General features: G+C 59.9%; 53 protein-coding genes and 1 CRISPR repeat array. Of the genes, 40 read left to right on the plus strand and 13 right to left on the minus strand.

The genetic code is table 11. The features are described from left to right. Both OXE05_12430 and OXE05_12435 read right to left on the minus strand, forming a co-directional pair. Positions 1-1,419: hypothetical protein (locus tag OXE05_12430; protein MCY4438126.1), on the minus strand; the 1,419-nt coding region annotated here is incomplete at its 3' end. Further along, entirely contained in the window at positions 1,395-1,634 is a 240-nt protein-coding gene (locus OXE05_12435; GenBank protein ID MCY4438127.1) for a hypothetical protein, read from the minus strand. The genes OXE05_12435 and OXE05_12430, both read right to left, overlap by 25 nt. A gap of 344 nt (positions 1,635-1,978) precedes the next feature. Between OXE05_12435 and OXE05_12440 the strand changes: the two genes are divergently transcribed. After that, positions 1,979-3,052 (plus strand): hypothetical protein, encoded by a 1,074-nt coding sequence (locus OXE05_12440; GenBank protein MCY4438128.1) that lies wholly within the window; start codon positions 1,979-1,981, stop codon positions 3,050-3,052. A 60-nt stretch (positions 3,053-3,112) separates the two neighbouring features. Here OXE05_12440 and OXE05_12445 read toward each other — a convergent pair whose 3' ends face one another. The 5 genes from OXE05_12445 to OXE05_12465 form a co-directional block, all read right to left on the minus strand. Continuing rightward, positions 3,113-3,544 (minus strand): hypothetical protein, encoded by a 432-nt coding sequence (locus tag OXE05_12445; GenBank protein ID MCY4438129.1) that lies wholly within the window; start codon positions 3,542-3,544, stop codon positions 3,113-3,115. After that, positions 3,541-3,870, minus strand: coding sequence for a hypothetical protein (locus OXE05_12450; GenBank protein ID MCY4438130.1), 330 nt, complete (start codon positions 3,868-3,870; stop codon positions 3,541-3,543). The genes OXE05_12445 and OXE05_12450 overlap by 4 nt, the downstream gene beginning before the upstream one ends. Before the next feature lie 184 nt (positions 3,871-4,054). Next, a complete protein-coding gene (locus OXE05_12455; protein ID MCY4438131.1) occupies positions 4,055-4,618 on the minus strand; it encodes a hypothetical protein in 564 nt (187 codons plus the stop codon). A 143-nt stretch (positions 4,619-4,761) separates the two neighbouring features. Further along, positions 4,762-5,709 carry a hypothetical protein gene (locus OXE05_12460; protein MCY4438132.1) on the minus strand — a complete coding sequence of 316 codons (948 nt, stop codon included), beginning with the start codon at positions 5,707-5,709 and terminating at the stop codon, positions 4,762-4,764. Positions 5,710-6,048: 339 nt separating this feature from the next. Then, positions 6,049-6,264, minus strand: a complete 216-nt coding sequence (locus OXE05_12465) for a hypothetical protein (GenBank protein MCY4438133.1) — start codon at positions 6,262-6,264, stop codon at positions 6,049-6,051. 273 nt (positions 6,265-6,537) lie between these two features. On the opposite strand from OXE05_12465, the gene OXE05_12470 reads away from it, so the two are divergent. After that, positions 6,538-7,872 (plus strand): HEPN domain-containing protein, encoded by a 1,335-nt coding sequence (locus tag OXE05_12470; protein MCY4438134.1) that lies wholly within the window; start codon positions 6,538-6,540, stop codon positions 7,870-7,872. A gap of 43 nt (positions 7,873-7,915) precedes the next feature. Here OXE05_12470 and OXE05_12475 read toward each other — a convergent pair whose 3' ends face one another. Continuing rightward, positions 7,916-8,302, minus strand: a complete 387-nt coding sequence (locus OXE05_12475; GenBank protein ID MCY4438135.1) for a type II toxin-antitoxin system VapC family toxin — start codon at positions 8,300-8,302, stop codon at positions 7,916-7,918. Between the two features lie 2 nt (positions 8,303-8,304). Beyond that, on the minus strand, positions 8,305-8,541 hold the full coding sequence (locus OXE05_12480) for a type II toxin-antitoxin system prevent-host-death family antitoxin (GenBank protein ID MCY4438136.1): 237 nt from the start codon (positions 8,539-8,541) through the stop codon (positions 8,305-8,307). A 460-nt stretch (positions 8,542-9,001) separates the two neighbouring features. Here OXE05_12480 and OXE05_12485 point away from each other — a divergent pair, with 460 nt between their 5' ends. The 17 genes from OXE05_12485 (at position 9,002) to OXE05_12565 (ending at position 26,237) form a co-directional block, all read left to right on the plus strand. Further along, a complete protein-coding gene (locus OXE05_12485; protein MCY4438137.1) occupies positions 9,002-9,967 on the plus strand; it encodes a CBASS oligonucleotide cyclase in 966 nt (321 codons plus the stop codon). Positions 9,968-9,975: 8 nt separating this feature from the next. Next, entirely contained in the window at positions 9,976-10,488 is a 513-nt protein-coding gene (locus OXE05_12490; protein ID MCY4438138.1) for a hypothetical protein, read from the plus strand. After that, entirely contained in the window at positions 10,485-11,423 is a 939-nt protein-coding gene (locus OXE05_12495; protein ID MCY4438139.1) for an AAA family ATPase, read from the plus strand. The genes OXE05_12490 and OXE05_12495 overlap by 4 nt, the downstream gene beginning before the upstream one ends. Continuing rightward, positions 11,420-12,145: a hypothetical protein gene (locus OXE05_12500; protein ID MCY4438140.1), complete on the plus strand. Its 726-nt coding sequence runs from the start codon at positions 11,420-11,422 to the stop codon at positions 12,143-12,145. The genes OXE05_12495 and OXE05_12500 overlap by 4 nt, the downstream gene beginning before the upstream one ends. Before the next feature lie 16 nt (positions 12,146-12,161). Then, positions 12,162-14,003, plus strand: a complete 1,842-nt coding sequence (locus OXE05_12505) for an N-6 DNA methylase (GenBank protein MCY4438141.1) — start codon at positions 12,162-12,164, stop codon at positions 14,001-14,003. Further along, positions 14,000-14,254 carry a hypothetical protein gene (locus tag OXE05_12510; protein ID MCY4438142.1) on the plus strand — a complete coding sequence of 85 codons (255 nt, stop codon included), beginning with the start codon at positions 14,000-14,002 and terminating at the stop codon, positions 14,252-14,254. The genes OXE05_12505 and OXE05_12510 overlap by 4 nt, the downstream gene beginning before the upstream one ends. Before the next feature lie 17 nt (positions 14,255-14,271). Next, positions 14,272-15,555, plus strand: coding sequence for a restriction endonuclease subunit S (locus OXE05_12515; protein ID MCY4438143.1), 1,284 nt, complete (start codon positions 14,272-14,274; stop codon positions 15,553-15,555). A gap of 1 nt (position 15,556) precedes the next feature. After that, positions 15,557-16,732 (plus strand): toll/interleukin-1 receptor domain-containing protein, encoded by a 1,176-nt coding sequence (locus tag OXE05_12520; protein ID MCY4438144.1) that lies wholly within the window; start codon positions 15,557-15,559, stop codon positions 16,730-16,732. A gap of 2 nt (positions 16,733-16,734) precedes the next feature. Beyond that, on the plus strand, positions 16,735-17,586 hold the full coding sequence (locus OXE05_12525; GenBank protein MCY4438145.1) for a hypothetical protein: 852 nt from the start codon (positions 16,735-16,737) through the stop codon (positions 17,584-17,586). Further along, on the plus strand, positions 17,573-18,178 hold the full coding sequence (locus OXE05_12530) for a TIR domain-containing protein (protein ID MCY4438146.1): 606 nt from the start codon (positions 17,573-17,575) through the stop codon (positions 18,176-18,178). Before OXE05_12525 ends, OXE05_12530 begins: the two co-directional genes overlap by 14 nt. A gap of 87 nt (positions 18,179-18,265) precedes the next feature. Then, on the plus strand, positions 18,266-19,678 hold the full coding sequence (locus tag OXE05_12535; protein ID MCY4438147.1) for a putative DNA binding domain-containing protein: 1,413 nt from the start codon (positions 18,266-18,268) through the stop codon (positions 19,676-19,678). 42 nt (positions 19,679-19,720) lie between these two features. Continuing rightward, positions 19,721-22,714: an HsdR family type I site-specific deoxyribonuclease gene (locus OXE05_12540; GenBank protein ID MCY4438148.1), complete on the plus strand. Its 2,994-nt coding sequence runs from the start codon at positions 19,721-19,723 to the stop codon at positions 22,712-22,714. Then, positions 22,701-23,000, plus strand: coding sequence for a M48 family metallopeptidase (locus OXE05_12545; GenBank protein ID MCY4438149.1), 300 nt, complete (start codon positions 22,701-22,703; stop codon positions 22,998-23,000). The genes OXE05_12540 and OXE05_12545 overlap by 14 nt, the downstream gene beginning before the upstream one ends. Positions 23,001-23,473: 473 nt before the next feature. Beyond that, positions 23,474-23,698: a hypothetical protein gene (locus OXE05_12550; GenBank protein MCY4438150.1), complete on the plus strand. Its 225-nt coding sequence runs from the start codon at positions 23,474-23,476 to the stop codon at positions 23,696-23,698. A gap of 16 nt (positions 23,699-23,714) precedes the next feature. Then, positions 23,715-24,776, plus strand: coding sequence for a DUF4238 domain-containing protein (locus OXE05_12555; protein ID MCY4438151.1), 1,062 nt, complete (start codon positions 23,715-23,717; stop codon positions 24,774-24,776). Between the two features lie 233 nt (positions 24,777-25,009). Then, entirely contained in the window at positions 25,010-25,897 is an 888-nt protein-coding gene (locus tag OXE05_12560) for a tyrosine-type recombinase/integrase (GenBank protein ID MCY4438152.1), read from the plus strand. 121 nt (positions 25,898-26,018) lie between these two features. Continuing rightward, positions 26,019-26,237 (plus strand): hypothetical protein, encoded by a 219-nt coding sequence (locus tag OXE05_12565; protein MCY4438153.1) that lies wholly within the window; start codon positions 26,019-26,021, stop codon positions 26,235-26,237. A 309-nt stretch (positions 26,238-26,546) separates the two neighbouring features. Here the strand turns inward: OXE05_12565 and OXE05_12570 are convergent, their stop codons facing one another. Beyond that, positions 26,547-28,931 carry an ATP-binding protein gene (locus OXE05_12570; protein ID MCY4438154.1) on the minus strand — a complete coding sequence of 795 codons (2,385 nt, stop codon included), beginning with the start codon at positions 28,929-28,931 and terminating at the stop codon, positions 26,547-26,549. A 269-nt stretch (positions 28,932-29,200) separates the two neighbouring features. Between OXE05_12570 and OXE05_12575 the strand changes: the two genes are divergently transcribed. The 17 genes from OXE05_12575 (at position 29,201) to OXE05_12655 (ending at position 51,649) form a co-directional block, all read left to right on the plus strand. Beyond that, on the plus strand, positions 29,201-30,235 hold the full coding sequence (locus OXE05_12575) for a hypothetical protein (GenBank protein ID MCY4438155.1): 1,035 nt from the start codon (positions 29,201-29,203) through the stop codon (positions 30,233-30,235). Positions 30,236-30,405: 170 nt separating this feature from the next. Continuing rightward, complete coding sequence (locus OXE05_12580; protein MCY4438156.1) at positions 30,406-31,392, plus strand: hypothetical protein; 987 nt, start codon at positions 30,406-30,408, stop codon at positions 31,390-31,392. Between the two features lie 370 nt (positions 31,393-31,762). Beyond that, positions 31,763-32,053 (plus strand): AIM24 family protein, encoded by a 291-nt coding sequence (locus OXE05_12585; GenBank protein MCY4438157.1) that lies wholly within the window; start codon positions 31,763-31,765, stop codon positions 32,051-32,053. A 33-nt stretch (positions 32,054-32,086) separates the two neighbouring features. Beyond that, entirely contained in the window at positions 32,087-33,598 is a 1,512-nt protein-coding gene (locus OXE05_12590; GenBank protein MCY4438158.1) for a hypothetical protein, read from the plus strand. Positions 33,599-33,680: 82 nt separating this feature from the next. After that, a complete protein-coding gene (locus OXE05_12595) occupies positions 33,681-34,340 on the plus strand; it encodes a TIGR00266 family protein (protein MCY4438159.1) in 660 nt (219 codons plus the stop codon). A gap of 16 nt (positions 34,341-34,356) precedes the next feature. Further along, positions 34,357-35,049: a TIGR00266 family protein gene (locus OXE05_12600; protein ID MCY4438160.1), complete on the plus strand. Its 693-nt coding sequence runs from the start codon at positions 34,357-34,359 to the stop codon at positions 35,047-35,049. Between the two features lies 1 nt (position 35,050). Next, positions 35,051-35,731: a TIGR00266 family protein gene (locus OXE05_12605; GenBank protein MCY4438161.1), complete on the plus strand. Its 681-nt coding sequence runs from the start codon at positions 35,051-35,053 to the stop codon at positions 35,729-35,731. Positions 35,732-36,225: 494 nt separating this feature from the next. Further along, positions 36,226-38,475, plus strand: coding sequence for a hypothetical protein (locus OXE05_12610; protein MCY4438162.1), 2,250 nt, complete (start codon positions 36,226-36,228; stop codon positions 38,473-38,475). A gap of 683 nt (positions 38,476-39,158) precedes the next feature. Further along, entirely contained in the window at positions 39,159-41,813 is a 2,655-nt protein-coding gene (cas3, locus tag OXE05_12615; GenBank protein MCY4438163.1) for a CRISPR-associated helicase Cas3', read from the plus strand. Positions 41,814-42,121: 308 nt separating this feature from the next. Beyond that, the gene (locus OXE05_12620) at positions 42,122-43,720 is read left to right on the plus strand and encodes a type I-E CRISPR-associated protein Cse1/CasA (GenBank protein MCY4438164.1); all 1,599 of its coding nucleotides are present in this window, start codon (positions 42,122-42,124) and stop codon (positions 43,718-43,720) included. Continuing rightward, a complete protein-coding gene (gene casB / locus OXE05_12625) occupies positions 43,710-44,321 on the plus strand; it encodes a type I-E CRISPR-associated protein Cse2/CasB (GenBank protein MCY4438165.1) in 612 nt (203 codons plus the stop codon). Before OXE05_12620 ends, casB begins: the two co-directional genes overlap by 11 nt. Before the next feature lie 279 nt (positions 44,322-44,600). Beyond that, positions 44,601-45,773, plus strand: coding sequence for a type I-E CRISPR-associated protein Cas7/Cse4/CasC (gene cas7e, locus OXE05_12630; protein ID MCY4438166.1), 1,173 nt, complete (start codon positions 44,601-44,603; stop codon positions 45,771-45,773). Positions 45,774-45,776: 3 nt separating this feature from the next. Further along, the gene (gene cas5e / locus OXE05_12635) at positions 45,777-46,559 is read left to right on the plus strand and encodes a type I-E CRISPR-associated protein Cas5/CasD (GenBank protein ID MCY4438167.1); all 783 of its coding nucleotides are present in this window, start codon (positions 45,777-45,779) and stop codon (positions 46,557-46,559) included. Beyond that, the gene (gene cas6e / locus OXE05_12640) at positions 46,556-47,347 is read left to right on the plus strand and encodes a type I-E CRISPR-associated protein Cas6/Cse3/CasE (protein MCY4438168.1); all 792 of its coding nucleotides are present in this window, start codon (positions 46,556-46,558) and stop codon (positions 47,345-47,347) included. Before cas5e ends, cas6e begins: the two co-directional genes overlap by 4 nt. A gap of 80 nt (positions 47,348-47,427) precedes the next feature. Continuing rightward, positions 47,428-48,357, plus strand: a complete 930-nt coding sequence (cas1e, locus tag OXE05_12645) for a type I-E CRISPR-associated endonuclease Cas1e (protein ID MCY4438169.1) — start codon at positions 47,428-47,430, stop codon at positions 48,355-48,357. A 12-nt stretch (positions 48,358-48,369) separates the two neighbouring features. Then, positions 48,370-48,663, plus strand: coding sequence for a type I-E CRISPR-associated endoribonuclease Cas2e (cas2e, locus tag OXE05_12650; GenBank protein MCY4438170.1), 294 nt, complete (start codon positions 48,370-48,372; stop codon positions 48,661-48,663). A 106-nt stretch (positions 48,664-48,769) separates the two neighbouring features. After that, positions 48,770-51,055: a CRISPR direct-repeat array (repeat unit 28 nt; unit sequence GGTTCCCCCGTGCACGCGGGGATAGACC). A 243-nt stretch (positions 51,056-51,298) separates the two neighbouring features. After that, a complete protein-coding gene (locus OXE05_12655; GenBank protein ID MCY4438171.1) occupies positions 51,299-51,649 on the plus strand; it encodes an IS1595 family transposase in 351 nt (116 codons plus the stop codon). A 54-nt stretch (positions 51,650-51,703) separates the two neighbouring features. Here OXE05_12655 and OXE05_12660 read toward each other — a convergent pair whose 3' ends face one another. After that, on the minus strand, positions 51,704-51,856 hold the full coding sequence (locus tag OXE05_12660) for an SHOCT domain-containing protein (GenBank protein ID MCY4438172.1): 153 nt from the start codon (positions 51,854-51,856) through the stop codon (positions 51,704-51,706). Positions 51,857-51,977: 121 nt separating this feature from the next. On the opposite strand from OXE05_12660, the gene OXE05_12665 reads away from it, so the two are divergent. Together OXE05_12665 and OXE05_12670 are read left to right on the plus strand one after the other, a co-directional pair. After that, positions 51,978-52,271 carry a hypothetical protein gene (locus OXE05_12665; GenBank protein ID MCY4438173.1) on the plus strand — a complete coding sequence of 98 codons (294 nt, stop codon included), beginning with the start codon at positions 51,978-51,980 and terminating at the stop codon, positions 52,269-52,271. Further along, the gene (locus OXE05_12670; GenBank protein MCY4438174.1) at positions 52,264-52,530 is read left to right on the plus strand and encodes a CopG family transcriptional regulator; all 267 of its coding nucleotides are present in this window, start codon (positions 52,264-52,266) and stop codon (positions 52,528-52,530) included. The genes OXE05_12665 and OXE05_12670 overlap by 8 nt, the downstream gene beginning before the upstream one ends. 599 nt (positions 52,531-53,129) lie before the next feature. Here OXE05_12670 and OXE05_12675 read toward each other — a convergent pair. After that, positions 53,130-53,330, minus strand: a complete 201-nt coding sequence (locus OXE05_12675) for a hypothetical protein (protein MCY4438175.1) — start codon at positions 53,328-53,330, stop codon at positions 53,130-53,132. Positions 53,331-53,744: 414 nt separating this feature from the next. Between OXE05_12675 and OXE05_12680 the strand changes: the two genes are divergently transcribed. Further along, a complete protein-coding gene (locus OXE05_12680) occupies positions 53,745-54,584 on the plus strand; it encodes a hypothetical protein (GenBank protein ID MCY4438176.1) in 840 nt (279 codons plus the stop codon). Between the two features lie 326 nt (positions 54,585-54,910). Continuing rightward, a complete protein-coding gene (locus OXE05_12685; GenBank protein ID MCY4438177.1) occupies positions 54,911-55,132 on the plus strand; it encodes a hypothetical protein in 222 nt (73 codons plus the stop codon). A 227-nt stretch (positions 55,133-55,359) separates the two neighbouring features. On the opposite strand, the gene OXE05_12690 is transcribed toward OXE05_12685, so the two are convergent. Then, positions 55,360-55,967 (minus strand): hypothetical protein (locus tag OXE05_12690; protein ID MCY4438178.1); only part of this gene is annotated, 608 nt, incomplete at its 5' end.

Genomic DNA, 55,967 nt, shown 5'->3' on the forward strand with positions numbered 1-55,967 from the left:
AACGACCTGTGTCCTACTTGCAGTCGCCCCACCTCCCCCAGTGCAACGGAACTGGTCTAAGTACGCCTCGCGATCATCGTAGAATTGCTCTCTTGCTCCTAGCGTGATGTAACGGATAGCAGGTTCTGCGGCCCAGGCTGCTGTCGTTGCATGCACGATGCTTGCCTGCAACCTGCCCGGAGATGCCTGCTCAACCGCTACGACCTTCTCCTGTACTTCTTCCGGCCACGCGCACGGGCCACTATCCAACCACTGTTTCGCGGCTTCTCCGTAAGCCCGCGGGTCAATCAAATACCCATGCATGAACTGCTCCACGCTTGGGTACGCGCCGGCGGGATAGTTGTCCCATGTGTATATGAGGTAGATCGTCCGGGAATTGCCAATCCTCGGCGCCAACCTCTCTGTCCAGTTAATGACAGCAGGGTGAGAAGCATGTACGCCCATCATCTTAGCAATACTTGCTATTGCGACGACTTCCGGGTGTTCGAAGTAGAATTCCACCACTTCCAAAGTCGATTCCCCCAGTGGCAGCGGCTCCAATGGCGCTGGTGTGGACATCGTCGTAGGAACCGGCGTGGGCGTTGCCCCGGGCTTTTGAGTCGCCGTAGCAACCGGTGTCGGCACGGGTGTTGGCGTCGGTGCAGCTGGTGTCCGAATTACTGCTCGCCCGCCGACCCCAGCGCAGCGGAAGCGATCCAGGTACGCATCGGGATCCACAAAGTAATCCGATTTTGCTTTTATTGTAATGGCCTCCATAGCTGGTTCTGCCATCCACTGTGCATGCAAAACGCTAATGATCGTTGCTTCCAACCAGCCTGGGGACTCCCGCTCCAGAGCTACGACCTGCGCTTGCACTTCCTCCGGCCACGTGCATGGACCGCTATCCAACCAGTCTCTCGCCGCCTGCGCATAAGCCATTGGGTTGCGTATATAACCATCCATGAACTGCTCGATGTCGGGGTACGTCCCAATGGGGTAGTGAGCCCACGTGTACATCTGATAGACCATAGGGGAGGCGGCGATTCTCCACTCCAATTCGTTCACCCACATGTTAAGCCTGGGGTCTTCTGGAGCCGTGTCAAACATTTTGGCTAATACCACTATCGCGACGACTTCAGGGAGTTCATAGAAGAATTCTACTGCTTCCAAAGTGGATTCCCCCAACGGCAGCGGCGCAGCGGGCACTGGTGTGGGAATCGTGGTGGGAACCGGCGTAGGTACTGCCCTGGACACTTGAGTCGCATTGGCAAGTAGTGTCGGCGTGGGAGACGTAGCCGGCGCTGTCGGCTCTGCGGTCGGCGTCTGCCTTGCCACTGCCTTGGCGGGCGGCGTTGCCGATTCGCTCGCGGGGTCGGCACCGCACGCTGTCCCAAGTACCGCGAGCAGCGCCGCGATCAGCGCGAGGCGGAGGTATACCACCGCGACCGCCCTCCATGCCCTAGTCCCGCCAGTGGCTTGCGCACGATGGCGCCCGCTTGGCGCAAGCCGTCTTCCAATCCATTGTCGATATATTTCTTGCCGGCGTGAATCTCTATCACCTTGCCCCGCACGTTGCCCACTCTACGCAACAACGCATCGACGAATTCCTGTGACAGTTGACGCCGTTCATGTGCTGAATAGTAAGCTATATCCATGTCGTACCATTCAATTGGACGATCTGGATCAACTAGCCCGTACTTCGGACTAAGGATAAACCAGAGCGCGCCTTTCTCCTCAACGTACCACCGGGCCTTTTTGAAAGAAGGCGAGCAGTAATGATCTTTGGCGGGACCACGATGCTTGTGCTGCTTCTTGGCGCAGGAAACCAGGATAATGTCGGGTGTTCTGTTAATGTCTATTTCCTTTCAAGTGCGCCCTAATCTATAGGTCATGTTAATAGTATGAAACCACGAAACAGTGCTCTAGTATACATTCCGGTGCTTGTCTATGCTAATATACGGTATCCAATTCAGTGCAGCGGAGGAGGCAGACTTTTCCCATGCAGGTGCAAATTACGGCGCCGATACATGGCGCGGTGCTCAACCGTCACGACGGGCGGCAGGGTGACGACGGCTTGCACATCACGGTGCAGGGCGTGGTGAGCGAGGCCGATACGGTGACGGTGAACGGCGTGCGGGCCAGGATTGTCGGCGCGACCTTCACGGTGGCATACACCCTGGACGCCCACGAGACGGTGCTCACGGCGGTAGCGGAACGCGGCGGCGAAACGCTCTCCCACGCGGTCACGGTGCTCTGGGACCGCAACTCGTTCCCGCGCTACCGCTTTTCGCTGGATGACGACATCTACTTCCTGCGCGACATTGCCTTTGAGCGGCCAAAGTCGCTCTTCGACAACTTCTACCTGGGCTTCATGCGCGACCTGCGCGACAAGTACGGCGCCAAGACCCACATCAACATCTACTACGCCTGCGAGGACTTCGACCTGCGCCAGATGCCGGATACGTACAAGTCGGAGTGGCGCGATAACGCCGACTGGCTGCAGCTTTCCTTCCACGCCCGCGCCGACCAGCCGCGGGATCCGTATAAAGAAGCGTCGGCGGAGAAGCTGCTCACGGACTTCCGACAGGTGCGCGACGAGACGCTGCGCTTCGCGGGCGAGGAGAGCTGGTCGCACTTCACCACGATCCACTGGGGCGAGGGCACCCGCCTGGGCTGCCGCGCGCTGCGCCAGGAGGGCATCTGGGGCCTGGCCGGCTATTTCATTCCCGCACCGGACCTGCGCGTCAACTACTATCTGGACGCCGCCACCACCGCGTATCTCAATTCCCACGACTACTGGATGGACTACAGCGAGGATATTCTGTTCGTGACCCACGATCAGGTCATCAACTCCATCAAGACGCCGGAAGCCGTGGTGGCGCATTTGGAGACCGTGGCGCAAGATCCCCACCGCAGCGAGATTATGGAATTGATGGTCCACGAGCAGTACTTCCGCAATCACCTGCCACACTTCCAGCCCAACGTGCCGGAAAAAACCGAGGCGGCCATCCGCTGGGCGACCGATCACGGTTACACGTCGGTACTCTACAATGAGGGCTTCCTGGGGGCGTAGCCAGCCGCCGCGCAGTTCGGTTGGAGAATTCGCAGGGGTGTATTGGGACTTCTTGAATTTCTACTTCTTGGGACCACAGACGCGAAGGGGCACGATATATCGTGCCCCTACCCAGCGGAGTTGAGAAGATTCGCCCTCACCCCGACCCTCTCCCTTGACGGGAGAGGGAATAATCTCCTTTCCACACGGGTTTTGCAATGGTCTCCAGAGGGAGAGGGAGTCTCTTTGTCTGCAGGCGTGTGTAGCGCATGGGTCTGACTGGGGGCGAATGTCTGCCGACACGTCCGCTCTCGTGGTCAGCAGCGTTTCGAGCATGCCCAGCGCGGCCTGTGCCGTCATATAGTCGTCGCTGGCGAGCAAGCCGCTGTCCGGTTGCTGGCGCTCCCATGCGCCCTGCAGGGCTTCCAGTGCCTTGCGGTAGGCAACGGCGAGCGAGTCTGGCACGACATGCTCTACCGTTGCATCAATCTGTTGCCCGTTTTCCTCGGTCATAGCACCGTCCTTTTAGTGTACTGCGCGGTCAAATCGGTAAATGCGGCGGCGATCGCGACATCGTTATCCCCATCAACGTCGCCGGTGACGCCCACAGACGACGTGTGCTGCTCCTGGTGCCTAGGCTTTCTGGCCGTGTTTTGGCTGGCGCTGCGACGCTTCAACGGTGCTTCTGCAGGGTCCACGCCGTCGGGCAAGCGCATAATGGACACCGTGATTTCTCGATTGGCGAGTGCTTGCCCCGCGAGCTGAGCGGCTTCGCGCCCCCCTTTGTCCCCGTCCCCGGCCACAAACGGATGCGCCGGTAGTGCTCGATGCCCTGCCACGTAGCACACTGCCGCATGTCTGCGGTGCCGCAGACGATGGCAACGGTCCCACCTTCGTAGCCCGAATGCGCAAGCCGTCCGCCAGGCCCTCGCACAGGTGGAGAACGTCGCCATCGCCTATCAGGAGCACATGCCCCGATGCGATGCCGTAGGTACGCTTGGATAAGCCTTCGTCGGCCTCTGGTCAATCCAGCGCCGGCTTGCCCTCAGCATCGATGCTGACAAGCTGCACGGCGGCCGGGGCAGGTGTTCTGGGGTAGATCGCTTGCCACACAGCGAGTGGCGCGAGCTTGAATAGAATCGCACCCGCACCTTCATGCAGGCCGCGAAACCAAGGCGCGCTTGCCGGCAGCCACGCCAAGCCTGGCGGGAACGGTGCGTCCGGCTGCCACAGATCGCGTAGCGCGGCCCAGCGCCGCACCGGATGCGCTTGGTCGGCGGGGATCTGTTCCCAGCCCTCACAGACTTCCGCCAGCCGTACTGTAGCACGCTTGGAATCACTTGCCCGGGTATCTGTACGCGCAGGTACCGACGAATCCGGATAGGAATGTCCTTCAGGCGGCTTGCGCAGCCGTGAGGGAGATCTGTGTGCCGTGTATGGGCTACTGGGGTCTGACAGGTAGCCGTGTTCCTGTAGCCAGGCGATTGCGCCGGCTTTATCGGTGTTCGCCTCGCGCTGTATCAAGTCCAGCACACCGCCGCCCTCCCCAGCCTCAAAGTCGTGCCAGGTTCCCCGGTCGACATGCACGACAAGACTACCCTTGCGCCCCCAGCGCAGCTCGCGCCTGCCGCTGTAGGTGCGGGTTAGGCTCGCCCAGCAGCTCGCGGGCCACCGGTTCGGCAATGGACGCCCAGTCTATGTCCTTCACTTGGTCCTCCCGCGTGTGCAGGTCATGGTCCGAATTGTCGGGACCGGAACGGATTGTCGCCCTGCCAAAGCGGCACGCTGGCGACGTCTCCTCCGTCCGGCAAATACATAATTGAAACAAACGTGTAGTTATTCGCAAAGCGCTGTTCCGCTCGCCACGCTGCCTCTCGGCTGGCTTCGTTCCAGGTTGGCCATAGACACACGGGTCGAAAGCAGTCTATGTAGCCCCACGTGTGACACTGCGCCAACCCAGTCGTGTCACCTGTTACCACCACGGACTCGCCTTCATAGCGTCGCAGCTTTAAGCCGGAGGCCAGGCCCTCGCACACATGGAGTGTGGTGCTGGTTGTGTTCAAGAGGGCAAAGCATGTGCCTGCGGTCGTACCATAGAACTCCAGTTGGCCCAAGATAGGTGTACCTGCGGCGTTGATGCCCATTAGCTGCAAGGCTTGCGGTCGCGGCGCGTGAGGATACGTCGCCTGCCAGGCAGCGAGCGGCGCAAGAAAAACCAAAATCGTGCCTGCACCTGTCTGCTCGCGAAATACACGGGTGCTTGCCGGTATCCATGCAATACCAGGCGGGAAAGGTATGTCTGGCTGCCACAGGTCGCGCAGCGCAGCCCAACGTCGGACCGGATGTGAGGCATCTTCAGGGACGGTTTCCATTCCTACCATCACCCCCAAAGGCGGAGAAACCCAGGGATACGCCCGGGCAAGATTGTTGTTAAACGGACCAGGGTGCCAAACAAGGTGTTCTGCGGGTGCTCTTTGTGTGAGGGTACAATCCAATTCTGCGGCTTTGCGTGCGTCCTTCTGCGTGAAGAGAGCGCTGGGAGCTAGCAGTCCCTGTTTCCCCAGCCAGGCCCACGCGCCGGGGCGGCCCGTGCGTTTCTCACGGGCAATGAGGTCGAGGAAGTCGCCACCTTCATCGGTTTCGTAGTCATACCAAATGCCGGTGCCGACGTGGAGCACGAGAAAGCTTCCCTAGCGCCACCAGCACATCTCACCCAGGGAGTATTGCGTCGGCTCGTCCAGCAGTTCGGGCGCTACCATCTTGGCGACGGCGGACCAGTTCGCGTTTTTCACGGACACACTCCACACATACAGGTCGCTTGGGATTGTCTATCCTTCGCCACGTCAAAGATCGTGTGTCTACCTCAGGCAAGACACGACGTCGCACGTCGGGATGCGGACGAACTCCATACGTCGTGCCGGCGCACATCGTTGCAGCAGGCAAACCAATTTCTTACCACCCCCAGGCCTGGGTACAGCGGCCCCGGCCTACGCAGTGAGTGCGGTTTGAAATAGCGGCTAGACGGCGTTTGCCGCACGGCGGTCGCGCTCCTGCTCTTTCTGAGCTTTACGTTCCGACGCCTCTAGCGCGTCGCGCACCACTTGGCGTAGCCAGTCCGAGTCGCGAAGTCCGGCGCGTATCGCCGCTTCTGTGATGCGCTCTTTAACACTAGGTATTTCGTAGAACGAAACCTGCTTGGAGCGGCGGCGCTCGCCGAGCGTTTTCATGCCCATGCAACACCTCCTTGTTGTAGCTACAATTGTCGCTATGCTACCACAGCAATATGGTGGATAACAGTCAAACAATGCTTATTCGTGCCTTGGCGCCTTTCTTGTGCGGGCATGATAATGAGGGCCCCAATGTAGTTTCATAAAAAGGCTGAGGTTGGCGAAGTTGGGTGAGGCGCCTTTGATCTCGATGTCGGTGCGGCGATTTGCACAACATAATGCTCCTGGCCTTCTGCATGAAGTGCTTACTGACGAAGACAGGAGAATGGAGTATGGACAATGGAATTGAATTGCAAAGATAGCATAGTTGAGTTTCTGGAACGCTTGGCCAGATCCGGCTCCAAGGCGCTTAAGAAAGGGGAACCGCAGTTTGTTCCTGAGTCGCTTTTTGTTTGTCTTGGTATGGACGAGGACCTGTGTTCTGAGTTTTGGCGGGTCCTGCACAAATTAAGAAACGAGCTGGTTCCTAGGCATGCCGAAGACAATGATCTACTTAACGCGTTTTGGGACGAACTAGTCTGTGAGATCGATACTGACCCTGGAATGTATCTGGATAGTCCTCAAACCTTGACTGGTCTTGTCAATAGATTTGGTGACTGCTGGAAGAAGCCTCTCCTTGAATTTGAAGTGATGTATTCTATCGACAATATGGATGTGGGGGCGAAGCCGGTTACAGTTCTTGGAGTGGAGTTCTTCACTGCGACCAAGGAGGCTTTGGCAGAAGACATTTGGGGTTCAGAAAGAGTCGAGGAATGGATTGAGAACGAGATGGCTCTGGCTGCTGTGAAAGTCGAAGCTGCCTCAAGTTCGACAGCTTATTGGGTGGGAACGACGCAAGTGGACAATGCGCTCGCTGTGATGCGAGTGTCAGCTCTGGCCGGGCGTCCAGCGGTTGTTTGGCTTGTCGATGAACTAGTGCAATGGGGTCGTTCTGGTCATTCTCTAGTGATGTCGCTCAGCGTGGAAGAGCCATCACTCGAATGGCACTGGCACCGACCATATAGCGCGGTAGTTGATGATCTGAGCGATGCCATAGGTAAGGGCTTTGAACAGCTGAGAGCAAGGCTTTTCTGCGATCTTCCGAACGATATTCGCGGCAGGATTCTTAGAGCCGTCTATTGGATATCACGTAGCACTGCACATGAGGAACCTGCCCATAAATTAGTTGATCTGTGCACAGCATTAGAGGTTCTTCTTGTCCCTGATGGGCAGGAACAGTCAAGCAAAGGGAGCCTCATTACCCTGCGATATTTTCTGTTGACAAGCACTCAGGAAACCATAATAAAGCATCTATATGACCGTCGAAATGACGTGGTCCATGAGGGGGCGTTGTCAGTAGTCAGTGCTACTGACGTATGGAGACTAAGGCTGGTTTGTTATGTGACCATTAGTTGCATTGCTGGTCGTTCAGCTAACTCCCCCGAAATGCTAACTCTTCGGGATTTAATCGACGAGCTTGAGACGAAAGAGAGTCTCGAGAGGTTCATCGGACTTGTAGACAGAAAAGTGCTTACGGCTCCTTTGTCAAACAAAATTGCCCGCGCGGCAAAAAGCAGACTAAAGAAGATGACGACACAGAGCAATGGCAACCAACAGACGTCAGATAGTGGTTAACTCCGACGACGCCTGTCTGCTCGATATGCTGCTGGCGGCGCGGTTACCAGAGGCGGCGCACGCCGTAGCGGTCGAAGAGGGGTTCGTTGGAGATGAGAACGAGATCGCGCGCCAGCGCTTGGGCGATGAGCATGCGGTCGAACGGATCGCGGTGGTGGCCCGGCAGCGCGCCGGCTCGCGCGGCGTCAGCTACGGTGATCGGCAACTCCTCAAAGTCTTGGTCTGCGATCGCTCCGGCGATGTCAGGCACGATCTCATCGGCTCCCGAAAGTTTGCCAAGGCGGTGCTTGGTGGCGATCTCCCAGGCAGACGCCGCACTGACGAGTATGACGTTCGCTTCGTCGGCAATAGCGCGTCGGGCAGGTTGCGACAGCCGTTCGTCCGTCGTCATCCACCAGATGAACGCGTGGGTGTCAAGCAGCAGCCGCAATCTCAGCCTTCACCTTCCCAGGCGGCCAGTTCTTCCTCCGGCAACGGATCAAAGAAGCTGTCGTTGAGCTCTATCAAGCCCTTCCAGGCGCCGGGCTGCCGCTTACCACGCTTCTTGCAACACACGAGCCGGGCTACTGGTGTGCCATTGCGGGCGATGATGATCTCCTCGCCCGCCTCAACCTGTGCGAGCAGGCGCGACAAGTGAGTCTTTGCTTCATGGATGTTCACAACCGGCATGTAGGACTCCTTGGCTACGGAGTTTAGCTAAGTATATGACTAATCCAATACTCGTGTCAACCCGCACATTCACTCGCAAGCGGTTGCGCGCCGCGCATCCGGGCATCAGGCTCAGCCATGACCAGCCCTAAAATGACTGAAACAGGCATGGTTCAGTCCCCGATGGTTCACTACGCTTGACAAACTCAAGAACTTTCACCTTGACCCTGGTGCTGGACCTGTAGGCTGTGAGCGCAGCCACCGGATGGCCCTCTTCTGGAACGGGGCTGTGCTTTATCGTTGACTCCTTAGTCGGCTTATTGCTATACTCTATAGCAGACATAGCATATATGCAGCCCAATCCCTCCCGTCTGAAGAGCGGGGCGATTGGCGACTTCTATGTACTGGGGATCTCTAGAAGAGCCGCGCATACGGCCATCCAGCGCTTCATAGATTGCGGAGACCGTGCAAGGTAAGGATCATGACACGACAACACGTTGACCATGGCGATATCGCGAGGTTCGCCCAGGACAGGGTGAACCTGCCAAGAGACAAGGCAAGTGAGTATCGTGCCCAGGCTCGCCGCCTCCGGGAGAAGCTCGACGGATACCTGAGCGAGAATCCCGACTTCACTCTCAAGAAGATGCTGTTGTCGGGTAGCCTTGCGAAAGGGACAGCACTGCGCTCCCTGAACGATATCGACCTAGCATGTTACATCAGCGGGGCTGACACTCCCAACGATGTGGCCGAATTGCTTGAATACCTAGCCGAGCGTCTCCGAAAAGCCTTCCCGAACTTCAGCCCGGACCAGGTACATCCCCAGACCTACAGCGTCACCGTCTCATTCCGAGGCACAGGGCTCGATGTTGACGTGGTCCCCATCCTCTACGATGGGGATCCGCAATGGTACGGAAGGCTTGTCAGCCAAGACGACGGCTCGTTCCTAGAGACCAGCATCCCGCTTCACCTCGAATTCATAGACAAGCGCAAGAAGGCGCAGGAACAGCATTTCGCGCAGGTCGTACGCTTGGTGAAGTTCTGGGCAGGTAGGCTGAAAGATGAGTCGCCTGGCTTTCGATTCAAGTCCTTCATGATAGAGATGATCCTTTCACACCTTTGTGACAAGGGGCTCGACCTTTCCGACTACCCTGAGGCGCTTCAGCACTTCTTCACGTACGTTGCCCGCACCGATATGCGAGAGAAGGTGTTCTTCACTGACTACTACCAATTATCAGCGGTTGGACAATTCTCCGGTCCGGTGCAGATCATCGACCCTGTAAACGAGAAGAACAACGTTGCCGCTCTGTACACCGACGCGGAGGCTGACGCGATAGTAGAGACCGCCCTTGACGCGGGCGATGCAATAGACGCGGCGCTTGCCGCACCGACCAAGCAAGAGACTGTCTACTACTGGCGAAGGGTGTTTGGCTCTTCGTTTCAAGTCTGAGGAGGAGAATGACTTACAGCTACTCGGTCACTGAAGCGTTCACTCGCACCCATGCTAAGCACATGGCGGCGAAGGTCGCCACCGACCTCAAGCGAATGCAGAGGTTCTACGGCGAGCCGTCTGACGACCGGATTACCGCCTATGAGGCGGAGGCCATAGAGTTCCTCAAGGAAGGATTCCTAGGCTCTGTTACTTATGGCTTCCGCCGCAATGGCATCTTGATCGCGCCGACTTTGCGTTACACGGCCCGGGACCTCGCCGGTGCATCCACCGTTGACGATGACCCTGGACGAATTCGCCCCGGTGAGGATATCAGCGGAGCGTCCTTCTACAGCTACTTGATGTCCAGTCCTGCATGGGACCGACTGACAGAGCAGGAGAAAGAGGCATTCAGCAGCTGTCTTCCCTTCCAGAGGACTGGTGCGCCGGAACCTGGAATCAACGGCTCCTGGAGCGGAGACCTGATTTACTCCGCAGGAGGCCGTGCACTTGACCGTGCCAGCTTGAGGAGCTATAGGTGACAACGCAGTCGACCACCGACGACCTGTTTGACAGCCCCATCACCTACCCAGACGTCGGAGCGCGAGAGCGTCTGTACCGCCTCGTTGGGGTGGACGACCACAAGACCCGCTTGGCTAAGATGCTCGGACTGCTCATCAACCCATCAGGTCTCAATGCCTGGGTGAGCAAGCACCATCCCGAAGCCAGCGGAGTGCTCGACACGGTATTGAGAAGGCCGCCTCTCGTCGTGCTGGCTGGCGACGTTGGATCTGGGAAATCTGAGCTCGCGGAGACCATCGGCGATGATGTGGCCCGTCGGGAGGGCGTGAGCATCGTACTTTTCCCGATGAGTCTCTCCACACGTGGACAAGGACGCGTTGGCGAGATGACCCAGTTACTGTCCGCTGCCTTCGACCACACTCTGAGGGAAGCTCGAAGGTTCAAGGATGTCAACGGGGCCTCACGAGGAGCTGTCGTTCTCCTGGTAGACGAAGCCGATGCTATCGCCCAATCACGTGAGGCGGCACAGATGCATCATGAAGACCGGGCCGGTGTGAATGCCTTTATCCGTGGGGTAGACCGCCTTGCCAACAGCAAGCTTCCGGCTGCCGTGATCATGTGCACAAACCGGCTCGGTGCTTTGGATCCGGCAGTACAGCGCCGTGCAGCAGACATCCTCACATTCACTCGACCAGACAGGGGGCAACGCTCGGCCATACTAGCGCCGCACTTACACCAGTTGGGGTTTTCGCAGACGCAGCTCGCAGCTGTGGTCGATGCCACCGGGCCACACCAGCATGGGGACTACGGCTTTACATTCTCAGATCTCACCCAGAGGCTTCTACCCGCAATTGTGCTCGATGCGTATCCCGACGGCCCAGTAAACGCGGACAGTGCTCTGAAGATCACCCAAGCAATGACTCCTACAGCGCCCTTCCGGGATGGTGCATCGTGAGCGAGTGGTCGCTGGAACAGCTCCTCGCTGGACTGCATGACGACATCCAGCGACGCCTGGAGACCGCTCGGCGGAGTTTCGCGCACCCTGGCACCAAGGGAGATGCCAGCGAGAACGTGTGGCTGGACCTTCTCAGCACGTATCTGCCTCAGCGCTACCAAGCCGCCAAGGCTCATGTGGTGGATAGCAGAGGAGTATTCAGCGACCAGATTGACGTGGTCGTATACGACCGTCAGTACTCACCCTTCATCTTCCGGTACGAAGAGCAGACCATCATCCCTGCTGAAAGTGTGTACGCAGTGTTCGAGGCCAAGCAGACGCTCAATGCGGCGCATGTAGAGTACGCACGCGAGAAGGTGGCTAGCGTGCGCCGACTTCACCGGACCAGCCTGCCCATTCCCCATGCAGGAGGAACCTATCTACCCAAGGCACTCATTCCCATATGTGGTGGTCTGTTGACTCTTGAGAGCGATTGGAAGCCAGCCCTTGGCGAGCCTTTGCTCACAGCGCTTGGCGACGGCATGGGCGATGATCATCTGGACCTCGGTTGTGTTGCCGCCCATGGGTACTTCAGGTTTGACGAAGGCAGCGAGGCATACGAGAAGCACTCAGGCGGCAAGCCTGCGACCGCTTTCCTGCTCACGCTAATCTCGCAGCTTCAGTTTAGCGGCACAGTGCCAATGATCGATGTCCATGCGTACGCCCAGTGGCTCTCTAACTGACTAGGAAACACCGTTTATGGCAGATACAGCAGACCAACACAATATCCCCCCAACTCTTCAATCCATCCGCGCGAGGCTGGATCTGACGCAGGAGCAGCTTGCCGAGAGGCTTGGTGTGTCGTTCGCTACCGTGAACCGGTGGGAGGGCGGCGTGACCATGCCACAGAAGGCGGGGCGGGCGGCTATCGCCGCACTCGCTGCCGAGGCGGGCGTCGACTCCACCGAGCCGGTGGTGGACGAGGTGGAGGCTGCGACCCGCGTGACCCGACGGCGGTCGCGTCGCCAGAAGGATGCTGTTCCCACCACCAAGCCCATGGAGCAGATGCTGTGGGACGCCGCCTGCTCGATCCGAGGCGCAAAGGACGCGGCCAAGTTCAAGGATTACCTGCTGCCGCTCCTTTTCCTCAAGCGCCTTTCGGATGTGTTCGACGACGAGATCGACCGGCTGGCCGAACAGTACGGGAGCCGGACATTCGCGCAGGAGGTCATAGAAGGAGACCACAAAGCGGTGCGCTTCTACCTGCCGCCCGAGGCCCGGTGGAGCGTGGTCAACGGTCGAGAGGCCCACGACTGGCCCCTCGACGCCGGGGGCCGCAGCACCCGCCCCCGCGACGTCGGCGAGCACCTGACCAGGGCCGTCCGCGCCGTCGTGCGCTACAATCCCACGCTCTCCGGCGTCATAGACCTCGTGGACTTTGCCTCCGAGCGCAACGGCGAGCGCGACCTGAATCCGGCCCGGCTCGCCGACGTGGTCGAGACCTTCTCCGACCCCCGCTACCGCCTGGGCCTCGCCGACGTGCAGCCCGACTTCCTGGGCCGCGCCTACGAGTACCTGCTTCGCAAGTTCGCCGAAGGTTCCGGTCAGAGGGCGGGCGAGTTTTTCACCCCCACCGAGGTCGGCTTTCTCATGGCCCACATCATGCGCCCCCGGCCCGGCGAGACCTGCCATGACTATGCCTGCGGCTCGGCGGGACTGCTCATCAAGCTCCAGTTGGTCGCCCGGGAGACCGACCCCACCAGCCGCGTTCCCCTCAAGCTATATGGTCAGGAGTTGCAGGCCGACAGCTACGCCGTCGCCCACATGAACGCCATCATCCATGGCATGGAGGTACAGATAGAGCGCGGCGACACCATGATCAACCCCAAGTTCAAGGACGCCGCGGGCCGCATCACCGGCCACGACATCGTGGTCGCCAATCCGATGTGGAACCAGGACTTCACCCCGGCCATCTTCGCGAACGACCCGTTCGACCGCTTCCGTACCGCCGGAGGCGTCACCACCGGCAAGGGCGACTGGGCATGGCTCCAGCACACACTGTCCTGCCTGAACGAGCGCGGGCGGGCGGCCGTGGTGCTGGACACCGGCGCGGTGACGCGCGGCTCCGGCAGCAAGAACGAGGACCGGGAGCGCAACATCCGCAAGTGGTTCGTGGAGCGCGACCTGATCGACGGCGTGATCCTGCTGCCGGACAACCTCTTCTACAACACGAACGCCGCCGGCATCATCGTGGTGCTCGCCAAGCGCAAGCCGGAGGCGCGCAAAGACAAGATCGTGCTCGTCAACGCCGGCCGACGCGTGGGCAAGGGCCGACCCAAGAACTACATCCCGGAGGGGGATATCCGTCCCATAGCGGCTGCTTTCTTGAAAGGCGAGGCTGTGGATGGCGAGGTGGCCGTCATCACCCGCGAGCAGGCGGCAGAGGCCGACTACAACCTCAGCCCCAGCCGCTGGGTGGGACAGACCGACGCCGTAGCTCAGCGCCCGATTGCGGAGATCATCGCTGAGATGCGGCTCCTCGATGAAGAAGCCCGTGAGGTCGATGCGACGCTGGCGAGAATGCTGGAGCGCCTGCAATGAACGAAGCGTGGACGTGGCGTCCCTTAGGCGAGGTGACGATCCGAGGATCGAACTGGAATCCTCGCGCTGATCCACGGCCTGTAATTCGTTACGTGGACGTGTCAGCGGTTTCACGCGATAAACTCAGAGTAGTCTTCGATGTGGAGCCGCTGCTGGGCGTGACGGCGCTGGAATCCGTCGGGATAGAGGTTGACCCAATGAATCAACAGTTGAAAAGGCTGCCCGCTGTGCGGCTCAAGGGGCTCTCTTAAATGATTGAGGACATTCAGTGGTCTCGGAGAACTGGACAATAAAGTCTTTTGCCGAGATAGCCCGCTATTCGGCAGGACGGACACCTGCCCGCGCCACACCAGAGTACTGGATGGCAGCGGACGATAGTGTCCCATGGGTTGCAATTTCCGATATGACTGAGTTCGGCTTAGTCTCGCAGACAAAGGAACGCATCTCAGGAACAGCGTTTGACGAGATATTCGGAAACAAGGCAGTTCCAGCCGGCACCTTGCTGATGAGTTTCAAGCTAACGATAGGACGAATAGCCACGCTTGGGGTAGATGCCTGCCACAACGAAGCCATCATTGCCATCTACCCTCACGAGGGAGTAAACCAGAGTTATTTGGGCTACTTTCTCTCACAGGTGGATTACGACGCCCTACAAGATAGGCAAGTCAAAGGGAACACTCTCAATCGCAACAAGATTGACCGTATTCAAGTCTTGCTGCCACCGCAAAGTGAGCAGGTTAGAATCGCTGAGTTCCTGGACCACGTTCGACGTTCCATCGACTTGCAGGACCAGAGTCTTGCCACGGCCCAGGCCCTCAAACGTGCCGCCATGCACACCCTCTTCACCCGCGGCCTGCGCGGCGAGCCGCAGAAGGAAACCGAGATCGGGCCGGTGCCGGAGAGTTGGGAGCCTGTTGCCGTCAACTCCGTCGCCGTTGTGAAGGGCGGGAAGCGAATGCCCAAGGGGGTTGCGCTAACCAGCGAGAACACAGGCCAGCCCTACATTCGTGTAACGGATTTCAGGGACCATAGAGTAGATGCTGGCCAAGTGCTATTTGTACCGGATGGTTACAAGTCCGTGATTGCTCGATATACCATATCCAGTAGGGATGTCTACATATCGATTGCCGGTACTATTGGGCTGGTAGGCCAGATTTCCGAGAGCCTAGATGGTGCTAACTTGACCGAAAACGCTGCCAAAGTCTCCGTAACAGATGAGCGGGTTACGCCACGCTTCTTGATGTATGCGCTTGCTTCGGATACATGCCAAACACAGATCGCGCAGTCTACAGCTACGAATGCCCAGCCGAAGCTAGCACTGGTACGGATAGAACAACTGCAGTTGCCAATACCTCCCAAATTGGACGAGCAGCGCGAGGTCGTTGCCATCCTAGATGCTATCGATCACAAGATAGATCTTCACCGCCGGAAGCGCGCCATGCTGGAGGAGCTGTTCAAGGCTCTGCTGCACAAGCTGATGACGGGGGGAATCAGGGCCGCCGATCTTGATTTATCGGCTATGGTGGAGTCGACGGATTTTTCACAGGAGTAATGTGATCATAGGAACCAACTCGCAACCTCCCTTTATGCTCTATGTCGTCTGGCATCCGAATTACGCTCTCGGTGAGAAGGTCGCAGGGCTGTTTCACGACCACTACGGCGCTCACCGGTATAGAAACGTGGCCGGTGGGGCCAGTGTGCGCGTTATTTTTCGGAATGCTGCTGCGCCCGGCTCTCAGACTCCCCTGCCAATTGACTGGGATAGCACCGGCACAACTGCGGTAGTTGTTTTGATTGATCACTCGCTTACAAATGATCCCGCATGGGTTCAGTATGTTCATGACCTTGCGGGAGAAGCCGCCGATAGAGGCCTTAACACCCGCGTGTTTCCGGTTGAGATGGAAGCGGGTGCGCTTGAAATAGGACTTGAGGAGCAAGCGCTGCGCTGGGACCATTGGGCAGGCACCAATGAAGAACGAGAACAGCGGCTCCTCAGAGATCTCACGCACGAGTTCAATAGGATGCTGAGACATCACTTAGTTCGGCTTCAGCATCCCGATGCCAAAGAGAGCCTTGAACGCTACTTGAAGAAAGTCAACGTCTTCCTCAGTCATTCTAAACACGATGACTACGGAGAGCGGATTGCAGGCAAGATTCGAGATTGGCTCCACAACAACAGCGCGTTGTCGAGCTTCTTGGACATTTATGACATTCCAGCAGGCACGCCATTTTCGTCGGTTATTGACCATTCCATACAAGACGGAGTGATTATAGTAATCTACACCGACTCCTACTCGTCGCGCGAGTGGTGCCGCCGTGAAGTGATAACAACAAAACGGGCGAACACGCCCATGCTGGTAGTTGACTGCCTGCAAACGGTTGACGAGCGAGCGTTCCCCTACTTGGGAAACGTGCCGTTTATTCGGATGGATACCATTTGCATGGATCGAATTGACCAAGTAGTGGGACTCTTACTCGATGAAGTATTCAAGGACTTTCTATGGCGATGCAGTGTCGAGCGCCTGCGCAAGCGTTACCCACAGATCCTGTTCATAGCGCGTTCGCCAGAGTTGATGTCACTGGTCAACCTGCCGGCCCGCGCCGACGAAACTGACCAGTATATCGTCTATCCTGATCCGCCTTTGGGTCAAGCGGAGGCACAGTTGTTCGCTGATATTGCCCACGACGTACATGTGCAAAGTCTGAGACAGTGGTTAGCGGAGGAGTGAAAATGGCAACAAAGGAATCCCAGAAGCTCAAGGTCATTGCTATCTCAACGTCAGAGAGTCCCGACATGGCGGTGTTTGGGTTAAGTGATGGACACTTGCGAGATGCCACGGCAGAGATCGCTACGTACCTCCTTGCCTTTGGCGCGGACTTGGCATACGGTGGCGACCTGCGCCAACATGGCTTTACGGAACTGCTTTTCGATTTGGTTCTGCGCTACCGCCGAGATGGCGACGGGATCAGGAAGCCTAGGGTAACTAGCTATCTGGCGTGGCCCGTTCATATTCTAATGACGGTCGTTAAGCTGAGTGAAATCGAAGAGGAACTCCAAGGGACCGCCCTCCTTGCTCTCATCGACAGAGATGGCAAGCGATTGACACTGCAAGAGCGTAAAGTGCTTCCTTGCCATGAGCCCGATGATGAAGAGTGGGCAGAGGGCCTAACAACGATGCGCAGGATCATGCACGATGAAACAGATGCGCGCATCCTACTCGGCGGGCGTGTGGAAAGCTATAAGGGGAATATGCCCGGCATTGCGGAAGAAGCCCTGCTGTCTTTAGATTCTGGTCAACCGATCTTCCTGATCGGCGGCTTCGGCGGTTGCACAAGAGACATTGCGGAGACACTCGGCCTCGTCGATGCTTGGGCCGGCTCCCGTCCGGCCTGGCCTGGCCGTCAGCGTTTCGAATGCTACGGACCGGACAATCTCCACAACGGTCTTTCTGCCAAAGAGAACCGTGTACTTGCACACACGCCGCACATCGATCAAGCCGTGACTCTGGTTATGCAAGGGCTTCATCGGCTGCGTAGAGGCGCACACAATGGCTCTTGTGAGAGAGGGGATGGACGTGCATAAAGTGTTTATCAGTTATCACCATGATAATGACCAGTGGTACAAAGAGGAATTGGTAAGATCTGGGGAGCAAAACCGAATCTTCATGAATGAGTCGGTCGATATCGGCGATATCCCTGACCACCTTAGCGATCAACAGATTCGCAAGATTATCAGGGATGAACGTCTGAGACTATCCACGGTCACCATTGTCCTAGTTGGAACTGAAACAAGACGCAGGAAGCACGTGGACTGGGAAATCTATTCAAGTATGTACGATGGGGCTGTTAACAAGAAATCGGGGATTTTGGTTATTATGCTGCCACCGACAGACTATGGTTCCCTTCACGTGTCACATGGACTGCCCGAGAAGGCCTTGTATCCGGACATAACGTCATGGACATCAATCCACTCAAGAGCTGAATACGAACGTCGATATCCCTACATGCCGGACAGGCTCATTGATAATTTAGTTAAGCCGGAGGCAAAGATATCTGTCACGTCATGGAACAGAATCAATCCCACGAGTCTGAGGTTTCTGGTTGAAGCAGCGTTTCAGAATCGGAACCACTGCGAGTATGACTTGAGCCGATCTATGAGACGAGTCAACTCGTGACGTCGCGTCACTACTTGGCCTCTAACTACCGAGCCGATTGTGACAGTACGGCGCATCAGTGACACGAATGAGAGACAGAATGCGCCTATGACTATCGACCGAATTGCAGCACTGGCTGCGTCTGGCGAGTCTGAGACTTTGGAATTTAAGACTTCCACAGGAACCCGTCGTGAGGCGGCTTGGACCGTGTGCGCCATGCTGAATCAGCGAGGTGGCTGCGTTTTGTTTGGAGTGACACCGGAAGGGAGAGTAGCGGGACAGCATGTGAGTGAGCGTACGATTGAAGAGGTCAGTGCGGAACTACAGAGGATAGATCCAGCCGCTTTCCCATCAGTCGAACGGCTTCCCGTGAACGGCGACCATGAGGTGATTGTTGTCGGTGTGGAAAAAGGGCCAGTAAGGCCATATGCCTACCGGGGCACGGCCTACCGCAGGGTCGGGAATACGACGGTTGCTATGTCGGCCGACGAGTACAACCGCATGTTAACCGAGCGCATGCATGGCGGACAGCGCTGGGAAAACCAGTCCCTCGCGGGGTGGTCGGTGGACGATCTGGACGAGGCTGAGATTCGACGGACGGTCGCTGAGGCGGTCCGGCGCGGACGGCTGGAGGAGCCTGTAGGTGGAGAACCAACCGACCTCCTGCGCGGACTCGGCCTTCTGCATGACGGCGTGCTGCTTCGGGCGGCGGCGGTGCTGTTCGGCAGCACGGAGCGGCTGGAGTTCGAGATGCCGCAGTGCCTGCTGCGCGTCGCCCGTTTCCGGGGGATCGACCGGATGGAATTCCTGGACAATCGCCAGTTCAACGGCAACGCCTTCACACTCCTGGCGAACGCGGAGCGCTTTCTGCGCGACACCCTGCCCATCGCCGGACGGTTCGAGCAGGACCGATTCGAGCGAATCGACGAGCCCCTATACCCGCCCCTGGCCACGCGAGAGGCGCTGGCCAATGCCCTGTGCCACCGCGACTACTCCATTGGAGGCAGTTCGGTTGGTATAGCGGTCTACGACGACCGCCTTGAGGTCACATCCTCCGGGTCGCTGCACTTCGGCTTGACGCCGGAGAAGCTGTTTGGACCGCATGAGTCGCGGCCGTGGAACCCGTTGATCGCCCGCACCTTCTACCGGCGCGGGATCATCGAGGAATGGGGCAGCGGGACGCTGAAGATGGCCGAGCTCACGAGCAGCGCCGGTCTTCCCGTCCCGGAGATCGAGGATGATGGCGGGGCCGTCACCGTGCGGTTCCGACATGGCCGATTCGTTCCAAGGCCTACAACCAGCGGCGTGAGCGGGCCTGAAGAACGACGGGAGACGATACTCGCCCTGCTGGAAGGCGTGGAGAACGGCTTGACGCGCCGCGAGATTCACGCCCGCGTGGGGTCCGGCATCAGCGAGCGTCAGGTGCGAACGACACTGGAGGAGTTGCGAGACAACGGCCTCGTCATGTCCACGGCTCGCGGCCCATTGACGCGATGGAGACGTGTGGTGGGTGCGGGATAGGGGCGCGATGGTGCGAGATAGGGGCGCGATAGGGGTCAGACCATGACCGAGTCGAAGATCACAGAAGCAGGCAGCGTCCAGTTTCCGATGGTTCGTCACGCGGCGGAGATCGGGTGGACGCCGCTGTCGCCATCGAATGCCCTCATCAAGCGAGGGGGCGAGGCCGGGCTGCTGTTTCGCGGCGTGTTGGAAGAGGCACTGCATCGCTTCAATTCCTGGATGACGGACGACGCCGTCCGGTCAGTGGTCGAGAACATCCAGGCGCTTCCGCCGACCATTGAAGGCAACCGGCGGATGCTGGCCTGGCTGCGGGGTGAGCGGCAGTGGTACGACGAAGCTGAACAGCGTCACCGGCAGGTCAGGCTTGTCGACTTCGATGACCCAGGCGCAAACGTCCTGCACGTGACCTGGGAGTGGCGGCTCAAGCCGCCGGCCCGCAAGGGCAACCGCGCCGACGTGATGTTCGTGGTCAACGGCGTGCCGGTCGCCATCGTCGAGCATAAGAACCCGACAGATGACGAGGCTATCGAACGTGGCATCAAGCAGTTGCGTCGCTACGAGATCGAGACCCCCGAGCTCATAGGCGCGGCCCAGCTATTCAACGTCACCCACCTGCTCGACTACTGGTACGGCGTCACCTGGAACCTGTCGCGCCGCTACATGGCGCGGTGGAAGGAGACGCAAGAAGAGAGCTACCGCTTCGCCGTCCAGTCCTTCTTCGAGCCGACGGACTTCCTGCGCACCCTACGCGACTGGATACTCTTCTATGTAGAGGACGGCGAGACGCGGAAGACCGTGCTGCGCCAGCACCAGCGCCGCGCCGTGGACCGCATCGTCGAACGCTGCGCCGAGACGGTGAGACACAGGGGCCTCGTCTGGCATACTCAGGGGGCAGGCAAGACCTTCACGCTGCTCACCGCCGCCCGCCTGGTCCTTGAGGCCAAGGAGGAGTTCCATAACCCCACGGTGGTCGTCGTGGTGGACCGAACGGAATTGGAGGGCCAGCTTGCAGGCTGGGTCGAGCGGCTGCTCGGCGAGATGCAACAGCAGGACATCGCCGTCTGGCACGCTGGCTCGAAGGAACAACTGCGGGAGTTACTGACTACCGATAGGAGAGGGCTGATCATCTCGATGATTCACAAGTTCGAGGGTATCGAAAAGGACGCCAATGCCCGCGACAACATCTACGTGTTCATCGACGAGGCCCACCGCTCCGTGGCCAGGGAGCTTGGCACGTACCTCATGGCCGCGCTGCCCAACTCGACCATCATCGGCTTCACCGGCACGCCCATCGCACGAACGGAGCACGGAGAGGGCACCTTCAAGATATTCGGGGCCGACGACGATGAGGGCTACCTCGACAAGTATTCGATTGCCGAGTCCATTGAGGACAAGACGACGCTGCCCATACGCCACATGATGGCGCCCAGCGAGATGACCGTGCCGGCGGCCCAGCTCGACCGGGAGTTCTTCGCCTTGGCCGAGATGGAAGGTGTCACCGACGTCGATGAGCTCAACCGCGTGCTTGACCGGGCCGTGGGCTTGCGCACCTTCCTCACTGCCGACGACCGCATCGAGAAGGTAGCGGCGTTTGTTGCTCAGCACTTTCGGGAGAACGTGCTGCCCCTTGGCTACAAAGCGTTCCTGGTAGCGGTCAACCGGGAGGCCTGCGCCAAGTACAAGCGGGCGCTGGACAAGCTGCTTCCATCGGAATGGACCGTGCCGGTGTATTCGGAAAACACCAATGACGTTGTGGAAAGGCCCCTCGTCGCCAAGCTCCAGCTTTCGGAAGAGCGGGAGAAGGACGTTCGCCTGATGTTCAAGAAGGCGAGCGAGGACCCGAAGCTGCTCATCGTCACCGATAAGCTGCTGACCGGCTTCGACGCGCCACTGTTGTACTGCATGTACCTGGACAAGCCGATGCGCGACCACGTCCTCTTGCAGGCGATTGCGCGGGTGAACCGGCCATATGTGGACGCGAAGAGCATCAGCAAGCGCATCGGTCTCGTCGTTGACTTCGTGGGCGTGCTGCGCGAGTTGAGGAAGGCGCTGCAGTTCGACTCATCCGACGTGAGCGGCGTCATCGAGGGCCTCGACCGGCTGATGCACGACTTCCACGACAAGATTGCCGAGGCGAAGGCAAGATACCTGGACAATGCGGATGGCGGCAAAGTAGCCGAGACGCGAGCAGCCTATGCCACCGCAGGAGGGGGCGCAGACGAGCGATTGGAGCAGGTGGTGTACACGCGCTTTCTCGATCCCGATGCTCGCAAGGGGTTTTTCTCGGCATACAAGGAGATCGAGGCGTTGTGGGAGATATTGTCGCCTGCGGCTGAGTTGTGGGACCATATTGACACCTTCAAGCGTCTCACCCATCTCTATGCCGTCGTTCGCAACGCCTACGCCGACCGCCCCGACTTTGTGGCAGATCTGGCGTACAAGACCCAGCGGCTGGTGGAAAAGTCGGCTGCGATGTACGGCCTGGGGAACCTGACCAAGTCCGTGACTTTCGACCTTCGCACCCTTGAGGCTCTGCGCAAGGAATCGGGGCCAGACGAGGCCAAGGTATTCAACCTGGTGCGCGGACTTCAGACGGAGGTAGAGAACGGGCCGGAACTGGAGTCCGTGCTACGGCCGCTCAAGGAACGCGCGGAGTCCGTGCTGAAGGGTCTTGAAGAGCGCACGACAACCGGACTCGCGGCGATGGACATATTGGAGGTCCTCGCCAAAGAGAAGGAGGCCGACGTCGCCGCCGCAAGGGACAGCACATTGCCACCACGGGCATTCGAGGTGTATTGGACGCTGAAGGAGAACGCCGCCCTCCAAGCGGCCGGTGTGTGCGCGAAGGAGTTCGCAGAGGAGGCCCAGGCGCTTGTGAACCGCTTTCCCAACGCCGCCGTCAACGCCGACGAGCATCGACGGCTGAGGACTTCGCTGTACAACCCCCTGCTGAAGGTGGAGAGCCATGAGCGAGGCCGAATTGTAGATCAGACCTTGGCGATACTACTGAGTGAAGGCAACGATGCCGAGGCGTGACGACAGACACAGCGACTTGCGGCAACGGGTGGAGTATTGGGCGGAGCGTCTCCACGTCCCTGCGCCGCATGTACGCGTCCGAGGCATGACCCGCAAGTGGGGTTCCTGCTCGACTGCCGGCACGATCACCCTGGCAACCGACTTGGGCAGTCAGGATGCCGAGTTTCAGGACTTCGTAATCGCGCACGAATTGCTACACCTACGGGTTCCGAACCACGGGAAGCTCTTCAAGGCGCTCATGACAGCGCACGTGCCCGACTGGAAAGAGCACGACATTGCGAAGTAAAGCGTGGCCTGTTGCTGCTTTTCAACATCCGCTGCATTTTTCTTCAACACCCAGGGGGCTTCCCTTGGCACTCTCCTGCTGGGGAGCCTCCTACTTCACATGAAGCGAAAGCACGATATGTCTCGAACTCCAGTAGAGAATTCAGTCGCCGTCAGCGTGGCGGATCAGGCTGCGCCGACCGAGGCGCAGCCCGTCTGAGAAGCAAACCCTCGATCTCTTTTCACTGTTTCAAAGGAGAGCAGTCAGTATCTAGCGTGACAATTGGTGTGAATGTGACAGAAGCACAGCCCACAGCCCCTGCATGACGGGACTCTGTAGAATAGCACCCGACCCTGGCGTCGGGTGAGGATTGAAACAAGGGACTCACGGAAGAAGGGCTTTGCCCTCGGGTAGCACTGACATGTGTCCTGCAAGCGCGCAGTAGCGCCACAGCCTTCGTTTTTGCACCGAGAAAAGCCTCCTATGCACCGTTTATGACCCTCCTTCTTGCGTTCCTTCTGCTGGAAATCTCCACTGTGTCCATGCCCGCCCGTAGCCATCAGAAATGCCAGTTTGTTCTCGGCTTCAAGGCCCTCCAGGACCTGATAGGCCATGAGATCGTCGGCGACTATCTGGGAAACGAACATTACAACGCCATTGGCGACAGTGTGCAGTGCACCACGGACGGGATGCTCGTGTGGTGCAAGGCTGACAACTAGACCACGGCCTGTTCCAATGACTGCTGACACGGGCAAGGGCGTCGAAACGCCGTACAGCGCCTCTCAGCGCGTCGTTTTTGCTCGCCACGGTCGAGATATGACTATAGCGACTCTTGTCACGCCGTTTAAGGCAGTTCTCAGTGTGTCGCGCTCTGTGGCGTACGAGGCACGGATCGCGACGCTGGAACGCCGTATTGCTGAACTGGAGCAACGGATATGCGAGTTGGAGAGGCATAGTAATATCGAGAGAGGAATTTGGAAACACGTGAGCAATCCGAAGCGTCAGCATTATATTCCGCAGATGTTGCTCAAGCACTTTGTGGATGACAAGAACCAGCTCTGGTTCTTTGAACAGGATACATCGAAAACGCGGGTAGAGAAACGGAATATCAAGAGTACCTTTCGTAAGAAGAATGTTTACACATTCACCAATCCAGACGGTAGTAGAGACTATTCCACAGAGAATTCTCTCTCCGAGCTTGAAAGTGCAGCCGACCCAGTTGTCTGTAAGATTGTTGAACATGCACGGGATGGTAAGCCGCCGAGTCTGACACTTGACGAGAGAGAGGTTTGGGACTGGTTCTTTGTGACACTCTCGAAGCGGTCGCCAGACGAGGCTGCGCAGCTAATATCAGGCCTCTTGGAGGACGAGGATATGCAACGGATGTACAGGAAACGTTGGGGAATGGCAGAAGCGGAATCTATTAATCGCGAAGCCATGGGAAAATTCTTGCAAAACGAAATATGGCCGCGCAGTTTCCAGGAAAAGTGGAACAAAGCTCTCTCCTCTCTTAGTGGAATGAAACTGTGGGTAACAGTTTCATCCAAAGGGCAAGACGGACTTATCGTTGGAAGCAATCCGGTCATAAGGGCTGGTGGTCACTTAAATGATCCAGGCACTGAGCTTATTTTGGCCCTCGCTCACGATGTAGCAGTGAGCTTCAACCATAAGCAGGGGGGAGTAGGTGAGTTGAGTGGCGAATATGTCCACTATTTCAACAGGGTCGTATTCAACCAGAGCACGAAAGTTGCTGGGCGTTCAAAGCAACAACTTGAGTCCTTGCGCCGCTTTGCCTAGGGCTGCGCGCCGCACTTTGGCCCTTAATTGTCGCTCCCATCTAAATGTGCGATAAATAGATACGTATCGTGCATTTAGTCATGCACAGACGGCCCTCGGCCGTAGGAGTACCCGCCACATGACCACCCCGATCGCTTCCCGCACGAACGCGCCCTTAACGACGTCGGCCGCTGTAGCATCGCTTCCGGAGTCGCAGGACGCGGAGCTCGCGCCGCTGGCGGCGCTGGACGCCGATGTCGCCCAAAGCCATCGAGGCGTCGCGCAGCCGCCATACACGCCGCGCGCTGGCCTCACGCTGGCGCGTGTTCACGGACTGGGCCCAGGCCCACGGTGTGCCGGTGTTGCCGGCAGCACCGGAGGACGTGGCACGCTACCTGACGGCGCTGGCGCAGCGAGGCGCGTCAGTGGCCACCATCCGCGCCTATGCATCTGCGATCGCTACGCGGCACCGCGATGCCGACCTGGACAACCCGTGCGCCCACCAAGGTGTGCGCCTGGCCATCAAGGGCCTGAGCCGCGCACACGCGCAGCCGCAGCGCCAGGCAACGCCGCTTGATGCGGCCGCGCTCGAAGCGATCCGCGAAACCGCTTATTTACCGCGTCCGGGCCGCGGCGGTGTGCTGGAGTCGGAAGCAACAGCGTTGGCGCGTGGCCTTGTCGATATTGCGCTCTGTACTCTCATGAGCGACGCAGGCCTGCGCCGCAGCGAAGCGGCCGCGCTGACCTGGGGCGACGTGGAGCGCTGGCCGGACGGCAGCGGCCGTGTTACGGTGCGCCGCTCCAAGACGGACCAGACCGCTGCCGGCGCAGTGGTAGGCGTGACCCGGATGACAATGCGTGCACTCGATGCCATCCGGCCAGACGATGTTGGTGCCGAAAATTCTATCTTCGGGCTATCGGGAGCGCAGATCAGCCGGCGCATTGCGCGCGCCGCGCTGCAGGCAGGCCTGCGGGGTGACTATACCGGCCACTCAGGCCGCGTCGGGCTGGCTGTGCGCATGGCGCAGAACGCCGTGCCCACGGATGCCACGATGCGCCAGGGGCGCTGGGCGAGTGCGGGTATGGTGACGCGCTACACGCGGCAGGTGAGCGCCGGTGAAGCGCTGCGCTGGCTAAAGTGACGGCAGGGGCCGCGACGTGGCTCCAGTTCCACAGAGAGTGCCGCAGAGGACAAGAGCCGGTGTTGCTGGCAAGACACCGGCTCTTGCTTTAAACTCCTCTCGCGCAAGGAAAGGGCGTGACATGGATCTCTATTTCGCACACATAAACGCCGGCGAAGACGCGAGTATCGTCTATGACGCCATCACAGGCCGCGTGCTAGCGATCGTGGCGCGCGTTGGTGACGCCCGCGCGGTCTTTCACGTGGCGGACGTGACCGAGCTAGAACGGAGCGCAAACACGACAGACGTGCGGGAGATTATCGCCGATTGGTGGCGGCAGCACATGCGCGGCGGCGTGTAGGGCCGGCGGGGTGACTGGCGCAAGGCGCAGTTTATCGGTTTGAATCTTTCCTGCGCTGACATTGGTTACTAGCAAGCAAGACCCCCTCCCCGATATAGTCAGCATCGGGGAAAATCCGCTCCCAAAAGAAGCTGTAACCGGATATGTTCACTCCTTGGACGCAAGCGACACGCAACACTAAGGTGCTCGTGGACAGTCGATTTGGGTGCGGTCGCATACGCAAAGCGGTTCGCCAAACGGGTGTGGCACGTCGTCCCTGATGAACAATTAGAGTCCTCTCAGGAGATCAGGCAGACACGATCCCGGCAGTCATCCGTTCTCCTCTTGCGTCTCTCCCTTGGGCATCCGGTAGCCGACGCGGGGCTCGGTGAAGATGTAGGTGGGGTTGCGCGCGTCGTCGCCCAGCTTGCCCCGCAGCTTGCGCACGATGGTGCGCATGGGCCGCAGGTCGCCGCTGCCCATCTCCCCCCACACCCGCTCCAGAAGATGCTCGTAGGTCAGCACCCGTCCAGCGCTGACCGAGAGCTCGGCGAGCAGCCGGTACTCCATCGGGAGTAGATGCACCGCCCGACCGGCAAGGGTCACCCCGCGCTCGGTGTAGTCGATGGTGAGGTCGCCCAGCACGTACGGTTCCGATGGTTCGGGGACCTCCCGCCGGCGCAGGGCCGCCCCGATCCTCGCCGTGAGCTCCGTCGGCGAGAAGGGCTTGACGACGTAATCGGCGGCGCCCATGCCGAAGGCCGGGGCGATGAGCTCGTCCCGGCCGTAGGCGGAAAGGAAGATGATCGGCACGTCCGCCGTGCTCAGCATCTCCTGCATCAGCTCGATGCCGTCGGTAGCGGGAAGCATGAGGTCCAGCAGCACCAGCTGGGGCCGCTCCTCTGCCAAGAGGCGGAGCGCCTCCTCCGGATCCCCGGACACTATGGGGGCGTAACCCGACTGAATGAGGGTGTCCTGGACATAGCGAAGGTCTTTGGGGTCATCTTCCACCACCAGCACCCGCACCCGTTCTCCCTGCCTGCGCCGCGAGGAGCGCGACGAGGACGACGAGCGAGAACCCGCCGTTCCGCTGCCGGTTTCTCCCACGGTGGGCAGGGTGAAGGTGAAGCGGGCGCCAAGGCCCGGCCCGTCGCTCTCGGCCCAGATGCGCCCTCCGTGGGCCTCCACTATCCCCTTGCAGATGGCCAGACCCAGGCCCGTGTCCCCTCCCTGCTCATCGGACTGCACCCGGGAGAACTTGCGGAACAGGTGGGACAGGCTCTCCGCCGGGATGCCCCGCCCCTCGTCGGCTACCGAGAACGTGACGTGAAGATCCTCCCCCACGACGTTCACCCGGATGATGGACGACTCGGAGGAGTGGCGGGCGGCGTTGGTGAGCAAGTTGCCCAGCACCTGGACGACGCGCCGCCGGTCCGCCAGCACCAGGGGGACGTCGGGCTCGACGTCGATGGCTAGGTTGTTCCTGCCCCCGGCGGTTGTGAAGACGCTCCTCGCCCGCTCCACCAGCACAGCCGCCTCCGCCGGTTCGGGACTGACCGCCAGCGTGCCTGTCTCGATGCGGGTCACGTCAAGAAGGTCGGAGACCAGGTCGTGCATGTGGTCGGCCTGCTCCCCGATGATACGGAGGAACTGGCGAATCACGGCGGGGTCCAGGTCCGTGGGCGACTCCAGTACCGTGGCGGTGGAGCCCTTGATGGAGGTCAGGGGAGCCCTAAGCTCGTGGCTCACCATGGCCAGGAACTCGGCCCGCAGACGCTCCTGCTCCTCAACATTGGCCATATCCTGCATGGTCACGACCACCGACTCCACCGCGTCCCCATCGGAGAGGACGGGCGTTACGTTGAGCAGCGCCGTGGCTCTCCGCCCGTCAGGGACCTCTAGGACGATCTCCTCGGCCCGCAGCGTCTCCCCCACGCTCAGAAGCTCGGCTAGGGGAAACTCCCGCAGGGAGACCTCCCGCCCGTCGGCCCGCCGGAAGCTTACCTCCTCCAGCAACTGTTCCAGACTCTGTTCCGGGCCGCGCAGCCCGTCCACGATCCTCAGGGCTTCCCGATTGATGAAGGAAAGCGTCCCCGTACCTGCGTTGAAGACCACGACGCCCACCGGAGAGGTGTCGATCAGCGTCTCCAGATCGGCCTTGGCCCGCCGTTCCTCCCGGTGCCGGCGGGCGTTGGCGATCACCAGCGCCGCCTGGGCGGAGAGCATCACCAGGATCTCCTCATCCTCCTGGCTGAATTCCCGACCCTCTGCCTCGTGGGCGAGGTAGATAGTACCCACGCCGACACCCCGGTGGCGGATTGGCGTCACCAGCAGGGCGAACGCCGTCACCGGAGGCGAGAACTTGGGCATCCCCAGCGCGCTCAGGTGGCCGGCGATGTCAGAAACTCGCAGGGGCACTTTGACCCCGCTGAGATATTCGAAGAAACCCAACCCCTGGGGCAATTCCCACAGCCTCTGATGTTCCTCCCGGGTTAGTCCGGAAACGAAGAAGTCAGGCCGCTGCCCAGCTTTGTCCAGAATGGTTATCGCTCCGTAGCGGGAGCCGGTCAGGGTTCTTGCGCTGTCCACCACCTCCTGCAGCACCGTGTCGAAGTCCAGGCTCTCATTGATGCGCAGGCTGGCTTGGCTCAGCCTGGCGAGCCGGTCCCGCAGGGCGGCCTCGTTCTCCGACAGCGGTTCATGCGGTAGGTCCAACTCACCACCTCCATGCGACTACGCAGGCCCGTCTTCCCGGGCCGCAGGAATCGGCGTCCGCCGGGGCAATTATGCCAGTTTTGCCGACACATCACAATAGGTCATAGAATATCGGCGGATAGATCACGGCTATATCATACGCGCATAGTATAATTCAAAGCGAGTGTAGCCAGCAAGTGGACAGTGCTGCGCTTTGGGCGCGAGAAGAATTGCTCGGGGTTTGGAATCCGTACCTCACCGGTTGACCGCGACAGCGGAAGGGATAGCAAGTGTACCGCTTTACCTCGTTCCTGCTCGTGTTTCTGTTCTTCCTAGTTTTCACTGGGCAAGTTTCAGCGTCAAGTCATTGTGAGTTTCGCTTAGGCTTTGCTACCCTGCGTGACCTTATCGGTCACGGCATCGTCGGCGAGTGCTTGGAAAACGAGCACTACAACGACATCGGCGATAGCAACCAGCACACCACCGGCGGCCTGCTCGCATGGCGCAAAGCCGACAACCGGACGGCGTTCACCGACGGCTACCGCACCTGGATCAACGGGCCGAACGGCCTAGTACAGCGCCTCAATACTGAGCGTTTCGAGTGGGAAGCCGATTACGCCCCCGGCGGCGGCATTGCAACGCCGACTCCGACGCCTATCCCGCCACCTACGCCCACGCCACCGCCGGCTACACCGACGCCCGCTCCACCACCAGCTACACCCACGCCACCACCGGCTGCACCGACTCCCACTGCACCCACACCTACACCGGCTCCACCCGTGCCCGCCGGTAGCGTCGCCTCCGACCGGGCCGCACTGGTGGCCTTATATAAATCCACCGGCGGTGCGCGCTGGGTGACCCGGACCAACTGGCTGACCAGCCGTCCCTTGGGCACATGGCACGGCGTGACCACCAACGCCGCAGGCCGTGTCATTAAATTGGCCCTCGTCGCCAACTACTTGACCAAGAACATCGCGCCGGAACTGGGCAATCTCTCCCACCTGGAAGACCTGAATCTTTCGGGCAACTTCCTCACCGGAAAGATTCCGCCGGAGTTGGGCAACCTTGCCATCCTGGAAACCCTCCACCTGCCGCTGAACGAGTTGACCGGGGAAATCCCGGCCGAGTTAGGCCGGCTGTCCAACCTCAGGGCGCTAAACCTTTCTAGCAACGAGTTGAGCGGGCAGATCCCCGCCGAGTTGGGAAACCTTGAGAAACTGGTTTGGGTGTATCTGGCCGATAACGAGCTCACGGGATGCGTACCTGCGGGGCTGAGCAACATAGTGCTCAACGACTTCGAGGAACTCGGCCTGCCCTTCTGCTGAGGGTGACCTCGGCTGCGCGTCGGTCAGCCATCTTGCCGTACTCCCTCAGCAAGGCGGTCGGCTTCAGTTCCTGGCGAGACCTGTGCACAGGCCAAGCCGGCTGACGGACAGCGGGAGGAGTGTTGCATTGTAGCCGATCACTCGTATTCATGCGCCGCAGAGGGGTTGTCATGTTGAAACGTCTCGGTGGACTCATATTCGGTCTTCTGCTGGCATTGCTCACGGCAAGCACGGTTTCGATCGTCTTGCTGAGCGTGGCGGCCGTCATGCTGCTGTCGGCATGCGCTGTCGAGCCGCAACCGATGCCTGCGACGACACCCAGGCCCACACCGACACCTGTTCCTATTGCAGACCCGGGGACGATATGGGTAAAGCCGCCGGAGCACATGGCGTACATCTGGTGGGAGTGGAGTGAAGTCCGAGATGATCAGGGGAATAGGTTCGACGAGTTCGAGGAATTGGTCATAGACTTCACGGTCCATAGCGATGTTGAGCCGTTAGGAAGCGGCAACGGGCTTTACTTGATACTTGCCTGGGGCACAATCTCGGACCTGTCATTCTACTTTGGGTTGCAGACCGACGTGCACGCCGATGAGCCTCCGTATTGGCGGGGCAAGGGCGTGATCTTCAGCCGTTGGGAAACTCGCGACCTTGCCAACGCCCGCTACCCAGAGGACGGCTGGACTCAATCAGCCGGGCACGAGGGAGACTTCATCGGGGTGAGGCGGCTCTATCCCTGGGGAACGGGAGACTATCGCGTGCGGATGGCCCCTGATGAAACTGCCCCCAACGACTCTGATGGCGTGTGGTTCGGGCTCTGGATCACAAACATGACCTCTGCTGAAACTACCTGGATCGGCTCGCTCAAGTTTCCGCTGCAGGATGGTAAAGCCGTAATACAAACGTGGGTCTATAGCGCGATGGAGATATATGGCCCGGAAATCCGTTCAATCGACATTCCCGCCTGGCACGTCTCTATGAAGCGGCCAGTGGGCGACGGGGGCAGGGCGTCATGGGGTACCACCGGATACTCTTCCTTCGAGAGCGGGCTTCTGAATTCTGAAATCCACTATGATGCGGCCAACGACGTCGTGCATATCCAAGCAGGAGGGACAACAGTGCGCCGTACCGTACCTGGCACCCTAGAGTTTCGGTAGGTGTCGAGAAGAGTCTGCAATCTGGCTGAGTATCCTGGCGAGACCTGTGCACAAGCCAAGCCGGCTGACGGGCAGCGGGAGGAGTGTTGCATAGTAGCTAATGCCTGCGAAGCTATTTTCTCTAAGAATCAACAGTCAGGCTAAACCACATACCCATCTGCAACATGGGAGCAAGGTGCGGGTGCCCCGGCATCTTCAAAGAAGAGGGTGCTGCCACCACAACCCGCGCTAAGCTCCCTCCCTTGGACCGGCCAGGCTGCGCCCCCTGATGGCACCTTCATTGCCGTCAGCGCGGGATGGTTTCACACCTGCGGCTGGTGCTGCGGAATGAGACTAGGAAAGGCGTAGGCAACAGAAAGGAGAAGGCCAATTGGAATACCGGATAGAGGGCAATCCCGCGTACGGACACCTTAGCGTGCGGCTCGGTCCTGGCGAGCGTTTCGTCGCCGAGGGGGGCAGCATGGCGTGGATGTCGGAGGGCGTACAGGTGAAAGCGCGCCTGCATTGTGGTCACCGAGAATGGTTCCAATATGGCTATCGCCTGCACACGATCAGGCCAAGTTCAGGTCACTCGCCGAAGCTTGTTATCATTGGCGAGCGCGTCAAAGGCTGTAGTGTCGAAGAGTCGTTCTGGAGCGAGAACCTAAACACCCCCGGCTAGTCAAGTATATAGTTCCCAAGGAAAAGGAGAGCCATGTCACAGTTAGATCAATCGCTCCTCATATTCTTCATCGTCTATGTCCTGGCGGTGATAGGCATATCGCTCTACCGCACGAACCGGGCGCAAGAGATGGCAGACCATGTGCTGGCAGGGAGACGCATAGGCACCATTGCATCAGGCCTGAGCGCCAGTTCCTCGCTGGAGCGCGGCTGGGCGGTGTTTATCTTGCCCGCCATGGCCTTCGGCAGCTTCCCGCACTATGTCGTTGGGTTGACAATTGCGGCAACAGTGGGCTTGTGGGCCTCCTGGAGGTTCGTCGCTCCCCGGCTGCGCCGCTTTACCTTCGCCGCCCAGAATGCGCTCACCCTGCCGGAATTCCTGGAGCGGCGCTTCGATGACCGCACCGGTGTCTTGCGTCTCCTCGCGGCTGTACTGACGCTCTTGTTCGTGCTCTTCTACGTGAGCGCAGGCATCATGGCCGGCGGAACCCTATTCAATATCGCATTCGACGTTAATGTTGCGGTCGGCGGACTCATCACACTGCTCGTGGTGCTGGCGTACATTTTCATTGGCGGCTACATCGTGGTCGCGCGCACAGACGTCTTTCAGAGCATCGTTACGTTGCTCGGCATCAGTATCTTGGCAGTCGCCGTATTCGTCGTCACAGACAACCCCACGGCAGGAATCGCAGACTCCTTTAGCGATCCACTCGCTTCCATTAGCGAAAGGGTGAATGTATTCCTCTTCTTGCTCTTCATGGTAGCGGTGTCTCAAGGCGCGTTTGGCGCGCAGCGGCTCCTGCAGCGCTTCATGGCGGCAAAGAGCGAAGCCATTATGGACACCAGCCGTAGAATTAGCACGTTGTGGATCTTCATCATCTTCGGCTTCAGCGTTTTGCTGGGCTTGTTCGCCGGGAACGCCTTGCCGCAAGTAGACGACCGCCTTCTAACCGTCAGCGCGGAAATTGAAGGAATCCAGCTTTTCTACTGGCTGGCGGAATTCATCGCAAATCCCGTCCTCGGTGCCCTTGCCCTTACCGCCGTGATTGCTGTGGTCATGAGCACGATGGACTCGCAGATGCTCATTGGCGCAAGTGTCGCCGCTTCCGACCTTCCCATCGTGCGCCGGTTTGCCCAGCGCAAGCGCTTCGAGTTCGTAATGGGCGCGTACATGCGTGTCTGGATCGGCCGCACCATGTTGATTCTCATCGGAATCGTCGCTTGGCTGCTCGCTCAGAGCCAGCCCAACTCAATCTTCGCCTTCCTCACGTACGGCTGGTTGGGCATGGGGGGGACGTTTGGGCCGGTAGTCTTGCTGTCACTCTATTGGCGTCGGTTCAACCTCTATGGCGCGATGGCCGCGCTCATTGCCGGCGGACTCTTGACCCTTGTTAGCGCACTCACGGACCTACACGTTGGTATCTTCGGAGTTCTCACGCTGGGCGTACTACCGCTCGCCGTAGCGGTGACCCTGGCGACCAAAGCGCCGTCCGCCGCGGTGGAAGCGATGTTCGAGCGGGGAATAGCCAAGACCGAATCCGCGTAGGCACGCATAGACACGCCCCGGCTGCGCCGCTTTACCTTCGCGGCCCAGAATTCGCTCACCTTGGCAGAAAGGAGAAGGCCAATTGAAATACCAGATAGAGGGCAATCCCGCGTACGGTCACCTTAGCGTGCGGCTCGGTCCCGGCGAGCGTTTCGTCGCCGAGGGAGGCAGCATGGCGTGGATGTCGGAGGGCGTACAGGTGAAAGCGCGGCTGCTCGGCGGATTCCTGCGCGCGTTTTTCAGAAAGCTGGTCGGCGGCGAGTCGCTCTTCGTCGGCGAGTACAGCCATCCGACCGGCGGAGAGGTGACGTTTTCACCCTCCATTCCCGGCAATGTCGGACACCGTGCGCTGGCCGGTGACTCGCTGGTGCTGACCGGAGGATCGTTCATGGCAGCTACGCCCGGCGTCCAGCTCAAGATGCGCTTCGGCGGCTTCAAGAGCATGTTCTCCGGCGAGGGCATGTTCCTCATCGAGTGCAGCGGCAACGGAGACCTGTTCTTCAACACCTTCGGCGCGCTCATCGAAAGGGAGGTGGAAGATGGCTTCACCGTCGATACCGGCCACGTAGTAGCGTGGGAGCCTACGGTGGACTACTCGATTCGCGGCATGGGCAACCTGAAGAGCACGCTGCTTTCGGGCGAGGGTCTGGCAATGCGGTTTACGGGCCGGGGCAAGGTGTATCTCCAGACCAGAACCTTGGGGTCAGTCGCCAACTGGCTCATACCATTCCTGCCGGCATAGAGGAGGTAGCGTAGCAATGGCCAAATGCACACTCACCGGCGGCGGAGGCTTCAAGGCCGCGCTGGTGGAAATCGGACCCGCTGAAAAATTCATGTCGGAAGCGGGGGCAATGTATCGCACCTCCGACAACGTGGACGTCCAGGTCACCACGCGCACCCGGTCCGCGGGTGGGCTGTTCGGCGGCATCAAGCGGATGTTCGCCGGCGAGAGCTTCTTTCTATCGGAGTATCGGACGACAGACGGACGCGGCGGCGAGGTGGGGCTTGCGCCCACGCTGCCCGGCGACGTAGCGCTCATCCAGTGCAACGGGCAGAGCAGTTGGATATGCACCGGAGGCAGCTACATCGGCTCGTCGGAAAACCTGAGCCTGGATACGGAATTCCAGGGCCTTCGCGGGATGTTCTCAGGCGAGTCGCTCTCGTTCCTCAAGGTCGATGGCGTGGGAGAGTTGCTCGTGAGCGCTTTCGGCGCCATCCGGGAAATCGACGTGGACGGCGCATTCACCGTTGACACGGGCCACGTGGTCGCGTTCGAAGACACGCTGACCTACTCCCTCGGCAAAGCGGGCGGTAGCTGGCTCCAGTCGTTTCTTGCCAGCGAGGGTATAACGCTCAACTTCAGCGGGCGCGGCAAGCTGTATGTCCAGAGCCACAACCCCAGCGAGTGGGGAGGCACGTTGGGCGGGCTGCTGCCGGAAAGGAAGCAATGAGGTGAAGTACGAGATAGAGAGCCGGCCGACTTACAGCGTCCTGGAGGTCGGCCTCGACCCCAACGAGTCTGTCGTGGCGGAGTCCGGCGCGATGATATGGATGAGCAGTTCGATCCAACTCAACACCTCGATGCAGGGAGGCATGTTCAAGAGTCTGCGCAGGTCCGCGCTCGGCGGCGAGAGCTTCTTCCAGAACGTCTTCGAGGCGCAAGACGCCCCCGGTGTCGTGGCGTTTTCGCCGGGGCAACCCGGCGACATCGTGGCCGTCGACCTCAGCCGCGGCGACGTGCTCATGGAGGACAGCGCCTACCTGGCAGCGGAACAGGGAGTCACCATCGACACCACCTTCCAGGGTTTCCGGGGCTTCTTCAATGAAGGTCTCTTCATCCTCAGGGCCACCGGCAGCGGGTTGCTCTTCTTCAGCGGCTACGGTGACATCGAGGAGATTGAGGTGGATGGCACGTACATCGTGGATAACGGTCACGCCGTGGCGTGGGAGCCAACGCTAACGTATGAGATTACGCGCGGCCGCTCTATCCGTTCGTTCCTGTTCTCGGACCAACTGCTGTTGAGATTCGGCGGCCGCGGCCGGCTGTGGGTCCAGTCACGGAATCCCCAGGCGTTGGCCAACTGGGTGCATCCTTTCAGAGCCATTGAGAGCCAGGACTCCGACGACGACTAGTGGTTCGACATGTTTGTAGCGATAGGCACGAGCGCCGGTAGCGTAGGCTCGCACGGGACGTGTGCGCAACCTGTGCCATCTTCCCGTGACGTGGGGCAGTCACGCCAATCCGAGGGGTTGATCACAGGTTACAAACCTACGCTACCGTTTATTCTGTTCATCAATCCAAAATGGTTGAACCACTAGGAGCGCAAAGCAAATTACTGGCTGCAAGGAGGTTGTAGCTATGCGGCAGAATTTTTTTAGGAGCCGTCTTTTCAATTGGATCATAGTCGGGGTAGCCGTGATTGCCATCCTGATCATCGCTCGGGTCTGCGGAATCCCTATCGAGTTCACCGTCGGATAGACTGCCCGGCAGAAGCAAGCAGCGCCCGCCCGGAACACGCTCCCGTGCCGCCTGGGGCGGGCCGCCATGCTCTCGGCGCAACGTCGGTACAAGCCGGGAGCGGGCATCCCCGCCGCACGATTAACACGGTTAAAAGGAGATTGCCAAAGTGAACGCATCCACCTCTCATATCCGTTGGTTGGCGACCTTGGGAGTCCTGCTCCTCATTGTGGCTCTAAGCGCCTGCGGCGAGATTCCGGCGCTCACTGCTACGCCCGTAGCTACGCACACGCCGACGCCGACGCCCATCCCCGCGAGTCCAACGCCGGAGCAGCCCGCCGCCGCCATTGCCGAGCTTGATGTCAGCATTGATAGCGGCGGTACTGTTTGGCAGGAAGTGTTCGCTACGCTCACCACCGCCGAGCAAGCGTGCATCCGCAACGCGCTGGGTGACGAGTTGGAGTCGGCGCTGGGCCGACCTGTCATGGGCGAGAGCGACAGCCCGGAGCAGTGGGAGGTGTCCATATTTTCCTGTCTCGCTCCGGAAATTGCCCGTGCCGTCTACTTCTCCGTTGTGATCGCCGAGATGCAAGAGGACGTGGAGTTGAGCGAGGTCGAACTAGCCTGCTTGCGGGAGTCGGTGGCCGCTACCGACGTGGCGGCCGTGGTTGCCGCCATGGTTGCCGACGCCGACGATCACACGGCGGCTGCGGCGTTCTTCTCCGACTTTGTGAGCTGCCTGCCGGACCTGCTCCTCTCGACCATGGTCGCGGAGATGGGGGTGGAGTGGGAAGAGTTGAGCGAGGACGAAGTAGCCTGCTTGCGCGGGTTGCTGGCTGAGGTTAACTGGGGCGCCATGTTCTTCGCTGATGAAGACGTCGAGGCGTATGCGGACTTCGCCGTCGGCATGCTTTCTTGCGTTCCGGCCCTACTCCTGTCCAGCGCGCTGGGTGAAGAGGTGGAGCTGAGCGAGGCAGAAGCGTCTTGCCTGCGGGAGGCGTTCGCCGCTATCGACATTGCCGCCCTGCTTACCGCCGCAGACGACCTCGCCGGGTTTGCGGCGCTGGCGCCGGACCTGGTGGGGTGTGTCCCGGATCTGTTCGTCTCCCTCTTCATCGCGGAAACGGGGGCGAGCATAGAAGACTTGAGCGCAGAGGAGAGGGACTGCCTGCGGGAGGCGATCGTCGCTATCGACTGGGCAGCCGTGGTTGCCGGCACTGACGATAGCGCTGCCGTGTCCGCGGCATCCTCTGCCTTTTTCTCTTGCGTTCCGGGCCTCATACTCTCCGCCGCGTTCGGAGAGGACGTGGAGTTGAGTGAAGACGAAGCGTCTTGCCTAAGGAAGTCGTTCGCTGATATTGACGTGACCGCCCTGATTGCCGTCCCAGACGACCCCGACGCGGCTGTGAAGTCGGTCGCGGCGCTGCTGAACTGCGTTCCGCACCTGTTCTTTGCCGGCCTGACCGAGGATGGAGAGGCGTTGAGCGAGGAAGAAGCGTCCTGCCTGCGGGAACTGGTAGCCGATACCGACCTCGCTGCCCTGCTTGCTTCCCCCGACGACTCCGCCGCGTACGTGGCGTTCGGTGTCGGGCTGTTGCTCTGCGTGCCGGACCTGTTGAGCGCAAGGGATGAGGGAGACATAGCCCCCGTCTCCGACAGCGTCGACGACCACGCCGACTCAGTCGAGGAGGCCACCACTATAACCGTCGGGGAAGCTGTGCAAGGCACGCTGGACTACGCGGACGACACCGACGTCTTCGCGTTCCAGGCAAAGGAGGGCTTGTTCTACCAGATAGACGTGGCGCTGGGAACGCTCTCCGACTCACTGGTGGGACTGTATGACGCCTACGAGCAGGAGTTGGCGTACAACGACGATCACGGTGATTCGCTGGCCTCGCGCATCGTTTGGGCAGTGCCGCGCTCAGGCGCATACTACGTTGCGGTGGAGGGCTACGGCGCCGGTTCGTATACTCTGACGGTGGCCGTTTCCGATGTCACGGACGACTACGCCAACTCACTGGAGGGAGCCACCGCTGTGACGGTCGGGGAGGCTGTGCAAGGCATGCTGGAGTATGAAAATGACATTGACTTCTTCGTGTTCCTGGCAGAGAAAGGCTTGTTCTACCAGATAGACGTGGCGCTGGGAACGCTCTCCGACTCACTGGTGGGACTGTATGACGCCTACGAGCAGGAGTTGGCGTACAACGACGATCACGGTGAATCGCTGGCCTCGCGCATCGTTTGGGCAGCGCCGCGCTCGGGTGCGTACTACATCGCGGTGGAGGGCTATAGCGCCGGTTCCTATACCCTTACGGTGGCCGTAGCCACGCCGACTGAAGCGAACACCGGAGCGATCGAGGGCGGCACGTCATTGACTGTTGCCTCCGTCAGGCCAGCTGGTTTCATATCTGCGGAATGATGAGAGACAGCCAGGAGAAGCAATTATGGGTCCTAAAGAGCAGAAGTTCTGGCTGCTGTTGATGAGGCGATTGTGAAGTAGAAGCGTGAAGGAAGCCTGAAAGGACTCCCTATGTCTGTATTTTACAACAGAGTTGAGGTTGTAGGACCAAATATTCTCAAAGTCGGTGAGCATGGCACCCCACCACGCAAGCCTGTTTACTTGCCGTTCTGTCCGAAGGAAGGTAAGGGCGACGACTGCAAACGTGCCCTGTAAGAAATACTGGCGAACGAGAAAGGCGTGGTCCTTCCATTTACCGAGAGGGTCTCATCCAGCAGCCCCATGATTTGGGACGTTTCTTGTGAAGGCACAAATGAATCACTCAGCGACTTGCTCGTTGCTGAAGGCCTTGCCATCAAGTGGGCCATGCCGAAAGGGCCGGGAACTGTTGAGTGCCCTACTTCTTACTAGCCGCCAATACCACCATCAAACGCCCATTTGGCAGATGCTGCCAGGATCTGCGTTTGCCGTTTCCACATCGATGGCGTTGAAGGTCAGGCTGTTCAGAAAGAATGAAACTGACGCCTTTGAGTGCCTGTAGAGCGCACTCTCCTCCATAGTGCCAATTATCGCACGTATCTCGGGAATATTGAGCATAGGAAGCTGGAGGTTTAGGAATAGTCGCACCAACGCAGCATGAATGCGTGCCGGTCTACACGCGGAGGCACTGGGGCAAGTTCGACCAGGGCGAAATACACCTCCTAGAGCACCACCTCGCCGACGTTGGCGCCTGCTTTGAGGCGCTGCTGGCTCAGCATACGATTCGCAAGAGGCTAGCGCGTTCCGGCGGCTTGGATGACCTAGACGACGTGGCCGTGGCCCGTTTATCCATTCTTGCCGCCTTACACGACATTGGCAAGGCAAACGTTGGCTTTCAGACGCGGGTCTGGCGTGACTCCGACTTCCCGGAAGGACGACGCAGACCAGGACGCTCCGGTCACTTTAACGAGTTGGTACCCGTGCTCAACGGGGAAGATCGGCGAACGGCCGCCTGGTTTTTCGACGCCCTTGGCTGGTGGTGGGACGCAACCGAGACTTGGGATGATCGCTGCGGCAAGACGGTCTGTGCCCTGTTCGTCGCTGCACTTTCCCATCACGGACGGCCGCTGAAACTGGAAGGTGGATACTCCAGGAACGAGGCTATCTGGCAGCGTCTCGGTGAACTGGAGCCCAAGCAGCTCGTAGAGCGCATTGGGGTTCTGGTAAAGGATTGGTTCCCCGCCGCCTTCTCCGATGGCGCGCCGCTGCCCGTGGCTCCCGAGTTCCAGCACATGTTCCTAGGCCTATGCAACTGGGCCGACTGGATTGGCTCCAATGAGGAGTGGTTTTGTTACCTTGACTCGCGGCAGGACGACTACTTCCTGCACGCTCAACGGCAGGCAGAGGATGCAATCCAGGCACTAGGGCTAGATGTTGAACAGCAGAGGGCCAGTTTCCAAGACGTTCCCGATTTCGGCGGACTATTCGAGATTCCAGGCTCACCTGAACCCAACGCCATCCAGCGCACGGCCGCCGCAGACACTTTCCTTGAAGAGACGCTGGTCATCATTGAGTCGGAGACAGGCTCCGGCAAAACGGAGGCGGTTCTGTGGCGGTTCGCCCGAATGTACAAGGCCGGGCTTGTGGACGGCCTCTACTTTGCACTGCCCACGCGGGCCGCGGCAGTCCAGATCCACGACCGCGTCAAGCGATTTGCCGCCAACCTGTTGCCGGCGCGGCACAGACCGCCCGTCGTGCTGGCCGTGCCCGGCTACGACCCCGGTAAAGACGCCGACTCCATAGGATTGCCCTCCTACAATCCCTGGTGGGACGACCACCACGGCGCGGAGAAGCCCTGGGCCACCGAGAGCCCCAAGAGGTTCCTCTCCGCCCAGATAGCGGTTGGGACGGTTGACCAAGCCATGATGGGGGCGCTTATGGTCAAGAACGCGCACATGAGGGCCGCCTGCCTGTCGCGCAATCTGCTTGTGGTGGACGAGGTTCACGCCTCCGACACGTACATGAGGGTAGTTCTGGAGGCGCTTCTGGATGCCCACATCGGTGACGGCGGCTACGCCCTGCTCATGTCGGCGACTTTGGGCTCGGCCGCCCGGCATCGCTGGCTCAATCACGGCAGGCCTCACGCCGGAGAAGGGCCAACTCTTTTAGAAGCGATTGACGCTCCGTATCCCGCCGTCAGCGTCAAGAGCATGGAGGGAGATAAGTTGGTTGGCACACGGGAGAACGACCAGGATAAACGCGCAAGGGTAGAAACGGCCCCTGAGATGGGAGACTTCCATGCCGTGGCGCAGCGCGCTCTGGAGGCTGCCCGCAGCGGCGCAAAGGTGCTAGTAATCAGAAACACCGTTGGCTATGCAATAAGGACGCAGCAGGCGTTGGAAGAGCTCGCAGGGCCGGACAATCAGGACCTGCTGTTTGACGTAGAAGGCTTACCTGCCCTGCATCACGGGCGCTTTGCAACTATAGACCGCCAGCGCTTGGACAAGCGGGTTGAGAAAGTCCTGGGCAGAAAGGACCGCAGCTCCGGCGGTCGAGTCGTGATTGGTACACAGACGCTGGAGCAGTCCCTGGACATCGACGCGGATCTGCTCATCAGCGACCTGTGCCCGGTGGACGTGCTGCTGCAGCGCATCGGCCGCCTGCACCGACATCGTCGGGGCGATCGCCCCGACGGGTACGAAACCCCGGTCTGCGTTGTACTCGCGCCGCCAGACAACGACCTCTCGCCTTTGCTCGGAAGCGGGACGGAGGCCAACGGGCTGGGTCCTTACGGTGGGGTGTACGAAGATCTGCGAACCCTGGAGGCAACGCTCCGGCTCATAGAGCAGCATTCCGAGTGGCACATACCGGAGATGAACCGCAAGCTGGTGGAGCAAGCCACCCACCCCGCTGCGCTGGAGGAGATTGTCCAGAAGATGGAGTTGCAGAGCGAAGATTGGCGAGTCCATGCAAATGAAATAGCGGGAGTGGGGATAGCTCAGGGCCAGACCGCCCAGTTCTCTATAATCAGGCGGGATAAGTCCTTCTTCACCGACAACCGGGACGTGGTCTTCGGCGATATGGAAGAGCGGATACGGACGCGCTTGGGCGACGACCGCGTCGACATAGTTTTCGACCCGCAGCCAGCCAGCCCATTCGATGCGGCGGCCAGCATCGAAAGGCTGGCGATGTCAGCCCGGTGGCTGGGAGGAGAGGATATCCCTGAATCGGTGGTACCGGAGCGAACCGACGAAGGGTTCGCCTTTACCATCGGCGACCGCGGCTTCATCTACGACCGGCTGGGCCTGCGCCGGGTCTAAGAGCCTGTTTACGATCTGCTTGTCTGGGCGCGCAACGTTCGCCCCCGTATCGTGTCGATACGCTGTATCGAGTACGGGGCAGGCTCTGAGCACTTCGGCAAGCTCAGCACAGGCTTGTCGAAGTGCTCAGAGCTTACCCCGTACGTGATGTGGGGGCGAACGTTTCTCGTGCAGACAAAACGAGTGTAACCAGGTTCTAACGGCGCGCGGAACCGCTGAGATGCCGCTGGCAAATGCGTTGCTTTGCCGTTATTGCTCGTGTATCGTTCTTTGCATGATCCGATTGACTATCGCCTGGAGTCCCTCCGATGTACAACATCCTCACTGAGTCCCTGATACGGGTGGTCAAATCCAACGGCGCTCGAGAAAAGGCGTCCCTGCCCGCAGTCTACGCCGCGCTCATGACCGACCAAGTAGAGGCGTTCCCCGCCCTGCGCCCCCACCAGCGCCACGCCTGGCACGCCTTCCTGGTCCAGTTGGGCGCTATGGCCGTGCACCGGGCAGACCTGAACCAACCGCCGGAGCAAGCCGACGAGTGGCTGCGTATCATAAAGGCCCTTACGAGAGATGAACTCGCGAAGGTTGCTTACCCGGATGATGACCCGCGGCGGCTGGATGAACCCTGGCAACTGGTCGTAGACGACATCACCAAGCCCGCCTTCATGCAGCCGCCGGCGCGTTCCGAAGAGCGCTCATCGGACTACAAGAGCGCAGTCGCCACTCCAGATGAGTTGGACATGCTGGTCACGTCCAAGAACCACGATCTGAAATCGGCCGTGGCCGTCCAGTCCGCCACTGATGACTGGATGTTCGCGCTGATTACTCTACAAACAATGGAGGGATTCAGCGGCGCCGGCAACTATGGTATATCCAGAATGAACGGCGGCATGAGCAGCAGGCCTGCCTTCAGCATTACTCAGGACATTCGACTTGGCGCACACGCGAAACGCGATATGAAAGTCCTGCTGGAACGTCGTCAGGAGCCTAACGGCCATTGCCTGCTGTGGGCTCTCCCCTGGGATGGCGCTCCGGCGGAGGCGCTGCTTCTGAGCGCCTTGGATCCCCACTACCTCGAGATCTGTCGGCGTATACGGCTGGGCGTGGACGGCTCAGGAGATCTGAGCGTGGTCAGGACGTCGTCCAAGGCGGCCCGTATAGAGGCCAAGGCCAGCAAGGGCATTACAGGAGACCCCTGGACGCCCATAGACAGAAAGGATGCCAAGTCGTTGACCCTTGCCAATGGCGGCTTTACCTACAAGAGGACCGTAGAGTATCTATTTGGTGATGATTGGGAAATGCCCGAGTTGCTTAGGCCTACAGACGCAGAGGTTCGCTCCCCGGAGACCATGACGCTTGTCGCGAGGGGGATGGTGCGCGGGCAGGGCAAGACCGAAGGCTACTACGAGCGCATGATTCCCGTCAGGAAGAGGTTTCAATCGGCGATGCTGCGTCAGAGTGGGCAGGACGACATCGGGCAAATTGCCACGGTCCGCATTGAATATATAAGTGCAGTCCAGCGGATTCTCAGCCACGCCATCCAGGTGTTTCTGGCAGGAGGTGACAGCGATGCTGTAGGCCCTGAGCATCGCAATCTGGCTCGACCCTGGCTAAATCGCCTGGATGGAATTGTGGATCGCACTTTCTTCGATGACCTCCAGGACGAGTTTGAGGAAGAAGATTCGGAAGAGCGCGATCGCATGCGCAACCGCTGGCTAATGAACCGCCGGGACGGCGTTGTCGATCACGCCCGCAACATTCTGTCCGCGGCCATCGACTCCCTGCCCTGTCCGGCGATTCACCGCTTCAAGGCCCGCGCCAACGCCGAGGCGCTGTTCGAGGGGAGAATACGCGGTAACCGGGGCCTGCCCTTCCTGTTCACTGAGAAAGGAGATGATGATGAAAGCTAATGCACCGGAAGTTGAGTATCCGGCTGGGCTTCCCCAAGAGCCCGAGCGCAGAAGTTGGGGTGACACCGCCTTTGCCTTAGCCGGTGAAGTAGCGGGGCGGAGACTCTCGCCGGGCGATCGCGCTGAACTGCGCCGTATGGACCCCGATTCGCCCGGCCCCGCAGTCTACTGGCGGCTGATGGCAGAACACGATCTGCTGGGCAACCGGGCCCTGGAAAGGAAGTGGGCGCTCATCCTGCACGGCATCGCTCTGATGACGCCTAGGATCGGCGTGGACGGCGTTCCGCAGTCTGCCCACAACGGATCCACCCCCGTCGGTCGGGCGCTCTTTCTGGGCGGTGAAGCGCAGAGGGAAAAGGGTTTCTACAGCGAGTCACGGCTCAACAGGCTGCTGACAGCCCGGGGAGGCATGCTTCGTACCCTGCTGGCCCGCGCGTTTCGCACCCTTGCGTCCGCCGGTGTGTCCTTCAACTGGCGGGAGATGGCGCAGTTCATACTCAGCGAGGGCTATGACGAAGAGGCGGCAGAGCGGGCGCGCCGACGCATTGCCAGCGAGTATTACCGGGCGGAACGCCGCAGTGCCCCAGTTTCGGAAAACTGAACCGAATACATCGTGGATAGGAAAGGAGAACGGAATTAGTAGATTGAACTCACACCGTGCGGATATGCGAAAGCCCATGCATACTCGCGCCTGAAGCGGCTCCTCGCTATGTCATCCCTGCGGCTTCGCTCAGGATAAACTCCGCGGCGAAGAATCTAGGGTCAGGACCCCTCTTGAATCCGTGTTTTCGACGAAGTCGACGCTGTGCTCAGCATGACACGAAGTGAAGCCCCACGAAGCTATCACGTAGAGGTCGTATGATTTCAAAGGAGATTTCACATGACAACACCAAGGTTCCTACAGATACACGCCCTGCACTCCTACCCGGCGGCGCTGCTGAACCGCGACGATAGCGGTCTGGCCAAGCGCATGCCCTTTGGCGGCGCGGTGCGTACCCGCATTTCATCCCAGTGCCTCAAGCGTCACTGGCGGGTGGCTGAAGATGAGTACGCCATCCACAATATTCCCGACGCCGCAGCGGCTATCCGCTCGCGAAACATCGTTGAGCAGAAAGTCATGCAGCCGATACGGGAGGCTGGCGGGATAGCCGAGGACGTGCTGGATGCTGTGAATAGCGCTTTCAACGTCCATGTTTACGGATCCGGCGGCACATCGGAATCAGGCCGCCAGCCCCTGCTGCTGGGCTTCCCGGAAGTGGGATATCTGCAAGAAAAAGCCGCCGAGATTTGCGCCGCGCACGCGGACGACGCCGCCGGAGCCAAGGCGTCAGCGGACGCGCTCTTCGGGAAACGGCAGGGAGAGAGCGCGAACTTCCGTGCTTTTCGCGAGTCGGCCCGACTGCCCGGCGGGCTGGAGGGCGCGCTGTTCGGGCGCATGGTCACGTCCGACCCTGCCGCCAACATCGACGCCGCCGTTCACGTGGCCCACGCCTTCACCGTTCACCCGGAGGAGAGCGAGAGCGATTACTTCTCCGTGGTGGACGACCTGCAAACGGAGGACGAGGACCCCGGGGCCGCTCACATCGGGGACATGGAGCTTACGGCCGGGCTGTTCTACGGCTACGTGGTGGTTGACGTGCCGGGGCTGATCTCCAACCTGGAGGGTTGCAAGGCGGAGGACTGGGAGAGCGCCGACAGGTCGCTGGCCGCTCGGGTGGTCGAGCATCTTGCGCACCTGATCGCCACGGTCTCGCCCGGCGCGAAACGGGGGTCCACCGCGCCGTACGCGTATGCGGACCTGATGCTGATCGAGGCCGGAAAGCGCCAGCCCCGCAGCTTGGCCAACGCCTTTAGAAAACCGGCCAAGGCGCAGGTAGAGGACGCCACCGAAAGGCTATCCTGCCATCTGGAGAAGCTGGACAATGCCTATGGTGCCGCAGAGACCCGCGGGGTGATGTGCCTAGAAGATTGCGAAATCCCTGGCACGCCGCGCCTTAACCTGGACGCTCTGGCTTCCTGGGCGGCGGAGACGGTTCGCAACGGAGAGGCGTAGGCCATGCGCCACCTCATACTGCGGCTGGAAGCGCCGCTCATGGCCTTCGGCGGCGAGACCATCGACAACTACGGCGTCATACGTCGATTCCCGGCGGCGTCCATGCTCACCGGGCTGCTGGCCAACGCTCTGGGCTGGCGCCGCACCGAGGCGAAACGGCATCAGCGCTTGCAAGACCGACTGGTCTTCGCCGCCCGCATCGACCGGGAACCGGCGGGCGGGGTGCGCTTGACGGACTTCCAAACTGCTCAACTTGGAGCCTCTGACATGGGATGGACCACACGAGGGCTGCCTGAAGGTCGCGCAGGAGGGGCCAATACCTACAATGCTCCCCACCTGCGCTACCGCGACTACTTTGCGGATATGCGCGTTACCGTGGCCCTCAGGCTTGAGCCGGTGGACGAGTCGCTGACGTTGGCCAACGTAGCAGAAGCGCTCCAGGAGCCGGCGCGGCCGCTCTTCATCGGGCGCAAGCCGTGCCTGCCGTCGCGGCCGCTGTTCGTCGCTTACGCGGACGGAAAAACGGCGCTGGCCGCGTTGCTGGCATCGCAACCGGAAGAGGACAGTGACAATTCCAACACCCTCGCAGCCATGTGGCCAGCCTACGAGGCAGTGGGCGAGGACGATAGGGTGAAGACCGCCCGCCGCTACATGCTCACCGACCAGCGCAACTGGGTATCGGGGCTGCACGGCGGCGGTCGCTGGGTATGCGAGGGCGCCGTCTGCAACGCGCGAGCCGGCGCCGTCGGGGAATCCCCGGCATCCACGGCAAGGGAGCAGACATGACCACAACCACCGGAGCAACTTCCGCAACGGGAGTCCTACAGATGGTGCGCGCCCAGATTGACGCGCGAGAGTTTCGTCGCTGGATGGGCAGCAAGCGCCTCCAGGACCCGGATCACGCCATGCACTGCCTGCTGAGCGAGTGCTTTGGGGAACTGGCGCCCAAGCCCTTCCGCCTGATACTGCCGCGGGATTGTCCCACCGGCGTCCTCTACGGCTACGGCCGCAGCGACGCGGACACGCTGCGGGAGATGGCCAACGTCTACGCCGACCCCTTGCAGAGCCGCGTCATTCCGGTAGACGAAATGGACAGCAAGGCAATGCCGTCGGCGTGGCGGGTCGGACAAAGGCTCGGCTTCGAGGTTCGCGTCCGGCCCGTGGTGCGGAAGCCCAGAGAGGACTCTGAACGTCGTCACAGAGAGATGGATGCTTTTCAAGCCGAGGCTGAACGGCATCCCAAAGGCAAGATGCCCCGCAGCCGGGAGCAGGTCTACGCGGATTGGTTGGCGGACAAATTCGCCATACTTTTGTCGGAAGAGTCGGGTGGAAGGCTGCGTCAAGGTCGAAGGCTCGGTGCGAGCCTAGACTTGACCCAGACCACGCTGGTCTCCTTCCAGCGCACGCGGGCCTACCGCAAGGCCGGGGCCGCCCCATACTCCGAGGGGCCGGACGCCGTCATGCGGGGTGTGCTCACCATAACCGACTCGGAGGCGTTCGCCGCGCTGCTCGCCAAGGGCATCGGTCGCCATCGGGCCTACGGATTTGGCATGCTCCTGCTGCGTCCGGTTTGAAGCGCCGTCCGCAGGGCGCGCACTGGCGATTCGCCGCCGCAGCACCTTAACAAGCAAATACGCAAGCAGCGAGGCAAGAAATGCTGAGAGGCAGACTAGGACTTGAAACCGCGCGGATCCCACATGCGGACCGCCACGGTCTGTTGTGGCTGTCCCGCGGCGCGCTTACGGTGCGGGACGGCACGTTGCGCTTTCGCCGCGAGATCCCGCCCACCGCCGATAGCTCGCTGGACGCCGGGGAATACGGCATACCCTTTCAAACCCTTTCCATGATCCTACTGGGGCCGGGCTCCACGGTTAGCCATGACGCCTTGCGCCTCATGGCGCGCCACGGGACGGCCCTGGTGGCAGTGGGCGAGGACGGCGTCCGGTGTTACACCGCGCCGCCGCTCATGCCCGATACATCCGAGGTGGCCCGCCGCCAGATGCGCGCCTGGGGCGACCCCACCGGCAGCCGCATAACCATAGCGCGCAAGATGTATGCCCTCCGCCTTGGCGAAGTGCTGCCCCATCAGAACCTTGATGTCCTCAGGGGCATCGAAGGCGCCCGCATGAAGCAATCCTACCGAAATCTGGCCCAGCGATACGGCGTGCCGTGGCACGGTCGGCGCTACGACCGGAGCAATCCGCTCTCTGCCGATATACCAAACCAGGCGATCAATCACGCCTCGGTTGCCGTGACATCGGCGGCTGCTATCGCCGTGATCTCGGTGGGCGCGATTCCGCAGTTGGGCTTCATACACGAGCACAGCGGCGATGCCTTTGTCCTGGACATCGCCGATCTCTTCCGGGACACAATCCTGCTTCCCGCCGCGCTCAAGTCCGCCAAGGCGGTAATGCAAGACCCCGCGCTGAACATCGAGAGGCATACCCGCCGTACCACGGGGGAGATGCTGAGGACCGAGAACGTTATTCCCAAGATGATAGACCGCATTAAGGTCCTCTTCGAAGGCGTAGCACCCATCGAGGCGAAGGCCGAAGCGCCTGGGCAAGGACACCTGGAAGCGTAATACTCCAAGGAACTGTGCATGATCGTAATCGTCACGACAAACGTGGAGGCGCGCTACCGGGGTTTCCTGGCGTCGGCGATGTTGGAAATAGCTCCTGGTGTATATACGTCGCCCAACATGACGAGAGGCATAAGAGAGAGGATTTGGGATGTGCTAAGCCGTTGGTACGAGGAGCTTGGGCAGGGCGCAATCGTGATGACCTGGCGAGACCCGTCCGGTGTGGGCAATCAGCAGATCAGGACCCTGGGCGAGGCGCCCAAGGAGATTGTGGATGCGGATGGCGTCTTCCTGGTGAAATACAGCTAGGCAGCAGTCGATATCGTTGGCGCAGCATTGAGCACGCTGTTCTCTCTGCGATATGAATATGCAAAACCAAGGCTATGAGAGAAGGCGCAGTGATAGGCAATGCAAGGGTTCCCCCGTGCACGCGGGGATAGACCGGTGTATCGCGGGGGCTGCTATCGCGTGAACTGGGTTCCCCCGTGCACGCGGGGATAGACCCAAGCCTTGTACACCGCGCCAAGTATCGGAATAGGTTCCCCCGTGCACGCGGGGATAGACCGGTGAGCGCGGCGGCGAAGCGGGCGGGAGTGACGGTTCCCCCGTGCACGCGGGGATAGACCGCGCGTATTACCCTTTTCGTCTCGCTCGACTGAGGTTCCCCCGTGCACGCGGGGATAGACCCGGGATATCTCCGTCATTTCCTGCACGCGATTCAGGTTCCCCCGTGCACGCGGGGATAGACCCTGGTTGTGCCTAATATGACCAGAACGGCACGAGGTTCCCCCGTGCACGCGGGGATAGACCCGGTGCCGCGAGCTGCACGATCCGGCGCGGCTTGGTTCCCCCGTGCACGCGGGGATAGACCCTGCTGCCGAGACCTCGCGCACGTATAGCTGCGGGTTCCCCCGTGCACGCGGGGATAGACCGCACGGGCGCGGCCAGTATGAGGTGGATACGCCGGTTCCCCCGTGCACGCGGGGATAGACCGGAGACCAGAGTAATGGCACAGCAAGCGACCGAGGTTCCCCCGTGCACGCGGGGATAGACCGTATTACGGGGGAGTGATATCGGACGAACGAATGGTTCCCCCGTGCACGCGGGGATAGACCGTTGGGCAGAGGACGGTACGAGGTGGATACGCCGGTTCCCCCGTGCACGCGGGGATAGACCCTCTTCGCGTGTTTCTGCCATTGTGATGCGCTCGGTTCCCCCGTGCACGCGGGGATAGACCCCAGTTGTGTAGCTGGAGCTCGCCGTCCTCGTCGGTTCCCCCGTGCACGCGGGGATAGACCACCCGTCGCCGACGTCCTACCCGATAGCATCAGGGTTCCCCCGTGCACGCGGGGATAGACCCAATGTCTTTTGCAGAGTACGACCGAGACAAGGGGTTCCCCCGTGCACGCGGGGATAGACCGTGCGGCTCAAGGGATGCGACCGACGCACACCAGGTTCCCCCGTGCACGCGGGGATAGACCTCTTGTGGAGCTCCTGGTAGCAGATGGCGCAAAGGTTCCCCCGTGCACGCGGGGATAGACCTGCTGTCGGGTAGCAGGTCGGAGACGGGTTTGAGGTTCCCCCGTGCACGCGGGGATAGACCGCGCATGTTGATGGCAGAAGCGGCGGAGAAGCGGGTTCCCCCGTGCACGCGGGGATAGACCCGGCATGGTGCTAGGCATGGTGCAACGTGCCGCGGTTCCCCCGTGCACGCGGGGATAGACCCGTGAACTACAGAAAGGACGGGACAAAAGACATGGTTCCCCCGTGCACGCGGGGATAGACCTATGCTTGAGGATGCCGGCTCCTATGTGTTGATGGTTCCCCCGTGCACGCGGGGATAGACCCCGTACAAGCGGCAATGCAGGAAGCGGAGCGCAGGTTCCCCCGTGCACGCGGGGATAGACCCCTATCCGCGTGTTCATCGGACAGAAGCAGCCGGGTTCCCCCGTGCACGCGGGGATAGACCTTACCGTGTCAACTCCAACTGAGCAATCGGACGGGTTCCCCCGTGCACGCGGGGATAGACCTTCTTGAGGGTCTCCGTTTCACCAATCGCCCGCGGTTCCCCCGTGCACGCGGGGATAGACCCGCGTTCTTTCGCCGCGAGAGATGCTACCGAACGGTTCCCCCGTGCACGCGGGGATAGACCGTTCTGCCTACAGCGGAAGCCCTCGTCGAGCGCGGTTCCCCCGTGCACGCGGGGATAGACCTGCCCGCGTATCTTGACCAGCACTCGACGCACAGGTTCCCCCGTGCACGCGGGGATAGACCTCGTGGATTCTCTGGGGCGGCACGATGGAGCAGGGTTCCCCCGTGCACGCGGGGATAGACCGTTCAGGTGTGCCACCTACCGCATCAAACGCATGGTTCCCCCGTGCACGCGGGGATAGACCTGGTCGGCGCTCAGGCGTTCCCGCTTCATGCGGGGTTCCCCCGTGCACGCGGGGATAGACCGTAAGTGGAGAAGAACTGGCGCTCCATGTTCTGGGTTCCCCCGTGCACGCGGGGATAGACCCTGTATGCGTCGGAGACGTTCTACTGGTGCCAAGGTTCCCCCGTGCACGCGGGGATAGACCTAGCACGCTCGGCAGCAGGCAAGCGGCAAGGGTGGTTCCCCCGTGCACGCGGGGATAGACCTTGGCTACCGACCATAGTTGACGATCTGTTTGTGGTTCCCCCGTGCTCGCCATGAAAGACGGCACTACACTTACGCATGACGCATCTGCGCAGTTATGCAGATACGACGTTATGTGGTTGCGTTGATGCGTAATTGTGATACAGTTCTCTCACCAGACGATTGACACGCGCAGGGCTATGAAGGAAGATGGCGATCTGCTGCGCGGCATCGTTGAGGCTGATGAGACCTATTTGGGTGGCAAGACACGCGGTGACGACCGTGTCATGGGACGCAGTCGCAAGCGCAAGGTAGGTATTGGGTGCCGTGGAGCGCGGCGGTATGGTCAAGGCTTCACTCTCGCCTCGCATCACCGCCAGGTTCATCAACATGTTCCTACGCAAGAATATCGACCCACGGTCAATTCTCATGACCGACCAATGGCCCGGCTACAATGAGGTGCACGACTGGATGCAGCATCTCAGCGTCAGCCACAACAAGACCTACGTGGACGGCATCATCCACACGAACACCATTGAGGGTTTCTGGTCACTGGTCAAGCGTGCCATCACCGGCCAGCTTCACCACTACACCATTGAGCACACGCCGGCATACATCAACGAAGCGACGTACAAAGACAAATCTTGTGGCGCCTTACCCACCAGACTATGGCAATAACTGCCACAATCACCAGGACTAGAATAAGCTCTGTCCAACTACCGAAATTCATGGTCACTGACCCATCTTCTGCAGGATATTCGCCTTGAGGGTCTCATATTCTGCCTCTGAGATGAGTTCTTGCTCGAACATGGACTTGGCTTTGGCTAGCCTCTCTACGGGGTCTTCTGCCAGGCCTTTCGCAGGAGTGCCATCAGTAGGCATCATAATCTGTGTACCTCCTGCTCGTGCGCGCTCCTCTTCCATTTCACGTACGCGCCGCACCCCTCCTGCTGCCTCGGAATGGCTGTGGGAGGTACTCCTTGCCGCTGACCTTGTATTGATTCCTGTGCGACCCTCCCCTGACGACCTGCGGTCTGTAGGTGCCACGCTAGCCGCCGTCAACGAAGCCACCAAGCCGTTTGCCTTTGTGCTGTCCCAAACGCCCCGTGCCCGGATCACTGAAGAGGCGGTCCGCGTGCTAGCCCAGCATGGCCGGCTAGCACCAGTGAACATCGCTCAGCGTGTTGCCTATGCCGAAACAGCAGCCACGGGGCAGGGCGTTACAGAAACCAAAGACACAAAAGCGGGTACAGAGATTGTCGCCGTATGGGACTACGTGAAGGGAATGCTCAATGCCTAAAAAACCTGTTGACCTCGATGGGCTGTTGGACACCGAAACCCGACCGACCGATACCGGGATACCACAACGCGGCGCCGAGCCGACCGCTTCAGACAAGCCATCAGCAGCAAAGAAACGAAAAGGCGAGAAGCGACTCACACTCGCTCTTGACAGCGCAACCTACCGTCAGCTGCGCATGTACGCCGCAGAAACCGACCAAACCCATCAGGCGATTCTTGAAACCGCACTTGCGGAATACCTCAACCGCGCAACTACGTAATCACGTAAAGCAATGTAACCGGCCGTCGAGGTCGACGAAACCTGCGTCGGCGGGTCCGACAGCAACCGCCACTCCAAGAAGAAGTACCGTGCCGGGCCAAGCTCCGGCAAGGAGATGGTGTTCGGCCTGCACCAGCGCGACGGCAGGGTCAAGGCGTTCTGCATCCCCAACGCATCCCGCGAGACGCTATTCCGGTCCATCAGGAACAACGTCGAGCCGGACTCCACGGTCTGCTCCGACGACTGGCGGGCGTATCGAGGTTTGCCCGGGTACTGGTATGCGTGGGTGAACCAAAGTTGCAGGGAGTACGTGAATGGAGAACTCACGCGCAGTCTATCGAGAGCGTGTGGGCGGTCCTCAAACGCGGCTTCAAAGGCGTGTACTACTCGATGAGCGCCAAGTACCTGCACCGCTGCGTCAACGAATGCACAGAGCGGCTCAACACTATTGGTCTGACCTCTCTGGAACGTCTTGCTCGGGGCGTACGACAATTGGCCGGTTCAACTCTTCCGCATCGGGGTCTGGTGCGTTTTCCACATCCTCTGGCCGGATAGACAACAACGCCTGAACCATCCTTCTGCTGTCTGCGGGTAGTTGACTCATTGCTGTTCCACCTTGCCAATTGCCCCAACAACTGTATATGCCAACTCCCAAAGCTCTTCTCGCGTGCGACGCTCAAGCGGCCACTCAAACACCGTAATCCGCGTGTCTATGTGATTGCCGAACCGGTCCCTAGGCGCGTGATCGACCGGCACGATTGCCGCAATCAGCAATATAACTATCGTCGCTACGGTCTCCATCACCTGCCCCGTCCTTTCTGGCTGCTGACATGTCTTGCCCCCTTTGTGTAGATTGCGCTGCAAAGCGTTTGTAGCGCAGCAATGATAGTATGGAGGCTTTACATGGTCGCGACTACAGAGGAAGCCAAGACAGACAATCCCACAGAGGCCGCAGGAATCGGCGCCCACCGGGGCAATTATGCCAGTTTTGCCGATACATCACAATAGGTCATAGAACATCGGCGGATAGATCACGGCTATATCATACGCGCATAGTACAATTCAAAGCGAGTGTAGCCAGCAAGTGGACAGTGCTGAGCTTTGGGCGCGAGAAGAAGTGCTCGGGGTTTGGGATCCGTACCTCACCGGTTGACCGCGACAGCGGAAAGGATAATAAGTGTACCGCTTTACCTCGCACGCTGCAAGGGGGCTTCCATGCCACGCATCTTATCCGTCGTTCTCGCACTCATTCTCCTACTCCTCTCCGCGGTGCCACTGCCTGCTGACGAAATCGACCCGCGCCTGCAAGATGCCCTGAACATGATCGAGGAAACTTGGCCGGGGGGCGTTTACGGTGAATATAGTGCAGTGACCACGAAAGACCCAAAGTTCACCTTTGGCCACATCGAGCACCTGGCGCAGTACACCATTTCCACAAACACCATCACGGTTGACGAATCCATGCGCCACCAACCGCTCGAAGTGATTGCCTACCTGCTGGTGCACGAGCTGTTCCATGCGGGCCATCCCTGGACGAAGTACGGAGAAAAGCCGAAGGGCGGGGAAGGATTAGCCATTGATTATTGCTTTATGAATGAACATTTTGCCGAAAACAGAGCGGCGTGGTGGTGGAGCAAAAGGTACGGGGAAGCGGGACACCCCGACACGGACAACGCCCGCGTTAGACATGCCAACTACGCCGCGTGGTTGTTTCGTCAGGACTATAGAGACATTGAAAACGGCAAAGAAGCCAATCGATTTAAGGACTTCATGCGCGAGCTTCTCAAGGACTACTGCAAGCTAGGGCAGACAGCGGCGCCAGTGCCCACACCTACGCCGGCACCGCAGCAGAGCGCAACTAACCGCATTGCGGCGCTAGAGCGGCGCATCGCAGCGTTGGAGCGCCGCATTCAGCAGATGGAGAATACCGGCAACAGCGACCAGCACACGCACCGCTGCGGAACCACCTTGCTTGGTCGTGGCCAGCATACGCACTATCCGGCTAGCTGGCTCCTCGATGACCCCGGGCACGAGCATCAGATTCAGTGTCAGTAAAACGAGGATTGATTCGCTGGTAGAAGATGGGTTGTTAGAAGCATTGCCTAAAGGAGGCGAGCAATGGCGAGTCCGATACGTCCACTGAATTGGGTTGTAGTCACGAAGGATGGTGCCGATGCTAGCCTGAAAGCTGCAATCGAACGTCTCAACAAGATTGGATACCGTCTGTACACGATCAGACCGGGTTCAAACAACTCACGAAAGTTTGTTGTCATTGGTGAGAGCTTCCAAGGCAGTAGCGTCGAAGAGTCGTCCTGGAGCGAGAACCTCAACACCCCCAGATAGTCACGTATGGAGAACCTCCTGGATAGAGAAGCAGAATCTTGGCGATAATTGCACCTGAAGAGACAGACGTAGAGAGTAGGCTCGCCAGCATCGAAGAACGCCTGATTGTAATTGAGACGCGCATGGAAACGTTCGCCACCAAAGCCGACCTGCGTCAACTAGAGGTGCAGATGGTCAAATGGATGGTCGGCGTGCAAGTCATCCTGATACTGGCGTTGGTGGCCGTGTTTGCTGGGTTTGCTCAAGTCTTTTGGTACTAGCTGGCAGTCGATCACGCAGTTGGTAAAAGACAGACCCCCCGGCGCTGGCCGGGGGGTTTTTCCTGATCCTCTCGCGGCAGGATGCGCCTATCGCCGCCTGGGCATGTACGCCGCAGAAATCGACCAAACACACCAGGCGATCCTCGAAACCGCACTTGCGGAATACCTCAACCGCGTAATTACGTAATAACGTAAATCAACTTGCCGACGTAGAAGCCCAGGAGTAGCTAGCCAGGCTTCTTCGCCTCAATCCAGTCGTTGTACTGCCTGCAGAATTCCTGTTTCTGCGCGTCTGTCAACTGTTCCATCTCAGCAAGCCCAACCGCTGTATTGGGATCCACATCGGGCCAACGACGGCTAAAATTCTCGGCAAATGCCGTTGTTTGATCCTCCCTTAGACTTGGGTGGCTAACTACGCAGCCGGGGTGCACTAGGAACGCGGAGTAGAAAACTGGCTCATCTTCTAGCGCAAAACTGTAACCTGCTGCGAGATACATCCTTAGGACTAGAGGGGCAGACCCCGTGAGGTAAGCAAGACGATTTGCAACGTTCTGTACGTTGGCGCTTGAGGCTTCTTCTTGCAGTTTGTCCACAAGGTAGCCGACAAGTATTTCACGGGCAAGTCTAGGCTCACGCGGACTGTCGAGTATCTCTACAGCAGGAGTGGCAGTTGCCGTAGGAACCGGTGTTGGCATGGGAGTGGATGCCGCAGTAGCAACTTGCGTTGGGGGAGTCGGCCAAACGACCTGTGTCCTACTTGCAGTCGCCCCACCTCCCCCAGTGCAACGGAACTGGTCTAAGTACGCCTCGCGATCATCGTAGAATTGCTCTCTTG

This window comes from Chloroflexota bacterium (assembly GCA_026710945.1).
Taxonomy (GTDB): Bacteria; Chloroflexota; UBA11872; order VXOZ01; family VXOZ01; genus VXOZ01.

What these genes read in the sequence shown, in the direction of transcription:
- OXE05_12480 (MCY4438136.1), bottom strand. Translation starts at nt 8,541, where the DNA reads ATGCCGGTTGTGAACATCCATGAAGCAAAGACTCACTTGTCGCGCCTG.
- OXE05_12530 (MCY4438146.1), top strand. Translation starts at nt 17,573, where the DNA reads ATGGACGTGCATAAAGTGTTTATCAGTTATCACCATGATAATGACCAG.
- cas1e (MCY4438169.1), top strand. Translation starts at nt 47,428, where the DNA reads ATGCTGAGAGGCAGACTAGGACTTGAAACCGCGCGGATCCCACATGCG.
- OXE05_12560 (MCY4438152.1), top strand. Translation starts at nt 25,010, where the DNA reads ATGTCGCCCAAAGCCATCGAGGCGTCGCGCAGCCGCCATACACGCCGC.
- cas5e (MCY4438167.1), top strand. Translation starts at nt 45,777, where the DNA reads ATGCGCCACCTCATACTGCGGCTGGAAGCGCCGCTCATGGCCTTCGGC.
- OXE05_12565 (MCY4438153.1), top strand. Translation starts at nt 26,019, where the DNA reads ATGGATCTCTATTTCGCACACATAAACGCCGGCGAAGACGCGAGTATC.
- OXE05_12535 (MCY4438147.1), top strand. Translation starts at nt 18,266, where the DNA reads ATGACTATCGACCGAATTGCAGCACTGGCTGCGTCTGGCGAGTCTGAG.
- OXE05_12660 (MCY4438172.1), bottom strand. Translation starts at nt 51,856, where the DNA reads ATGATGCCTACTGATGGCACTCCTGCGAAAGGCCTGGCAGAAGACCCC.
- OXE05_12465 (MCY4438133.1), bottom strand. Translation starts at nt 6,264, where the DNA reads ATGGGCATGAAAACGCTCGGCGAGCGCCGCCGCTCCAAGCAGGTTTCG.
- OXE05_12505 (MCY4438141.1), top strand. Translation starts at nt 12,162, where the DNA reads ATGGCAGATACAGCAGACCAACACAATATCCCCCCAACTCTTCAATCC.
- OXE05_12510 (MCY4438142.1), top strand. Translation starts at nt 14,000, where the DNA reads ATGAACGAAGCGTGGACGTGGCGTCCCTTAGGCGAGGTGACGATCCGA.
- OXE05_12485 (MCY4438137.1), top strand. Translation starts at nt 9,002, where the DNA reads ATGACACGACAACACGTTGACCATGGCGATATCGCGAGGTTCGCCCAG.
- OXE05_12440 (MCY4438128.1), top strand. Translation starts at nt 1,979, where the DNA reads ATGCAGGTGCAAATTACGGCGCCGATACATGGCGCGGTGCTCAACCGT.
- cas7e (MCY4438166.1), top strand. Translation starts at nt 44,601, where the DNA reads ATGACAACACCAAGGTTCCTACAGATACACGCCCTGCACTCCTACCCG.
- cas6e (MCY4438168.1), top strand. Translation starts at nt 46,556, where the DNA reads ATGACCACAACCACCGGAGCAACTTCCGCAACGGGAGTCCTACAGATG.
- OXE05_12600 (MCY4438160.1), top strand. Translation starts at nt 34,357, where the DNA reads ATGGCCAAATGCACACTCACCGGCGGCGGAGGCTTCAAGGCCGCGCTG.
- OXE05_12580 (MCY4438156.1), top strand. Translation starts at nt 30,406, where the DNA reads ATGTTGAAACGTCTCGGTGGACTCATATTCGGTCTTCTGCTGGCATTG.
- OXE05_12435 (MCY4438127.1), bottom strand. Translation starts at nt 1,634, where the DNA reads ATGGATATAGCTTACTATTCAGCACATGAACGGCGTCAACTGTCACAG.
- OXE05_12670 (MCY4438174.1), top strand. Translation starts at nt 52,264, where the DNA reads ATGCCTAAAAAACCTGTTGACCTCGATGGGCTGTTGGACACCGAAACC.
- casB (MCY4438165.1), top strand. Translation starts at nt 43,710, where the DNA reads ATGAAAGCTAATGCACCGGAAGTTGAGTATCCGGCTGGGCTTCCCCAA.
- OXE05_12490 (MCY4438138.1), top strand. Translation starts at nt 9,976, where the DNA reads ATGACTTACAGCTACTCGGTCACTGAAGCGTTCACTCGCACCCATGCT.
- OXE05_12545 (MCY4438149.1), top strand. Translation starts at nt 22,701, where the DNA reads ATGCCGAGGCGTGACGACAGACACAGCGACTTGCGGCAACGGGTGGAG.
- OXE05_12620 (MCY4438164.1), top strand. Translation starts at nt 42,122, where the DNA reads ATGTACAACATCCTCACTGAGTCCCTGATACGGGTGGTCAAATCCAAC.
- OXE05_12470 (MCY4438134.1), top strand. Translation starts at nt 6,538, where the DNA reads ATGGAATTGAATTGCAAAGATAGCATAGTTGAGTTTCTGGAACGCTTG.
- OXE05_12680 (MCY4438176.1), top strand. Translation starts at nt 53,745, where the DNA reads ATGCCACGCATCTTATCCGTCGTTCTCGCACTCATTCTCCTACTCCTC.
- OXE05_12675 (MCY4438175.1), bottom strand. Translation starts at nt 53,330, where the DNA reads ATGGAGACCGTAGCGACGATAGTTATATTGCTGATTGCGGCAATCGTG.
- OXE05_12525 (MCY4438145.1), top strand. Translation starts at nt 16,735, where the DNA reads ATGGCAACAAAGGAATCCCAGAAGCTCAAGGTCATTGCTATCTCAACG.
- OXE05_12555 (MCY4438151.1), top strand. Translation starts at nt 23,715, where the DNA reads ATGACTGCTGACACGGGCAAGGGCGTCGAAACGCCGTACAGCGCCTCT.
- OXE05_12445 (MCY4438129.1), bottom strand. Translation starts at nt 3,544, where the DNA reads ATGACCGAGGAAAACGGGCAACAGATTGATGCAACGGTAGAGCATGTC.
- OXE05_12550 (MCY4438150.1), top strand. Translation starts at nt 23,474, where the DNA reads ATGACCCTCCTTCTTGCGTTCCTTCTGCTGGAAATCTCCACTGTGTCC.
- OXE05_12540 (MCY4438148.1), top strand. Translation starts at nt 19,721, where the DNA reads ATGACCGAGTCGAAGATCACAGAAGCAGGCAGCGTCCAGTTTCCGATG.
- OXE05_12590 (MCY4438158.1), top strand. Translation starts at nt 32,087, where the DNA reads ATGTCACAGTTAGATCAATCGCTCCTCATATTCTTCATCGTCTATGTC.